The sequence below is a fragment of the Pseudomonas sp. G3-39 genome, from assembly GCF_054790485.1.
In genome coordinates this window covers 4,285,836-4,341,921 of the sequence record NZ_CP186497.1, presented here as the reverse complement: position 1 = coordinate 4,341,921, position 56,086 = coordinate 4,285,836, and the positions used below count along the sequence as shown (strand labels likewise).

The 56,086-nt window shown below is 60.8% G+C and carries 54 protein-coding genes, 6 tRNA genes and 1 pseudogene (2 of these 61 only partly in view); 47 read left to right on the top strand and 14 right to left on the bottom strand.

What is annotated here, in order from left to right; translation table 11 throughout:
- The 3 genes from xopAW to ACOYXG_RS19440 all read right to left on the bottom strand — a co-directional run.
- Positions 1-655, bottom strand: the 5' portion of a protein-coding gene (gene xopAW, locus ACOYXG_RS19450) for a XopAW family type III secretion system calcium-binding effector (protein ID WP_460353460.1). Its footprint begins 197 nt before the window's first position; the window shows 655 of its 852 coding nt (coding positions 1-655); its start codon is at positions 653-655; its stop codon lies beyond the left edge, outside the window.
- A 234-nt stretch (positions 656-889) separates the two neighbouring features.
- The gene (locus tag ACOYXG_RS19445) at positions 890-1,939 is read right to left on the bottom strand and encodes an ATP-binding protein (protein WP_115989137.1); all 1,050 of its coding nucleotides are present in this window, start codon (positions 1,937-1,939) and stop codon (positions 890-892) included.
- The gene (locus ACOYXG_RS19440; protein ID WP_041073744.1) at positions 1,939-2,688 is read right to left on the bottom strand and encodes a response regulator; all 750 of its coding nucleotides are present in this window, start codon (positions 2,686-2,688) and stop codon (positions 1,939-1,941) included. Before ACOYXG_RS19440 ends, ACOYXG_RS19445 begins: the two co-directional genes overlap by 1 nt.
- A 295-nt stretch (positions 2,689-2,983) precedes the next feature.
- Here ACOYXG_RS19440 and pyrF point away from each other — a divergent pair, with 295 nt between their 5' ends.
- Positions 2,984-3,682 carry an orotidine-5'-phosphate decarboxylase gene (pyrF, locus tag ACOYXG_RS19435; RefSeq protein ID WP_007968913.1) on the top strand — a complete coding sequence of 233 codons (699 nt, stop codon included), beginning with the start codon at positions 2,984-2,986 and terminating at the stop codon, positions 3,680-3,682.
- A gap of 126 nt (positions 3,683-3,808) precedes the next feature.
- Here pyrF and ACOYXG_RS19430 read toward each other — a convergent pair whose 3' ends face one another.
- Positions 3,809-4,813 (bottom strand): NADP-dependent oxidoreductase, encoded by a 1,005-nt coding sequence (locus tag ACOYXG_RS19430; RefSeq protein WP_027612322.1) that lies wholly within the window; start codon positions 4,811-4,813, stop codon positions 3,809-3,811.
- 239 nt (positions 4,814-5,052) lie between these two features.
- Between ACOYXG_RS19430 and ACOYXG_RS19425 the strand changes: the two genes are divergently transcribed.
- From ACOYXG_RS19425 to ACOYXG_RS19410, 4 genes and pseudogenes are all read left to right on the top strand, one after another.
- Positions 5,053-5,814, top strand: coding sequence for an SDR family oxidoreductase (locus ACOYXG_RS19425; protein ID WP_027612323.1), 762 nt, complete (start codon positions 5,053-5,055; stop codon positions 5,812-5,814).
- 191 nt (positions 5,815-6,005) lie between these two features.
- Positions 6,006-7,358: an aminotransferase-like domain-containing protein gene (locus ACOYXG_RS19420; RefSeq protein WP_285373759.1), complete on the top strand. Its 1,353-nt coding sequence runs from the start codon at positions 6,006-6,008 to the stop codon at positions 7,356-7,358.
- A 108-nt stretch (positions 7,359-7,466) separates the two neighbouring features.
- Positions 7,467-8,525, top strand: a pseudogene (locus ACOYXG_RS19415) (methyl-accepting chemotaxis protein); the annotation flags it as partial.
- Between the two features lie 27 nt (positions 8,526-8,552).
- On the top strand, positions 8,553-9,434 hold the full coding sequence (locus tag ACOYXG_RS19410; protein WP_371917821.1) for a methyl-accepting chemotaxis protein: 882 nt from the start codon (positions 8,553-8,555) through the stop codon (positions 9,432-9,434).
- Between the two features lie 666 nt (positions 9,435-10,100).
- On the opposite strand, the gene ACOYXG_RS19405 is transcribed toward ACOYXG_RS19410, so the two are convergent.
- Positions 10,101-10,859 carry a hypothetical protein gene (locus ACOYXG_RS19405; protein WP_171061878.1) on the bottom strand — a complete coding sequence of 253 codons (759 nt, stop codon included), beginning with the start codon at positions 10,857-10,859 and terminating at the stop codon, positions 10,101-10,103.
- Between the two features lie 384 nt (positions 10,860-11,243).
- On the opposite strand from ACOYXG_RS19405, the gene ACOYXG_RS19400 reads away from it, so the two are divergent.
- The 6 genes from ACOYXG_RS19400 to ACOYXG_RS19375 all read left to right on the top strand — a co-directional run bounded on the left by ACOYXG_RS19400 (position 11,244) and on the right by ACOYXG_RS19375 (position 11,865).
- Positions 11,244-11,319: transfer RNA gene (locus tag ACOYXG_RS19400), tRNA-Glu, on the top strand.
- 2 nt (positions 11,320-11,321) lie between these two features.
- Positions 11,322-11,397: transfer RNA gene (locus tag ACOYXG_RS19395), tRNA-Gly, on the top strand.
- A gap of 104 nt (positions 11,398-11,501) precedes the next feature.
- Positions 11,502-11,577: transfer RNA gene (locus tag ACOYXG_RS19390), tRNA-Glu, on the top strand.
- A gap of 3 nt (positions 11,578-11,580) precedes the next feature.
- Positions 11,581-11,656, top strand: a tRNA-Gly gene (locus ACOYXG_RS19385).
- Positions 11,657-11,711: 55 nt separating this feature from the next.
- Positions 11,712-11,787 (top strand) — tRNA-Glu (locus ACOYXG_RS19380).
- 2 nt (positions 11,788-11,789) lie between these two features.
- Positions 11,790-11,865, top strand: a tRNA-Gly gene (locus ACOYXG_RS19375).
- A 131-nt stretch (positions 11,866-11,996) separates the two neighbouring features.
- Here ACOYXG_RS19375 and ACOYXG_RS19370 read toward each other — a convergent pair.
- The 4 genes from ACOYXG_RS19370 to ACOYXG_RS19355 all read right to left on the bottom strand — a co-directional run bounded on the left by ACOYXG_RS19370 (position 11,997) and on the right by ACOYXG_RS19355 (position 16,063).
- Entirely contained in the window at positions 11,997-13,736 is a 1,740-nt protein-coding gene (locus tag ACOYXG_RS19370) for a dipeptidase (RefSeq protein WP_096797797.1), read from the bottom strand.
- Between the two features lie 199 nt (positions 13,737-13,935).
- On the bottom strand, positions 13,936-14,574 hold the full coding sequence (locus ACOYXG_RS19365) for a LysE family translocator (RefSeq protein WP_096797798.1): 639 nt from the start codon (positions 14,572-14,574) through the stop codon (positions 13,936-13,938).
- 1 nt (position 14,575) lies between these two features.
- The gene (locus ACOYXG_RS19360) at positions 14,576-15,346 is read right to left on the bottom strand and encodes a 2OG-Fe(II) oxygenase (protein WP_414889439.1); all 771 of its coding nucleotides are present in this window, start codon (positions 15,344-15,346) and stop codon (positions 14,576-14,578) included.
- Between the two features lie 90 nt (positions 15,347-15,436).
- Positions 15,437-16,063, bottom strand: coding sequence for an alanyl-tRNA editing protein (locus tag ACOYXG_RS19355; protein ID WP_096797799.1), 627 nt, complete (start codon positions 16,061-16,063; stop codon positions 15,437-15,439).
- A 90-nt stretch (positions 16,064-16,153) separates the two neighbouring features.
- Between ACOYXG_RS19355 and ACOYXG_RS19350 the strand changes: the two genes are divergently transcribed.
- A complete protein-coding gene (locus tag ACOYXG_RS19350) occupies positions 16,154-17,152 on the top strand; it encodes a LysR family transcriptional regulator (RefSeq protein ID WP_027612331.1) in 999 nt (332 codons plus the stop codon).
- Between the two features lie 100 nt (positions 17,153-17,252).
- Here ACOYXG_RS19350 and ACOYXG_RS19345 read toward each other — a convergent pair whose 3' ends face one another.
- Entirely contained in the window at positions 17,253-17,660 is a 408-nt protein-coding gene (locus ACOYXG_RS19345) for a PA2817 family protein (RefSeq protein ID WP_007967565.1), read from the bottom strand.
- 89 nt (positions 17,661-17,749) lie between these two features.
- Positions 17,750-20,197 (bottom strand): acyl-CoA dehydrogenase, encoded by a 2,448-nt coding sequence (locus ACOYXG_RS19340; RefSeq protein WP_460353450.1) that lies wholly within the window; start codon positions 20,195-20,197, stop codon positions 17,750-17,752.
- Between the two features lie 248 nt (positions 20,198-20,445).
- Between ACOYXG_RS19340 and ACOYXG_RS19335 the strand changes: the two genes are divergently transcribed.
- The 4 genes from ACOYXG_RS19335 (at position 20,446) to ACOYXG_RS19320 (ending at position 23,614) form a co-directional block, all read left to right on the top strand.
- Entirely contained in the window at positions 20,446-21,105 is a 660-nt protein-coding gene (locus ACOYXG_RS19335) for a transglutaminase-like domain-containing protein (protein ID WP_027612333.1), read from the top strand.
- Positions 21,106-21,148: 43 nt separating this feature from the next.
- Positions 21,149-21,772, top strand: a complete 624-nt coding sequence (locus tag ACOYXG_RS19330; protein ID WP_027612334.1) for a glutathione S-transferase family protein — start codon at positions 21,149-21,151, stop codon at positions 21,770-21,772.
- Between the two features lie 133 nt (positions 21,773-21,905).
- Positions 21,906-22,838 (top strand): ABC transporter ATP-binding protein, encoded by a 933-nt coding sequence (locus tag ACOYXG_RS19325; RefSeq protein ID WP_027612335.1) that lies wholly within the window; start codon positions 21,906-21,908, stop codon positions 22,836-22,838.
- On the top strand, positions 22,835-23,614 hold the full coding sequence (locus tag ACOYXG_RS19320; protein ID WP_027612336.1) for an ABC transporter permease: 780 nt from the start codon (positions 22,835-22,837) through the stop codon (positions 23,612-23,614). Before ACOYXG_RS19325 ends, ACOYXG_RS19320 begins: the two co-directional genes overlap by 4 nt.
- 80 nt (positions 23,615-23,694) lie before the next feature.
- Here ACOYXG_RS19320 and ACOYXG_RS19315 read toward each other — a convergent pair whose 3' ends face one another.
- Positions 23,695-24,213: a DUF2062 domain-containing protein gene (locus tag ACOYXG_RS19315; protein ID WP_414889442.1), complete on the bottom strand. Its 519-nt coding sequence runs from the start codon at positions 24,211-24,213 to the stop codon at positions 23,695-23,697.
- 136 nt (positions 24,214-24,349) lie between these two features.
- Here ACOYXG_RS19315 and ACOYXG_RS19310 point away from each other — a divergent pair, with 136 nt between their 5' ends.
- The 12 genes from ACOYXG_RS19310 to ACOYXG_RS19255 all read left to right on the top strand — a co-directional run bounded on the left by ACOYXG_RS19310 (position 24,350) and on the right by ACOYXG_RS19255 (position 35,950).
- Positions 24,350-26,563: a DNA internalization-related competence protein ComEC/Rec2 gene (locus ACOYXG_RS19310; RefSeq protein WP_460353444.1), complete on the top strand. Its 2,214-nt coding sequence runs from the start codon at positions 24,350-24,352 to the stop codon at positions 26,561-26,563.
- Positions 26,564-26,674: 111 nt separating this feature from the next.
- The gene (locus ACOYXG_RS19305) at positions 26,675-27,310 is read left to right on the top strand and encodes a MotA/TolQ/ExbB proton channel family protein (protein WP_003227083.1); all 636 of its coding nucleotides are present in this window, start codon (positions 26,675-26,677) and stop codon (positions 27,308-27,310) included.
- A complete protein-coding gene (locus ACOYXG_RS19300; RefSeq protein ID WP_027612340.1) occupies positions 27,307-27,735 on the top strand; it encodes an ExbD/TolR family protein in 429 nt (142 codons plus the stop codon). Before ACOYXG_RS19305 ends, ACOYXG_RS19300 begins: the two co-directional genes overlap by 4 nt.
- A complete protein-coding gene (gene lpxK / locus ACOYXG_RS19295) occupies positions 27,735-28,745 on the top strand; it encodes a tetraacyldisaccharide 4'-kinase (RefSeq protein WP_330206557.1) in 1,011 nt (336 codons plus the stop codon). Before ACOYXG_RS19300 ends, lpxK begins: the two co-directional genes overlap by 1 nt.
- Positions 28,746-28,766: 21 nt before the next feature.
- Positions 28,767-28,952 (top strand): Trm112 family protein, encoded by a 186-nt coding sequence (locus ACOYXG_RS19290; RefSeq protein ID WP_003174668.1) that lies wholly within the window; start codon positions 28,767-28,769, stop codon positions 28,950-28,952.
- Complete coding sequence (gene kdsB / locus ACOYXG_RS19285) at positions 28,949-29,713, top strand: 3-deoxy-manno-octulosonate cytidylyltransferase (RefSeq protein ID WP_247268138.1); 765 nt, start codon at positions 28,949-28,951, stop codon at positions 29,711-29,713. Before ACOYXG_RS19290 ends, kdsB begins: the two co-directional genes overlap by 4 nt.
- Complete coding sequence (locus ACOYXG_RS19280) at positions 29,713-30,177, top strand: low molecular weight protein-tyrosine-phosphatase (protein ID WP_007967581.1); 465 nt, start codon at positions 29,713-29,715, stop codon at positions 30,175-30,177. Before kdsB ends, ACOYXG_RS19280 begins: the two co-directional genes overlap by 1 nt.
- Entirely contained in the window at positions 30,174-31,193 is a 1,020-nt protein-coding gene (gene murB / locus ACOYXG_RS19275; protein WP_460353438.1) for a UDP-N-acetylmuramate dehydrogenase, read from the top strand. Before ACOYXG_RS19280 ends, murB begins: the two co-directional genes overlap by 4 nt.
- A 395-nt stretch (positions 31,194-31,588) precedes the next feature.
- On the top strand, positions 31,589-32,059 hold the full coding sequence (locus ACOYXG_RS19270; RefSeq protein ID WP_027612345.1) for a (2Fe-2S)-binding protein: 471 nt from the start codon (positions 31,589-31,591) through the stop codon (positions 32,057-32,059).
- The gene (locus ACOYXG_RS19265; RefSeq protein ID WP_460353434.1) at positions 32,056-34,377 is read left to right on the top strand and encodes a xanthine dehydrogenase family protein molybdopterin-binding subunit; all 2,322 of its coding nucleotides are present in this window, start codon (positions 32,056-32,058) and stop codon (positions 34,375-34,377) included. The genes ACOYXG_RS19270 and ACOYXG_RS19265 overlap by 4 nt, the downstream gene beginning before the upstream one ends.
- Positions 34,377-35,357 (top strand): XdhC family protein, encoded by a 981-nt coding sequence (locus ACOYXG_RS19260; protein ID WP_460353431.1) that lies wholly within the window; start codon positions 34,377-34,379, stop codon positions 35,355-35,357. Before ACOYXG_RS19265 ends, ACOYXG_RS19260 begins: the two co-directional genes overlap by 1 nt.
- Positions 35,354-35,950, top strand: a complete 597-nt coding sequence (locus tag ACOYXG_RS19255; RefSeq protein WP_460353428.1) for a nucleotidyltransferase family protein — start codon at positions 35,354-35,356, stop codon at positions 35,948-35,950. The genes ACOYXG_RS19260 and ACOYXG_RS19255 overlap by 4 nt, the downstream gene beginning before the upstream one ends.
- A 190-nt stretch (positions 35,951-36,140) precedes the next feature.
- Here the strand turns inward: ACOYXG_RS19255 and rne are convergent, their stop codons facing one another.
- Complete coding sequence (gene rne / locus ACOYXG_RS19250; protein ID WP_460353425.1) at positions 36,141-39,377, bottom strand: ribonuclease E; 3,237 nt, start codon at positions 39,375-39,377, stop codon at positions 36,141-36,143.
- A gap of 699 nt (positions 39,378-40,076) precedes the next feature.
- Here rne and rluC point away from each other — a divergent pair.
- The 3 genes from rluC to sppA are packed head-to-tail and all read left to right on the top strand — an operon-like array spanning position 40,077 to position 42,702.
- Positions 40,077-41,039 (top strand): 23S rRNA pseudouridine(955/2504/2580) synthase RluC, encoded by a 963-nt coding sequence (rluC, locus tag ACOYXG_RS19245; protein WP_007950779.1) that lies wholly within the window; start codon positions 40,077-40,079, stop codon positions 41,037-41,039.
- Entirely contained in the window at positions 41,026-41,688 is a 663-nt protein-coding gene (locus tag ACOYXG_RS19240; RefSeq protein ID WP_027612351.1) for an HAD-IA family hydrolase, read from the top strand. Before rluC ends, ACOYXG_RS19240 begins: the two co-directional genes overlap by 14 nt.
- Positions 41,689-41,712: 24 nt before the next feature.
- Positions 41,713-42,702: a signal peptide peptidase SppA gene (sppA, locus tag ACOYXG_RS19235; RefSeq protein ID WP_027612352.1), complete on the top strand. Its 990-nt coding sequence runs from the start codon at positions 41,713-41,715 to the stop codon at positions 42,700-42,702.
- Between the two features lie 52 nt (positions 42,703-42,754).
- On the opposite strand, the gene ACOYXG_RS19230 is transcribed toward sppA, so the two are convergent.
- Entirely contained in the window at positions 42,755-43,333 is a 579-nt protein-coding gene (locus ACOYXG_RS19230; RefSeq protein ID WP_115989155.1) for a Maf family protein, read from the bottom strand.
- A gap of 105 nt (positions 43,334-43,438) precedes the next feature.
- Here ACOYXG_RS19230 and ACOYXG_RS19225 point away from each other — a divergent pair, with 105 nt between their 5' ends.
- The 16 genes from ACOYXG_RS19225 to ACOYXG_RS19150 all read left to right on the top strand — a co-directional run.
- Positions 43,439-43,966, top strand: a complete 528-nt coding sequence (locus tag ACOYXG_RS19225; RefSeq protein WP_003204262.1) for a YceD family protein — start codon at positions 43,439-43,441, stop codon at positions 43,964-43,966.
- Between the two features lie 13 nt (positions 43,967-43,979).
- A complete protein-coding gene (rpmF, locus tag ACOYXG_RS19220; protein WP_003179396.1) occupies positions 43,980-44,162 on the top strand; it encodes a 50S ribosomal protein L32 in 183 nt (60 codons plus the stop codon).
- Between the two features lie 4 nt (positions 44,163-44,166).
- The gene (gene plsX, locus ACOYXG_RS19215; RefSeq protein ID WP_080963300.1) at positions 44,167-45,177 is read left to right on the top strand and encodes a phosphate acyltransferase PlsX; all 1,011 of its coding nucleotides are present in this window, start codon (positions 44,167-44,169) and stop codon (positions 45,175-45,177) included.
- A gap of 122 nt (positions 45,178-45,299) precedes the next feature.
- Positions 45,300-46,238 carry an ACP S-malonyltransferase gene (gene fabD, locus ACOYXG_RS19210; RefSeq protein ID WP_096794881.1) on the top strand — a complete coding sequence of 313 codons (939 nt, stop codon included), beginning with the start codon at positions 45,300-45,302 and terminating at the stop codon, positions 46,236-46,238.
- Between the two features lie 16 nt (positions 46,239-46,254).
- The gene (gene fabG, locus ACOYXG_RS19205) at positions 46,255-46,995 is read left to right on the top strand and encodes a 3-oxoacyl-ACP reductase FabG (RefSeq protein WP_027612356.1); all 741 of its coding nucleotides are present in this window, start codon (positions 46,255-46,257) and stop codon (positions 46,993-46,995) included.
- A 196-nt stretch (positions 46,996-47,191) separates the two neighbouring features.
- Complete coding sequence (gene acpP / locus ACOYXG_RS19200; protein ID WP_003175607.1) at positions 47,192-47,428, top strand: acyl carrier protein; 237 nt, start codon at positions 47,192-47,194, stop codon at positions 47,426-47,428.
- Between the two features lie 108 nt (positions 47,429-47,536).
- Positions 47,537-48,781 carry a beta-ketoacyl-ACP synthase II gene (gene fabF, locus ACOYXG_RS19195; protein ID WP_027612357.1) on the top strand — a complete coding sequence of 415 codons (1,245 nt, stop codon included), beginning with the start codon at positions 47,537-47,539 and terminating at the stop codon, positions 48,779-48,781.
- Positions 48,781-49,596: an aminodeoxychorismate lyase gene (gene pabC, locus ACOYXG_RS19190; protein ID WP_150368296.1), complete on the top strand. Its 816-nt coding sequence runs from the start codon at positions 48,781-48,783 to the stop codon at positions 49,594-49,596. The genes fabF and pabC overlap by 1 nt, the downstream gene beginning before the upstream one ends.
- A 3-nt stretch (positions 49,597-49,599) precedes the next feature.
- A complete protein-coding gene (gene mltG, locus ACOYXG_RS19185; protein ID WP_135296333.1) occupies positions 49,600-50,796 on the top strand; it encodes an endolytic transglycosylase MltG in 1,197 nt (398 codons plus the stop codon).
- Between the two features lie 19 nt (positions 50,797-50,815).
- Positions 50,816-51,448, top strand: coding sequence for a dTMP kinase (tmk, locus tag ACOYXG_RS19180; protein WP_460353416.1), 633 nt, complete (start codon positions 50,816-50,818; stop codon positions 51,446-51,448).
- Positions 51,441-52,424 carry a DNA polymerase III subunit delta' gene (locus ACOYXG_RS19175; RefSeq protein WP_460353413.1) on the top strand — a complete coding sequence of 328 codons (984 nt, stop codon included), beginning with the start codon at positions 51,441-51,443 and terminating at the stop codon, positions 52,422-52,424. Before tmk ends, ACOYXG_RS19175 begins: the two co-directional genes overlap by 8 nt.
- Positions 52,425-52,466: 42 nt before the next feature.
- Positions 52,467-52,823, top strand: coding sequence for a PilZ domain-containing protein (locus ACOYXG_RS19170; RefSeq protein WP_027612362.1), 357 nt, complete (start codon positions 52,467-52,469; stop codon positions 52,821-52,823).
- 15 nt (positions 52,824-52,838) lie between these two features.
- Positions 52,839-53,630, top strand: a complete 792-nt coding sequence (locus tag ACOYXG_RS19165) for a TatD family hydrolase (protein WP_103369216.1) — start codon at positions 52,839-52,841, stop codon at positions 53,628-53,630.
- Between the two features lie 352 nt (positions 53,631-53,982).
- Complete coding sequence (locus ACOYXG_RS19160) at positions 53,983-54,621, top strand: TetR/AcrR family transcriptional regulator (protein ID WP_007950805.1); 639 nt, start codon at positions 53,983-53,985, stop codon at positions 54,619-54,621.
- Between the two features lie 137 nt (positions 54,622-54,758).
- Positions 54,759-55,727, top strand: a complete 969-nt coding sequence (locus ACOYXG_RS19155; protein WP_098965014.1) for a GTP 3',8-cyclase MoaA — start codon at positions 54,759-54,761, stop codon at positions 55,725-55,727.
- 169 nt (positions 55,728-55,896) lie between these two features.
- Positions 55,897-56,086: the 5' portion of a DUF4823 domain-containing protein gene (locus ACOYXG_RS19150; protein WP_460353408.1), read on the top strand. 416 nt of this gene lie beyond the right edge of the window; the window shows 190 of its 606 coding nt (coding positions 1-190); its start codon is at positions 55,897-55,899; the stop codon falls past the right edge of the window.

The window sequence follows — 56,086 nt, the reverse complement described above, 5'->3', positions numbered from 1 at the left end:
TGTCCAGTACCTTGAGCAATGCAGCGCTGGTATCAGTGCTACTCGTCGAGGCGCTGTCGCTGCTTTGCAACGCGCTGCTCAGTTCGGTCTCGCTGATGCTGCCGTCGCCATCGGCATCCAGTTGGCTGAACAGTTCGTCGCTCGAGGCTTGTTGCGGCGGTGGTGGCGGTGGTGGGGTGAGGCTGGCGGTGAGTTCGTCCTGGCTGACGGTGCCGTCCTTGTTCTTGTCCAGGGCCGAGAAGATTTGGTTGCTGTCGGCGCTGCTGCCGGCGCTGGTGAGGCCGTTGCGCAGTTCGTCGCTGCTGATGGCGCCGTCGCCATCGGCGTCGAGGGCGCTGATCAGGGCGTCGGCGAGGTCGGTGTTCGGTGCTTGATCCTGCGGAGGCGGCGGAGGCGCCATCGCGGTCATTTCTTCGGCACTGAGGCTGCCGCTGTCGTCGCTGTCCAGATCGCCGAATTGCTTGCTCAGGTTGACCAGCAGGCCATCGTCGGATTTCTGCGACAGAGCACTTTTCAGTTCGTCCTGATCCACCGCGCCGTCGCCGTTGCTGTCGAGTTTGGCGAACAGTTCCTTTTGCAATTGCTGGCTGCGGGCGTTCTGGGTGGTGCTGCTGGTGCTGGTATAGCTCGTGTAGTTGCTGACGCTACCGATCATGGGCTCACTCCTTGGACTGTAAAACCGGTGGGTGTACCGGCTTGTGCAGACTCAAGGGGCAAGATGTCCTGGGTGTTTTGGCTTTGTACCGGTGGGTATACACGATGGAGTGAACACCATTGAAACCTGTGGGAGCGGGCTTGCTCGCGAAGGCGGCCGATCATTCAACACAGAAGTCGACTGACACACCGCTTTCGCGAGCAAGCCCGCTCCCACGGTGGATAGGTGTGTTTCTTAAGTGCGCGGTAGGCGGATGATTGCGGTCAGGCCGCCACCCGGGGTTTCTTCCAGATTCAACTGGCCACTCAAACGCTGCGCTGCCTCGCGGGCGATGGTCATGCCTAGGCCGACACCGCCGGAGTTGCGGTTGCGTGAGCCTTCCAGGCGATAGAACGGTTCGAACACCGCCTCGCGTTTGTCTTCGGCAATCCCCGGGCCGTGGTCGATCACGCGGATCAGCAGTTGCTCGCGTTGATCCTGCAGTTCGATGCGCGCCTGCCCTGCATAGCGCAGGGCGTTGTCCATCAGGTTGTTGATGCACGAGCGCAGCGCCATCGGCTGCACCTGCAGCGGTGCGCAATGGCCGCTGACTTCAACGTCTGCACCTTGATCCTGAGCGTTCTCGCACAACGATTCGACCAGCGCCTGCACGTCCATCAACTGCAACGCTTCGCTGGTGCGCTGTTCGTGCAGGTAGGTGAGGGTGGCGTCGAGCATGCCGATCATGTCGTTGAGGTCTTGGCGCATCTGGCCTTGCAGTTTGTCGTCGTCGATTTTTTCCAGACGCAGCTTCAACCGCGACAGCGGCGTGCGCAGGTCGTGGGAGACGGCGCCGAGCATGCGTGCTCGCTGCTGCACCTGTTCGCGGATGCGTTGTTGCATCAGGTTGAAGGTGTGCGCCGCTTGTCGGGCTTCACGCGGGCCGGATTCGTCCAGCGGCGGGCTGTCGAGGTTTTCGCTGAGGCGTTCGGCGGCGTCGCTCAGGCGCTGGATCGGCCGGGTGAGCAGTTTGGCACCGTACCACGCAGCGATCATCAGCGAGATGAACTGGAAAGTCAGCGGCACCAGCGGCCCGCCGAACCACGGACGCGGCGGGCGATGGGCGAAACGTGGATCCGGCGGCGGCCGCTGACCGTCGACGCCCGCGGCAAATTCCGGCGGGGGTGGCGGTGGGGGTGGCCCATAGTGATGAAACCAGGCAAAGGCCAGCAGGTGCGCCAGGACGATCGCCACGAACAGCATGCCAAACAGGCGGCCGAACAGCGTGTCGAAGCGCGCTCGCATCAGCCGATGTCTCGCGCGTCGAACAGGTAACCTTCACCGCGCACGGTTTTGATCAACTGCGGGGCTTTCGGGTCGTCGCCGAGTTTTTGCCGCAGGCGCGACACCAGCAAATCGATGCTGCGGTCGAACGCTTCGATCGACCGGCCACGGGCGGCATCCAGCAGTTGTTCGCGGCTGAGTACGCGGCGCGGGCGTTCGATGAAGACCCAGAGCAGGCGGAATTCGGCGTTGGACAGCGGCACTACCAGGCCATCGTCGGCGATCAACTGCCGCAGCACGCTGTTCAAGCGCCAGTTGTCGAAGCGGATGTTGGCGCGCTGTTCGGTACGGTCATCGCGTACCCGACGCAGGATGGTCTGGATCCGCGCCACCAGCTCCCGTGGCTCGAACGGTTTGGCCATGTAGTCGTCGGCGCCCAGTTCCAGGCCGATGATGCGGTCGGTGGGTTCGCAGCGGGCGGTGAGCATCAGGATCGGGATGTCCGATTCGGCGCGCAGCCAGCGGCACAGCGACAGGCCGTCTTCGCCGGGCAGCATCAGGTCGAGCACCACCACGTCGAAATGCTCGGCCTGCATCGCCTGACGCATGGCCGCGCCGTCGGTGACGCCGCTGGCGTGGATGTTGAAACGCGCGAGGTAGTCGATCATCAGCTCGCGGATCGGCACATCGTCATCGACGATCAGCGCACGGATGCTCCAGCGCTTGTCGTCTTTCTGCTCATCAGTCACGGTGGTCTGGGTGTTGTGCATGGGGCTGTTCATCTGCCAGTAGGCCGCCAACCACAAAGATGGGCTGCGAGGTGGTGGTTTCAGCATAGGCGTCCTGCCGTGAGGCGGGAAGTGCTGATGTAAGGACGTGTTGCGGCTGGCGAGGCTAGCGCGGGCGCTTGTTGGCGGCGTGTCGGTTGTGTATCGGATTCGACACAATAGCCGCGAGCGCTATGCTGATCACGTTTGCGGCGACGATTTACCGATCATCGGGTGCCGCGCTGGCGCCGCTTCCGCTACAATGCGCGCCGATTTCGACTTGCCTGAGAGCCCATCCATGTCCGCCTGCCAGACTCCTATCATCGTCGCCCTGGATTTCCCCACCCGTGACGCCGCACTGAAGCTGGCCGACCAGTTGGACCCGAAACTGTGCCGGGTCAAAGTGGGCAAGGAACTGTTCACCAGTTGCGCCGCGGAAATCGTCGGCACCTTGCGTGACAAAGGCTTCGAGGTGTTCCTCGACCTGAAATTCCACGACATTCCCAACACCACCGCGATGGCCGTGAAAGCCGCGGCCGAGATGGGCGTGTGGATGGTCAACGTGCATTGCTCCGGTGGCCTGCGCATGATGGCGGCCTGCCGTGAAGAGCTTTCCAAGCGCAGCGGCCCGCAACCGCTGCTGATCGGTGTGACCGTGCTGACCAGCATGGAGCGCGAGGATCTGGCCGGTATCGGTCTGGATATCGAACCGCAGGAGCAAGTGCTGCGTCTGGCTGCGCTGGCCGAGAAGGCCGGGATGGACGGTCTGGTGTGCTCGGCGCTGGAAGCCACCGCACTGAAGTCGGCGCACCCGTCGCTGCAACTGGTGACCCCGGGGATTCGCCCGGCGGGCAGTGCGCAAGATGACCAGCGCCGTATCCTGACCCCGCGTCAGGCGCTGGATGCCGGTTCCGATTACCTGGTGATCGGCCGTCCGATCAGTCAGGCGGCGGATCCGGCCAAGGCACTGGCGTCGGTCGTGGCCGAAATCGCCTAAGCAACACCGAAGATCCAAATGTGGGAGCGAGCCTGCTTGCGAATAGGGCGTGTCAGTCGAATTCCTTGCCGACTGATCCACCGCTTTCGCGAGCAGGCTCGCTCCCACATTGGTTTCTGAGTGGTCTTAGATTTTCAGCACCAACTTGCCGAAATTCTCCCCGCTGAACAGTTTCATCAGCGTCTCCGGAAAGGTCTCCAGACCTTCAACGATGTCTTCCTTGCTCTTGAGCTGCCCTTTGGCCATCCAGCCGGCCATTTCCTGCGCGGCACCGGCGTACTGCGCGGCATAGTCCATCACCACAAAGCCTTCCATGCGCGCACGATTGACCAGCAGTGACAGGTAGTTGGCCGGGCCTTTGACCGCTTCCTTGTTGTTGTACTGGCTGATGGCGCCGCAGATCACCACCCGGGCTTTCGGCGCCAGACGGCTGAGCACAGCGTCGAGGATCTCGCCGCCGACGTTATCGAAATACACATCAACGCCTTTCGGGCACTCACGCTTGAGTCCGGCCAGCACGTCTTCGTGCTTGTAATCGATAGCGCCGTCGAAGCCCAGTTCATCGATCAGGTATTTGCACTTGTCGGCACCACCGGCGATGCCGACGACCCGGCAGCCTTTGATCTTGGCGATCTGTCCGGCAATGCTGCCCACTGCCCCGGCAGCTCCCGACAATACCACGGTGTCGCCGGCCTTCGGTGCGCCGACGTCGAGCAGGGCGAAGTAAGCGGTCATGCCGGTCATACCCAGCGCGGACAGATACACCGGCAGCGGCGCCAGTTTCGGATCGACTTTGTAGAAACCTCTGGGCTCGCCAAGGAAATAATCCTGCACGCCGAGGGCGCCGTTGACGTAGTCGCCGACTGCAAAGCCCGGGTTGTTCGAAGCGATGACCTGGCCCACGCCCAAGGCGCGCATGACTTCACCGATTTCTACCGGCGGGATATAGGACTTGCCCTCGTTCATCCAGCCGCGCATGGCCGGGTCGAGGGACAGGTATTGGTTTTTCACCAGTATCTGACCAGCGCCCGGTTCGCCGACTGGGACTTCCTGGTAGGTGAAGGTCTCACGGGTCGCAGCCCCCACCGGGCGTTTGGCGAGGAGGAACTGGCGATTGGTCTGACTGGTCATGGCAGGCACTCGAACTGAATGAAGCCTTGTTGATAGACCCTCGAGGCCAATGCTGCAAGGTCGGCTGATGTGGCGAATGCGCAATGATCCAGTGCAGTGATAGTGGCCCACAGGCTTTTATCACTGCGACGGATGAAGGCATAAACAGCCTTCTGATAGTGCTGACTCGGGACGGGCCCCGGTGACTATGCTGCGAGTCTGCAAATCCCTCCTGAATCTCTCCCTTCGAGGACATAACAATGAGCATGACGTTTTCCGGCCAAGTGGTCGTAGTCACCGGAGCGGCCAACGGTATCGGCCGGGCGACCGCCCAGGCGTTCGCCGCCGAAGGTTTGAAAGTGGTGGTGGCCGACCTGGACACGGCAGGGGGCGAAGGCACCGTGGCGCTGATTCGTACAGCCGGCGGCGAAGCGACCTTCGTACGCTGCAACGTTACCGTCGAAAGCGAAGTGAAGAATCTGATGGACGAGGTGATCAATACCTACGGTCGCCTGGACTACGCCTTCAACAATGCCGGGATCGAAATCGAGCAAGGCAAACTGGCCGACGGCTCGATGGACGAGTTCGACGCGATCATGGGCGTCAACGTCAAAGGCGTGTGGTTGTGCATGAAATATCAGTTGCCGCTTTTGCTCGCTCAGGGCGGCGGAGCGATCGTCAACACCGCGTCGGTGGCGGGCCTTGGCGCGGCGCCGAAGATGAGCATTTATGCGGCGTCGAAACACGCGGTGATCGGTCTGACCAAGTCGGCGGCGATCGAATACGCGAAGAAGAAAATCCGCGTCAACGCCGTGTGCCCGGCGGTGATCGACACCGACATGTTCCGTCGCGCTTACGAGGCTGACCCGAAGAAAGGCGAGTTCGCCAACGCGATGCACCCGGTGGGGCGCATCGGCAAGGTCGAGGAAATCGCCAGCGCCGTGCTGTATCTGTGCAGCGATGGCGCGGCGTTTACCACCGGTCATTCCTTGGCCGTGGATGGCGGCGTCACGGCTTTCTGAGGCCGAGTGGCAAGACTCTGTAACCCGCCTCAGTGCGGGTTTTCCTGTTGCTGGGCGCCCGTTCCGTTAAACCGCTAAACAATGTGTATCAAACGGTTAGAACGGCTGCTTTTGACGGCGTTGTCGCACAGCCTGAGCGACGCGGCTGTGATTTACTGCCGCCAGCAAAATGGACAGGAGTTTGCGTGCTCATGGAATTGAGAATTGACCGACAGGCAATGGTGCCGGTCGTACAGCAGATTGTTGATGGCATGACTGAGTGGATCTCGCGAAGCGGTGTGGCGCCGAGCACGCGTTTGCCCTCCGTCAGGCAGATTGCGCGCTCCAATCTGCTGAGTCAGTCGTGTGTGGCCGAGGCCTGCGAACGGCTGGTGGCGCAAGGCGTTCTGGCCCCGCGTCAGGGCGCCGGGTTCATGGTGGCCGCGCAGGGCCGTGGGGTGATCGGGATTGACTGCGGGCAGGCACACGGCGGGTTGAAACTCGGCGAGGGAGGCTTGCCGCAGAGCTGGCGTGAATCCGACGACCTGAGTTATGCGATCCGTCAGGTAGCCCGTACCGACATGGCGAGTCTGTTCAATTACAGCAGCCCGCTGGGGCTGCCGGCGTTACGCGAGCAGATCGTCAAACGCCTCAGGCTGATCGGCGTCGAGGCTCTGGATGAACAGGTGCTGACGACCTCCGGTGCGAGCCAGGCGCTTGATCTGCTCGCGCGCACATTGTTGAAGGCCGGTGACTGCGTTGTCGTCGAAACCCCGGGCTATGCGCCGCTGTTCGAGCTGTTGCGCCTGTACGGCGTGCAGTTGCTGGAAGTGCGCCGCACGCCGAGCGGGCCGGATCCCCAGGCGCTGGAAGCACTGTTGCGGCAGTTCCGGCCGGTCGCGATGTTCATCAACAGTCACCACCACAATCCCACCGGCTCTTGCCTGACACTTGGCGTTGCCCAACAGATCCTGCGGTTGTGCAACGCTCACGATGTGCGAGTGATCGAGGACGATGTCTACGCCGACCTGCACAATGGCAATGGCACACGCCTGGCGGCACTCGATGAGCGAGTGATCTATGTCGGCAGCTTTTCCAAGACACTGAGCAGCTCGCTGCGCGTCGGGTTTGTCTACGCCGAGCCAGCGCTGATAGCACGGCTGGGGCGAATCAAGATGATCAGTAGCATGGGCGCTTCGAGTTTCAATGAGGCGGTGCTGACCAGTCTTCTGGCCAATGGCGCCTATCGCAAAATGGTCCAGCGCCAGCGTCAACGGTTGAATACCGATCGGGTCGCCGCGTTGCAGGCGCTGGAAGACGCCGACTGGGAGGTCTTCGGTAAGCCGTGTGGCGGCCTGTTCATCTGGGCCCGTGCCCCGCTGGGCGATACTGGCCGCTTGCACAGTCAGGCGCAGTGCAATGGTGTCAGCCTTTGCGACCCGGGGGCCTTCAGTCCGAGTGGCGAACCCAGTGAGTGGCAGCGGATCAACGTGGCCTATGCCTGTGATCCGAGGGCCCGGCAGTTTTTTCGCAGTACCGGTGTGAATCGACCTCAAGCGTTCTGAAAACGACGCGTGCGTAGCTTTTTGCCATTATTCCGACGCCAGAGACTTGTGCTGCTCCATGGCCGTTGCGAATCTTCGGCAACAGACTTTGGCAGGGGACTACGCGCAATGATTTCCGCCGTGCAAGGACGTTTTGCCAACCTCGGTATGGCGAAGAAACTGGGTATCGGGTTCGTGCTGGTGCTGCTGTTGACTGCGCTGGTGGCTGCCATTGGTGTCTGGTCCCTGCAGACCATCAGTCAGCGCTTCGATGGACTGAAGCAGATGTCGTCGCTCAACAGTGCACTGCTCAAGGTGCGGCTGCTGGAGCAGGACTATGCGCTGCACAGCAATCCGAAAACCGTCGATGCCTTGCACGAAGGCGTAGACGGTTTGCTGGCTCAGGCCGCGCAACTCAAGGCGCAGTCCCCGGCCAACGTGGCGGTGATGAGCGATGTCGAACAGGCACTGGGCGCTTATCGCAAGGCTTTCGATGAGTTTGTCTCGCTGACCCAGGCCAAGGATCTGGCGCTGGAAATGGCCAGTTGGTCGGTGTCCAGCGTGGCCAATAACCTGGACGTACTGCAGGCCGGTCTGGCCGATGATGGCGCGTATACCTTGAAGGACACCGAAGGCAAGGACGGCGCACAGTTCATCGAACAGGCCAGCCAGGTCAGCCAGGTGTCGCGGCTGATGTTGCAGGCGATGAACGAGGCGCGGGTTCGTCTGGATCAGAGCCGCAAGGGCGATGCCGACAGTGCCGGCAAGGGCAATATCGAGCAGGCCGCCCAGGCGCAGGCTCAGGCCGAGCAGTTGAAGACCACGGTCAAGGATGAGGGCTATCTGACGGTACTCAATGAAGTGTCCGGGCACATCGCCGGTTTCAACGACAAGCTCGCCGAGTACACCGGCCTGCTGGCCCAGGAAAAAACCGTCTACGAACAGTTGCACCAGCGTGCGGCGCAGGTGATGGAGCGCGTGGATCAGGCGTATGGCGCCGAGGACGGCGCGATGCAGGCGGAATTGAAGAAGAACTCGGCGTTGATCATCGGTTCTTCGGCGCTGGCGTTGCTGGTGGGGCTGATTGCCGCGTGGCTCATCACCCGGTTGATCGTCGCGCCGCTGCGCAGTGTGATGCGGGTGGCGCAACAGATTGCGGCGGGGGATTTGAGTGCGAGGGTGGAGGTCACCCGGCGTGATGAGATCGGGCAACTGATGCTGGCGATGCAGCAGATGGGCACTGGGCTGAGCACGATCGTCAGCGGTTTGCAGGCGGGCATCGAGCAGTTGGCCAGTTCCGCGCAATCGCTGTCGGCGGTAACCGAGCAGACCAACCTTGAGGTCAACAGCCAGAAGGAAGAGACCGAGCAAGTGGCCACGGCCATGAACCAGATGACCGCCACCGTGCATGACGTGGCGCGCAATGCCGAGGAAGCCGCGCTGGCCGCACAAACGGCGGATGCCAAGGTCGAGAGCGGGCAGCAGGTGGTGCGCCAGAGCATGGTGCGGATCGAGCAACTGGCGGATTCGGCGACATCAGCCAGTTCGAGCATCGAAAGCCTCAGTGCGCAGATCCAGAACATCGGTACGGTGCTGGATGTGATCAAGAGCGTTGCCGAGCAGACCAATCTGCTGGCGCTCAACGCCGCGATCGAGGCGGCGCGGGCCGGGGAACAGGGCAGGGGCTTTGCGGTGGTGGCTGATGAGGTTCGCGCGTTGGCGCGGCGTACGCAGCAATCGACCGAGGAGATCGAGCGGCTGGTCAGTGCTTTGCGTTCGGCAGCGCATTCGTCGGTGCAGCAGATTCAGAGCAGTGGTGACTTGGTGAAGCTGGCGGTCAGTGATGCGCTGCAGACCGAGAGTGCGCTGGGCAGTATTGCGGCGGCGGTTTCGTTGATTCAGCAGATGAATCAGCAGATTGCGGCGGCGGCGGAGGAGCAGAGTTCGGTGGCTGAGGAGATCAATCGCAGTGTGACGAGTATTCGTGCGAGTGCGGATCAGTCTTCGATGGCGATGCGGGGGAATGCGGTTTCGAGTGTTGAGCTGGCGCGGTTGGGAGGGGAGCTCAAGGGGATGGTTGGGCATTTTCGGCTTTGACTTGGCGGCCTCTGGGCCGACCAGGTTCTTGGGGTTTTGGGTGAATATCCGTTGCTGCGGTAACGGCTTCTTATGGTTCCGCTCTTACAGCGGCTCACTTTTCCAGACGCCGAAAAGTAAGCAAAAGGCTTGGCCCCGGCGTTCGGCCCTCGCTTAGGCTCGGGTTCCTTCGCTCCGGGATTCATCCGGGGGCATCGCCTCCGGTTTGCTTCGCTGCACCTCCTCTCGATGTGTTTGGCTGCGCCAAACGGTCGCTGCGCTCCCCCCCCCCCGGATGAACCCCTCCACTCAGCCTGCCGAAGGGGCCGGCACGGCAAGATCAAGAGCTTTCGGCGAGCTGACACTCGGCCATTTGAGTGGTGAAGAGCGAGGCGGTGCACTATCTCGCTCTTCTGTAGGAGTGAGCCTGCTCGCGAAGGCGGCCTGACAGCCGACCAGTTTTCTAACTCACTCACCCTATCCCACTGTGGGAGCTGGCTTGCCAGCGATGGCGGCCTGACAGCCGACCAATCTCCAACTGAATAAACTCATGCCCACTGTGGGAGCGGGCTTGCTCGCGAAGGCGGCCTTACTGCCAACCAATCTCTAACTGAATGTTCGCAATGGCAGTCAGCCCACCCCCCACAAAAAAGCCACCTCTCGGTGGCTTCTCTTAACTCTCGACCATCAGTCGTAAATCACTTTCTTCTTCCAGTCCGCATCGGCTTCGACTTCTTTGAGGCCTTCGGTCAACTGGTTCACTTCGCCTTCAACCGGGGCAATCTTGTCCATGACCTGGGCATTGGCGCGGGCCAGGAGTTTTTCCAGGTATTGCAGTTGTTCCGAGTACATCTGCGGGTCTTGCTGTTTGCGCAGGTATTGCACGCCGCGTTCGAAGGCGAGGCGGGCCTGGCCGGGTTGGTTTTGTTGCAGGGATTGTTGGCCGAGGTTGTTGAAGAATTCGATGTGCAGCAGGACCAGGATGTGGCGGACTTCCTTGATCCAGTGTTTGGCTTCGTTCGGTGGCAGGAAGCCGTCATGGGCGGCGCGGGTGATCTGGCCGTGCAAGGCTTCGAGCAGGAAGCGGACGTCCTTGGCTTTGGCTTCGGTCAGGATCGGTGCCGGCGGGTTGTTGACCGGGATCGATTCGCCTTGGGCCACCAGTGCGCTGAGTTCGGTGATCCTTGCCTTGGTCGTGGCGCTGGTTTTTTCCAGGTTCAGCAGGCGCTGGCAGACGTTCAGCTCCAGACGGGTCAGCAGCAGCTTGAGTGCCGGGGTCATGAACTGGCCGGGGAAGGTTTCGGTCAGCTCACCGCAGCGGCGCAGGCGGTCGTTGAGTTCGACTTTGGTGCGGGCCTTCTCCAGTTTGTTGTTTTCCACCACATGGTTCATGTAGCCAATGGCGATCAGAATTGCGATCCCGGCTATGACTAGCAGGGTGATCATGAGTGGTGTCACCGGTAAGACCTCTTTATAGGGTTCGCATGCGAGTGTAGTGGCTGGACATTCAGGCGCCCAGCGCCGCTCGACGAGTTGATTCAGCAGCTTCTGTCTATATCGGCTGCCCACTGCTTATATGAATGCTGGCGCAAGGTGCGCAGATTGCCATCATTGTGTTGCGGACTATAACGCCTTGGCGGGTGGCGGAATATAGGCGTCAATCGTCGGGCGACGGAAAAGCCCGAATGCTCCCGTAAAGCAGGTCGAAGTCATTGATTTAAATAAATTTATATTCGGGGGTTGACGACCTCTCAAACCATCCATAGAATGCGCGCCACTTGCAGCGTAAAGCACACAGCGAAACGCGGCAGGGAGTGAATGTTGTAGCGTGTCCCCTTCGTCTAGTGGCCTAGGACACCGCCCTTTCACGGCGGTAACAGGGGTTCGAGTCCCCTAGGGGACGCCAATGCGGGAATAGCTCAGTTGGTAGAGCACGACCTTGCCAAGGTCGGGGTCGCGAGTTCGAGTCTCGTTTCCCGCTCCAATTTTAAACAGCACTGCTTTCGGGCGGGGCTGAGTGAAACCAGAACCAAGTCTTCGGATGCGGGTCTGGACACCGAAACACACACCATGTGTTCCGGGTAGCGTGTCCCCTTCGTCTAGTGGCCTAGGACACCGCCCTTTCACGGCGGTAACAGGGGTTCGAGTCCCCTAGGGGACGCCATTTGCGGGAATAGCTCAGTTGGTAGAGCACGACCTTGCCAAGGTCGGGGTCGCGAGTTCGAGTCTCGTTTCCCGCTCCAAATTCTAAAAGCGCCGCTCAGTGAGCGGCGTTTTTATTAGTGAAAGTTGTAGCCTGTCCCCTTCGTCTAGTGGCCTAGGACACCGCCCTTTCACGGCGGTAACAGGGGTTCGAGTCCCCTAGGGGACGCCATTGCGGGAATAGCTCAGTTGGTAGAGCACGACCTTGCCAAGGTCGGGGTCGCGAGTTCGAGTCTCGTTTCCCGCTCCAATTTCACAAAAACGCCGATCAGTGATGATCGGCGTTTTTGTTTGTGCAGCGTTTTGTACGCAACAAAAAAGGACCTTCGGGTCCTTTTTTGTTTTCACGTCAGGCCCGCTGAAGCACGGGCCCATGCCTTATCAGAGCTTCGGTAGCTGGCCGACACGGCCCATCATCTCAGTGACGATCTGCAGGTCGAGCAGGAACTGGTCAACCGTCTTGAACTCGCCATCGGTATGCCCGGTGTATTTCACTTCAGGCCGGGCCAGGCCGAATTGCACGCCGTTCGGCAGTTCATGCACCGAGGTCGCGCCGGCAGACGTGCCGAACTCGTGCTTCATGCCGAGGTTTTCAGTGGCCACCGCCAGCAGTGCCTTGACCCATTCGCCTTCCGGATTGCGGTACATCGGTTCGGCGATCGAGTAAGTGAAGTCCACGGCAACGTGGGATTTCTTGCTCCAGGCCGCCAGTTTGTCAGCGATTTGCTTCTTCAGCACTTCTGGCGATTTACCCTTCGGCACGCGCAGGTTGACTGCCAGTTTGAAGGCTTTGTCGTCCACGCCGACGTAGGTCAGCGAGGTGGTCAGCGGACCCATGAACGAATCGGAGAAGTCCACGCCGAGTTTTTTACCCAGATAATCCAGGCCCCAGTTGGTGGACGCATAGCGTGCAGCGTCGGTGATCTGGTTGTGCTTGAGCGCCACCTTGCCGTCGAGGCTGTTGATGAAGTCGAGCATCCGCGCGACCGGGTTGACGCCGGACTCGGGTTCGGAGGAGTGCGCTGACACACCGGTGACGCTCAGCTTGACGTCTTTGCCGTCAACCTTGGCCGCGACTTCGAAGTCACCACCGTGTTTTTTCGCGTATTCGCTGCCGGCTTTCTGCAGACTCGCAGCCAGTTGCTCAGGCTTGTCGGTGACGAGTGTCGCCACCGAAACCGATGGAATCTGGTTGGTTGCCAGGCCGCCGGTCATCGATATGATTTCTGCGCCGCTGCCTTCAGCCTTGCGCAGCGGGAAACTGGCCATGACCGTGCCGTAGCCTTTCTCGGCAATGACCACCGGGTAGCCACCGTCCAGCGCCATGTTGTAGTTCGGCGTCGGGTTGTGTTCGAAGTAATACGGGATCGCGTCGCCGGTGGTTTCTTCGGTGGTGTCCACCAGCAGTTTGAAGTTGCGTGCCAGCGGCAGCTTTTCTTCCTTGATCACTTTCATCGCGTACATCGCGACGACGATGCCGTTCTTGTCGTCCTCGGTGCCGCGACCGTACATGCGGTCGCCGATCAGCGTGACTTTGAACGGGTCGAGTTTGGTGCCGTCCTTCAGCACCCAGTTTTCCGGGGTGACCGGCACCACGTCGGCATGCGCGTGAATGCCCACGACTTCGTCGCCGCTGCCGTCGAGGGAGATTTCATAGACGCGGTTGTCGACGTTGCGGAACTTCAGGTTGAACGATTCGGCCAGGTTCTTGATCTTTTCGGCGATCTTGATGAACTCAGGATTGTCGTGCTGGGCCACGCCTTCTTTCTGGAAGGTCGGGATTTCCACCAGTTCGCGCAGGGTCTCTAGGGCGGCTTTGCCGTACTTGGCGCGGGTGTAGATGCCCAGCAGGCGATTGATCTCGTTCTGTTGCTCGGCGGTCAGGGTCTTGTTGTCGAGAAAACCATTGATCGCCGGGGCGAGGTTGTCGGTCTTGCTCAGATCGCTTTTCGCTACGGCACCGAGAAACTGACGAAAATCGCTGGCCGTCGTATCGCTGAAGGTCTTAAGGATCGCAGCACTTTGCTCAGGGGTGATGTTGGCCTGGGCAGGCAGGGTGAACGACGAAAGACTGGCCAGAGCCAGGCTGGCAGCGGCCAGTCGCTTGAGAGAAAAATTCATTGCGGTGGGCATTCCTTTGCAGGCAGTTGAGTGGAAGTGTTTGAAAGTTGAAACAAATCTTTTCCAAACTAACACCGCGAAGGTGTTGAAGGGGAGCCCCTGAAGTGGGATCCGTCGCACAGAAATGCAAAAGCGGCGCACAAACGAAAAAGGCCCGAGCAGTGTGCAACTGACCGGGCCTTGTCTTTGGGTGTCGTTTTTACATCGACAGCACCAGCCTGCCGGCGAACAGAATCAGGATCACGCCCATGCTGCGCTCGAACCAATGGCCCATGCGCATGAACAGGGTGCGTACCCGGCTGCTGGAGAAAAACAGCGCGACGATCACGAACCACAGCGCATTGACGAAGCACATCCACACCCCGTACAGCGCCTGAATATTCAGCGGGGTGCTGGCGCTGATGATCGTGGTGAAGATCGCCAGGAAGAACAGCGTGGCCTTGGGGTTGGTGGCATTGGTCAGAAAACCGGTGCTGAACGCCTTGAACAGCGACTGCTCGACCAGCGGTTCGTCAGCGCTTTTTTCGCCTTCGAGCGTGGTCTTCGGTTTACTGCGGATCAGGCTGATGCCGAGGTAAAAGATGTATGCGCCACCGATCACCTTGGCCACCGTCAGCAACCACGGCGTGGTGTGCATCAGGGCGCCAACGCCGAGCAAGGTGTAGAGAACGTGAACGGAAATGCCGGCGCCGATGCCCAGTGCGGTGCAGATGCCCACCAGTCGGCCGAAGCGCACGCTTTGGCGAATGGTCACGGCAAAGTCCGGGCCGGGAGCGACCACGGCCAGAAAGTGAATGGTGGCCAGCGCCAGAAATTCGCCCAGGTAGTTCGATAACATCTCAGCTCCAGAAGGTCAGGGGTGAAGCATTGCCGCGATAGCCGACAAAGAACGAAAGGCTCAGACGCGGATCCGCCACGCCCGGGGTCACCGAGTGCATGCAGCGCGAATTGAACATGATGAAATCGCCGGGCTCCGGCCGCACTTCCAGGGTCGGTGGGCCGAGCAGCGCCGGGTCGATGCCGTAACTGTCGCCACGCATCTGGTCGAACTGATCCGGGGTGATGTCGTCGTCCCACATCTGCAGTGCGCCGCCCTCGGTCGGCATGTTCAGGTACACGTTGCAGGCGAACTGCGCCTCCAGGCTGCGGGCCTGAAAGCTGTCCGGGGCGTCCTTGGCGAAAATGTCGTGGTGGGCGAGGAAGCACACGCCGGGTTTGACCACCCGCGACAGGCCGACATACATCTTGCGGCCATAGAGGTTTTCCAGATGCGCGCCGGCCGGCCACGACTCGTCGAGCATGCAGCGCAGGGTGTCGACCGGCGAGGAATAGGGCGCACAGCGCTCGCGCAGTTCGGCGATGTTGCGGGTGGCGCGCTCGAAGTAGTCCTCGATCAGCAGCGGCTGGTTTTCCGCCTCGTAAAACGCCATGCCGATCCGGCCGATGCTCGGCGCGTTGATGTAGCCCTCAAAGCCCGGTGCAAGAATCTTGTCGCCAATCTCGATCGCCAGCGGCTCGGGCAAGAAGCCTCTGACGCGGATGGCGAGGACTTCTTCGTTGGCCAGTTTTTTTATGCACGTCTCATCGAGACGCTCGACGTCTAGCATCATTGTTTTTAGGTCCATCTATCGATAGTCAACGGAACCGGCGAGTGCGGTTCCCCCGGCGTCGGACGCTGTGCGGAGCAGCGCCCGAGAAGCTTAATCCACGCTGTAGTGGACGGATAACGTGCCTTTCTTCTGCGAAAGCGAGGCGATCGTGACTGCGCCCAAATCCTTCAGGCTGCGTACATGGGTGCCACCGCAGCCATAGGCCGGCAGCTCGCCAAAACCGATTTCCCGCGCGCCTTCGCGCAGTGAGGTCAGGCGCGGCAGATCGTGTTCGATCCACTGACTGATACCGTGTTGAACGGTTGTCGCGTCGACTTCCTGGGCGGCATCGCCCGGCTTGAATTGCACCCGGCCTTCGTCTGGCCAGTGGTGTGCCTTGATCGGCGTCCAGCCCATGGCCTGCACGAAATGCCCGATCAGGTGCCCGGCCGAATGCATGCGGGTGTTGTAGCGGCGACGTTGTTCATCCACGTGAATACAGGTCATGCCGGGTTTTACCGGGCGATCGACGTAATGCACGATCCGGTCAGGCTCCTGCACCACGCGCAGCACTTGGCTTTCGCCGATCATGCCGGTGTCACAAGGCTGACCACCGCCTTGCGGATGAAACAACGTGGCGCGCAGCACCACGGCAAATTCGTTCTCGTGGGGCGTGCAGTCGAGGACTTCCACATTAGCCTTGAGGTCATCACTATGGAAAAAGAGGCGAAGCGTCATATTCCATGCCCTTATTAAAGTGTCTGTTTTTATTATATGAATCGTGCAATAACGTGATAATCCGTTCAAACATCAAAGGACTTGTGCGCTGTGAGCATCAATCTTCCGCTGCCACTGCTCGGTGAAATGGCGATCTTCGTCAAGGTCGTAGAGACCGGCAGTTTTTCCGAGGCGGCCCGCCAGTTGGGCTCGTCGCCGTCGGCGATCAGTCGCAGCATTTCCCGGCTGGAAAAGGCCCTGGCCACGCGTTTGCTGCAGCGCACCACGCGCAAACTGCGCTTGAGTGACGGTGGCGAGGAAGTGTTCAAGCGCTGTCAGGAGATGGTCAGCGCCGCCAAATCGGTGATGGAGATCAGTGGGCAGTTCACCCACGAGGCGGAAGGGCTGGTGCGGGTCAGTGTGCCGAAAGCGGTCGGGCGTTTCGTGATTCATCCGCACATGCCCGAGTTTTTGCGGCGTTATCCGAAAGTCGATGTCGAGTTGCTGCTGGAAGACCGTCAGGTTGATCTGATCGACGATCATGTCGACCTGGCGATTCGTATCACTGACCGTCCACCGGCCGGTCTGGTCGGACGGCAGTTGCTGACCATCGACCATTTGCTCTGCGCCACCCCGCAATACCTGGCCGAACACGGCACGCCGACCCACCCGCATGACTTGCTCAATCACAGCTGCATCTATCTGGGGGAAACCCCGAGCGATGCACGCTGGAAATTCAAGAAGGGCAGCAAAGCGGTGACCGTCGGCGTACGTGGCCGTTATGCCGCCAACCATACGGGCGTGCGGCTCGGGGCAGTGTTGCAGCACATTGGTATTGGCAGCCTGCCGTACTTCACCGCGCGTTATGCGCTTGAGCAGAAGTTGATCGTGCAGGTGCTGCCGGAGTGGACGTTCCTCGCGTCCTACCACGGTGGTCTGTGGTTGCTGCATTCGCCCACGCGCTACCTGCCGCCGAAGCTGCGGGTATTCATCGATTATCTGGTGGAGTGCCTGGAGAAGGAGCCGACGTTGAGCAAGCCGGGCAAGGCGGGGGCGCCGAATAATCTGGCGCTTGCGTATGAATTGCCGGAGAGCGAGGGGCTGCTTTAAAAGCAAAAGATCGCAGCCTGCGGCAGCTCCTACAGGAATCACATGTATTCCCTGTAGGAGCTGCCGAAGGCTGCGATCTTTTGATCTTCAAACCATTAAATCAGTGCTTGCTGTCCTGAGCAGACATCGCCAGCAACTGTTTTTCCTGATTCCAGTCGAACGGTTCGTCGTTCTGTTCGGCCTCGTAGCGACGTTCTTCCAGTGCCTGATACAGGTCGATTTCTTCATCGGACAGGTAGTGCAGGCAGTCGCCGGCGAAGAACCACAGCAGATCCCGTGGAATCAGGTGGGCAATTTGCGGATAACGGGTAATCACTTGGGTCAGGATGTCCTGGCCCAGGTACTGGCTTTCGATCGGATCGATCGGCAGGGACGCCAGCAGTTCGTCAAAGCGCTCCAGGAACAAGGCATGGCTTTCTTCGGGAACCTGTTCGGCCTCACCTACGGCGACCAGGATACTGCGCAGGTGGTCGAGCAAAACCAGATGATCGGCAACGACGTTGGACACGAGATAAGTCCTCAAGAGCAAAACGGGCGCGGGAGTATAAAGCTCTCGCGCCCGTTTTTCACAAATAAACAGCTACACGGTCGTCGGCATCAGCGGACTTTGCCCTCAGCCTGCTTCAGCTCTTCCTTGTCGAAATCATCGACGTCGATCACCTTGCGCCGTGCTGCTTCGGCATCGCGCAGGGTCTGTGCTTCCTGCGGTTGCAGCACCCCGGCCTCCAGTGCGGCGTCGATGGCGTGTTCGCCAGCCACCGGTTTGACCTGACCACTCTTGAGCGAGGTGTGCAGTTTTTTGTGCAGCGGTTGGGCGGCATTCAGCAAATCGCTGGCGTGTTGCAGGGCACCGACGGCATCGTCGGCGGACTGCGGGCGATAGCAGCCGGCGATCAGTTCTTCGAGGGTCGGATCGCCTTTGGCACGACCGATCACCGCTGCCACTTCGGCGCCGAGCTTGTCCGACGGGCCTTTATGGCGACGTCCGAACGGGAACACGATCACCCGCAGCAGGCAGCCAAACACTTTGTTCGGGAAGTTGCTCAGCAGCTCATCCAGCGCCCGTTCCGACTGGCCGAGGCTTTCTTCCATGGCCCAGCGGAACAGCGGCTCCATATGCGCCGGCGAATCCAGGTCGTGATAACGCTTGAGCGCAGCGGAGGCCAGATACAGGTTGCTCAACACATCGCCAAGACGTGCGGACAGGCGTTCCCGGCGCTTCAGTTCGCCACCCAGCAACATCATGCTGAAGTCCGCCAGCATGGCGAAAGCCGCTGCCTGACGGTTGAGTGCACGGAAGTAGCCCTGACTGATCCTGTCCCCGGGTGCATGTTCGAAGTGGCCGAAGCCCAGGTTCAGCACCAGGGTGCTGGCGGCGTTGCCGACGGCAAAACCGATGTGCTTGAGCAGCAGGCCATCGAATTCTTTCAGTGCCTGTTCTTTGTCTTCGCGGCCAGCGAGGGCCATTTCCTTGAGCACGAACGGATGGCAACGAATGGCGCCCTGACCGAAAATCATCAGGTTGCGCGAGAGGATGTTCGCGCCTTCCACGGTGATGAAGATCGGTGCGCCGTTCCAGCTGCGTCCGAGGTAGTTGTTCGGACCCATGATGATCGCCTTGCCGCCGTGCACGTCCATGGCGTGGGTGATGCACTCGCGGCCGCGTTCGGTCAGGTGATACTTGAGGATCGCCGACAGTACCGATGGTTTCTCGCCCAGATCCACCGCGTTGGCGGTGAGCATGCGCGCGGCGTCCATCATCCAGGCGTTGCCGCCGATGCGCGCCATGGCTTCCTGAATGCCTTCGAAGGCCGACAACGGGACGTTGAACTGCTCACGAATCTGCGCGTATTGACCGGTCACCAGACTGGTGAATTTGGCCGCGCCAGTGCCGACTGCCGGCAGCGAGATCGAACGCCCGACCGACAGGCAGTTCATCAGCATCATCCAGCCCTTGCCGAGCATTTCCTGGCCACCGATGAGGTAGTCCAGCGGGATGAACACGTCTTTGCCCGAGTTCGGGCCGTTCATGAACGCGGCACCCAGTGGCAGGTGACGACGGCCGATTTCCACTCCCGGTGTATCGGTGGGGATCAGCGCCAGACTGATGCCGAGATCTTCCTTATCGCCCAGCAGATGCTCCGGGTCATAAGCCTTGAAGGCCAGACCGAGCAGGGTCGCGACCGGGCCGAGGGTGATGTAGCGCTTTTCCCAGTTCAGGCGCAGACCGATGACTTCCTGGCCTTCCCATTCACCTTTGCAGATGATCCCGGTGTCCGGCATGGCGCCAGCATCAGAGCCAGCCAGCGGGCCGGTAAGGGCGAAGCACGGAATGTCGTCGCCACGGGCCAGCCGCGGCAGGTAATGATTGCGTTGCTCATCGGTGCCGTAGTGCAGCAGCAGTTCGGCCGGGCCGAGGGAGTTGGGCACCATCACGGTGGAGGCGAGGTCGCCACTGCGGGTCGCGAGTTTCATTGCTACTTGCGAGTGGGCGTAGGCGGAAAAGCCCTTGCCGCCGAATTCCTTGGGAATGATCAGGGCGAAGAAGCCGTGTTCCTTGATGTGGCTCCAGGCTTCTGGCGGCAGGTCCATCGACTGGCCGATCTGCCAGTCAGTGACCATCGCGCAGAGTTCTTCGGTGGGGCCGTCGATAAAGGCCTGTTCCTCTTCGCTCAGTTGCGCTTTCGGGTAGGACAGCAACTTGTCCCAGTCCGGACGCCCGCTGAACAGCTCACCGTCCCACCACACGGTACCGGCATCGATCGCGTCGCGTTCGGTCTGCGACATCGGCGGCAGGGTTTTCTGGAACCAGTTGAACAGCGGCGCGGTGAAGTGTTTGCGGCGCAGGTCAGGCAGCAACAACGGCGCGGCCACCACAGCAAGCACGACCCACAACACCAGCAGCAACCAGCCCGGGGCATGGCTGAAAATGCCCATCGCCAGCAGGTATACGGCGACGATACCCAACGCGGGCAGGGGGGCGATGCGGCGGTGGGCGAGATACGCCACACCGACGATCAGAACCAGTATCCACAACAACAGCATATGTAATCCTCCGTGAACCAAGGCAAACCGACCCTCCAGAGCTTAGACGGCATCTGTAAAACGGGGTGGTCAGAACATGGTGATTGAACTCGTGGGAAACCCCGGATGGTTTTCGTAGGTTCGGTGGGCAACACCCGTGGGAAATCGTTCGCCGCTCCCGCGTCTTCGCGTGCATGTTTGGCCGAAACGTCGTTATCTCTGTGCTTGAGCTGTCGCTAGACTCGGGGCTCACCCAGGAGAACATCGTCATGCGCGAGTATCTGAGCCCCGGCCGCTTCATCGATAGTGACCACCCGGCGGTGGTGGAGTTCGCCGAACAACAGCGTGGTGCCAGCCGCGACCCGCTCGCGCAGGCGATCAGTCTCTATTACGCCGTGCGTGAAGCGGTGCGCTACAACCCGTATACCTTCAGCCTCGACCCGCAAACCCTGTGCGGCAGCTATGCGCTGGCCACCGGGGAAAGCTATTGCGTGCCCAAGGCCACATTGCTGGCCGGGTGCGCACGGCATTGCGGCATTCCCGCACGCATCGGTCTGGCTGACGTCAAGAATCACCTGTCGACCCCGCGTCTGCTGGAGTTGTTGCGCAGCGATGTGTTCGCCATGCACGGTTACACCGAATTGTTCCTCAACGAGCGCTGGGTCAAGGCCACGCCGGCCTTCAATCAGCAACTTTGTGAGCTGTTCAACGTCGCACCGTTGGACTTTGACGGGATCAATGACAGCGTTTTCCACCCATACAACCGTGACGGCGCGCTGTTGATGGAGTATCTGGTCGATCATGGTCAGTTCGTCGATGTGCCGGAGCGGTTCTTCTTCGAGCACTTGAAAAAGTGCTACCCGCATCTGTTCGGCGAACATCAGGCGAAGGTCTTGGGCGATATGCAGAGTGATTTGAGTCGGGTCTGATCCGGCGTATGCTGCCTGCCCACGCATTGGAAAAGAGGTGGTCATGCTGAAGATCTGGGGACGGAAAAACTCATCGAATGTCAGGAAGCCACTGTGGGCCGCCGAGGAACTGGGCCTGGCCTACGAGGCGATTGACGCCGGTGGCGCCTTCGGTGTGGTCGACACGCCTGAATACCGGGCGATGAACCCGAACGGCCGGGTGCCGGTGATCGAAGATGACGGCTTCGTGCTGTGGGAATCGAATGCGATCGTGCGATACCTGCTGGCCAGGCATGCACCGAACAGCGCCTGGTACCCGGCAGACCTGCAAGCCCGGGCCATCGCGGACAAGTGGATGGATTGGACCACCTCGAGTTTTGCCGGGCCGTTCCGCACCGTGTTCTGGGGCGTATTGCGTACCCCAGCGGACCAGCAGGACTGGCCGGCGATCAACGCCGCAATCAAGGAGTGCACGGCGCTGCTGGCCATGGCCGATCAGGCCCTCGCCAGCCAGCCGTACCTGTCCGGCAGCGAAATCGGCATGGGCGATATTCCGCTGGGCAGTTTCATTTATGCCTGGTTCGAGATGCCCATCGAACGTGCCGCGCAGCCGCATCTGCAGGCTTGGTACGCACGGCTGAAGCAGCGTCCGGCCTATCAGAAAGCAGTCATGACCGCGTTGACTTGATAATAACTATCGACACTCTTGACTGTACTTGTGTGGCGGCGGCAAGCACCATTGCGCTCATGCGCCGTGGTTGTTTTGTTCGCCGCCCGGCCCAATCTTTCCTTTTCTTCCCTTCTTGGTGCGTAAATCCGATATGAGTTCCGCTCTGTCCATCCGGCAGCTAACCAAAACCTACGGCAACGGGTTCCAGGCCTTGAGTGGTATCGATCTGGACGTCGCCGAAGGTGACTTTTTCGCCTTGCTCGGCCCCAACGGCGCCGGCAAATCCACGACCATCGGCATTCTCTCGACCCTGGTCAACAAGACCAGCGGCACGGTGAATATCTTCGGTCATGACCTGGACAAGAACCCCGCCGCGCTCAAGCGCTCGATCGGTGTGGTGCCCCAGGAATTCAACTTCAACCAGTTCGAAAAGACTTTCGACATCGTCGTGACCCAGGCCGGTTACTACGGCATCCCGGCGAAGATCGCCAAGGAACGCGCCGAGCAGTACCTGACCCAGCTCGGCCTGTGGGACAAGCGCGATGTGCCGTCGCGTTCGCTGTCCGGCGGCATGAAACGGCGTCTGATGATTGCCCGTGCCCTGGTGCATGAGCCGCGCCTGCTGATCCTCGATGAGCCGACCGCTGGCGTCGACATCGAACTGCGTCGCTCGATGTGGACGTTCCTCACCGAGCTGAACCAGAAAGGCATCACCATCATCCTCACCACGCACTATCTGGAAGAGGCTGAGCAGCTGTGCCGCAACATCGGCATCATCGACCACGGCACCATTGTCGAGAACACCAGCATGAAACAGCTGCTGGGCCAGTTGCACGTCGAGACCTTCCTGCTGGATCTGAAAAACGACTTGCACGCCGCGCCGCAATTGATCGGCTATCCCGCCCGGTTGCTCGACGGCCATACCCTGGAAGTCCAGGTCGACAAATCCATGGGCATCACCGCGCTGTTCACTCAATTGGCGCAGCAGAATATTGAAGTGCTGAGCCTGCGTAACAAAACCAATCGCCTCGAGGAGCTGTTCGTGTCTCTGGTAGAGAAGAATCTGTCGAAGGTGGCGGTATGAGTTCCGAGTTCCGCCCCAACCTCGTCGCCCTCCAGACCATCGTTTATCGCGAGGTCAAACGCTTCACGCGGATCTGGCCGCAGACCCTGCTGCCGCCGGCGATCACCATGGTTCTGTACTTCGTGATCTTCGGTAACCTGATCGGCAAGCAGATTGGCGGCATGGGTGGCTTCAGTTACATGGAGTACATCGTGCCGGGGCTGATTATGATGTCGGTGATCACCAACTCCTACGGCAACGTGGTCTCGAGCTTCTTCGGCAGCAAGTTCCAGCGTTCCATCGAGGAACTGATGGTCTCGCCGGTGTCGCCGCACACGATTCTGATCGGCTTCACCATTGGCGGCGTGCTGCGTGGCTTGATGGTCGGGGTGATCGTGACCATCCTGTCGTTGTTCTTCACTCATCTGCAGGTGCATCACCTGGGCGTGACCATCCTTGTGGTGGTGCTGACCGCGACGATCTTCTCGCTGCTCGGCTTCATCAACGCTGTGTTTGCGCGCAACTTCGATGACATCTCGATCATCCCGACGTTTGTGCTAACCCCGCTGACTTACCTCGGTGGCGTGTTCTACTCGATCACCTTGCTGCCGCCGTTCTGGCAGACCGTGTCGCTGGCCAACCCGGTGCTGCACATGGTCAACGCCTTCCGTTACGGCATTCTCGGGGTGTCGGATATCCGCATCGGCATCGCGATCACCTTCATGCTGGTGGCGACAGTGGTGTTGTACCTCGGTTGCGCGCGGCTGCTGGTGAGTGGGCGCGGGATGCGGACCTGATCCAATGTGGGAGCGAGCCTGCTCGCGAATGCAGACAACACAAAACTGAACGGCCTCCCACTGCGGAGGCCGTTTTGCATTCAGCGCATGCGGCTTTTCTTGCGCCGCGCCCATTGCCGCGCCACCCACCAGCGCCAGTACAGCATCACCGTGAAGTAAGCGAGGATGCCAAGTATCAATCCGCACACTACCGACCCGAGCAAAAACGGCTGCCACATTGTTGAGAGCTCTCCGCTGATCCATTCCCAGGTCAACGAATCGGGCAGGGTGCGGGCGGGCACATTCATCAACCAGGCTCCGGCCTGATAAGTACAGAAAAACACCGCCGGCATGGTGATCGGGTTGGTCAGCCACACGAGGCTGACGGCAATCGGCATGTTGCCGCGCACGGTGATCGCCAGTGCCGCCGCCACCAGCATCTGCGCCGGAATCGGCAGGAACGCGGCGAACAGGCCGACGGCCATCGCCCGGGCCACCGAATGCCGATTGAGGTGCCAGAGGTTCGGGTCATGCAGCAACTTGCCGAGAAAGCGTAAGGATTTGTGTTCCCTGATGCTCGTCGGATCGGGCATGTAACGTTTGAATAAGCGCCGGGGCATAAGGCTTCTCGGTCGGTTAAGGCGGCAAGTATGTCTGGATTCTACGAAGCGCCCATTCAGACTTTGTGACAATTGTTGACGACGACCCGCCCTCATACCAGCTACGCCTAATGCAGGAACTCTCAAGGACGGGCTTATGCGCACAGGGATGATGGCGCTGGCAGTCGGTCTGCTGGTTCCGGTTTTTTTGCCGGTTTTACCGCCGGTCGGGTTGATGATGTTGTTGCCGTTGGTGGGACTGATGTTGCTGCCGTTTCGCAGCTATCCCCTGGCGTTTCTGCTATTCGGTTTCACCTGGGCGTGCGTCAGTGCGCAATGGGCGTTGAATGATCGCCTGCCGGAAGCGCTTGACGGCGAAACCCGTTGGGTCGAAGGGCGGGTGGTCGGTTTGCCGCAAACCAGCGAGGGCGTGGTGCGGTTCGAGTTGGCCGATGCCCGCTCGCGACACGAAAAATTGCCGTCGTTGATGCGTCTGGCGTGGTACGCCGGGCCGCCGCTCAACAGCGGTGAGCGCTGGCGCCTGGCGGTGAAGCTCAGGCGCCCCGGTGGTTTGCTCAATCCCGACGCCTTCGATTACGAAGCCTGGCTGTTGGCGCAACGCATCGGCGCGACCGGCACGATCAAGGATGGTCAGCGCCTGGCCGAGGCAAACTGGGCATGGCGCGACAGCATTCGTCAGCGCTTGATGGCAGTCGATGCCCAAGGCCGGGGCGGTGCATTGGCGGCGCTAGTGCTCGGCGACGGCTCCGGGCTCAGTCGCGAGGATTGGCAGATCCTGCAGGACACCGGCACCGTGCATCTGCTGGTGATTTCCGGTCAACACATCGGGATGTTGGCGGCGGTCATCTATCTGTTGGTCGCCGGGCTGGCGCGCTACGGCTGGTGGCCGCTCCGCTGGCCATGGCTGCCATGGGCCTGCGGGCTGGCGTTTGCCGCGGCGCTCGGCTACGGCTTGCTCGCCGGGTTTGATGTACCGGTGCAACGGGCCTGCGTGATGGTCGGGCTGGTGTTGTTGTGGCGTTTGCGCTTTCGCCATCTCGGCGCGTGGTGGCCGCTGTTGCTGGCATTCGATGCATTGCTGTTGCTCGACCCGTTAGCCAGTTTGCGTCCGGGTTTGTGGCTGTCGTTCGCCGCGGTGGGGATTTTGATTTTCACCTTCGGCGGGCGACTCGGTGCGTGGAAATGGTGGCAGACCTGGACCCGCGCGCAATGGCTGATTGCGCTGGGTCTGTGCCCGGTGTTGCTGGCGCTGAACCTGCCGATCAGCCTCAGCGGGCCATTGGCAAATCTGCTCGCGGTGCCGTGGGTCAGTCTGCTGGTGCTGCCACCGGCGCTGCTCGGCACGCTGTTGTTGCCGGTGCCTTACGTCGGTGCAGGCTTGTTGTGGCTGGCCGGTGGTTTGATCGACTGGCTGTTTCGTGGCTTGTCGCTGATCGCCGGGGCCTGGCCGGCGTGGATCTCGCCGTCGCTGCCGTGGTGGGTTTTGCTGCTCGGCAGTCTCGGCGCCTTGCTGTTGCTGTTGCCGCGTGGGGTGCCGTTGCGACCGTTGGGCTGGCCGTTGCTTTTGATTCTGCTGGCGCCGCCGCGCGAGCGAGTAGCCGAGGGCCAGGCCGATGTCTGGCAGCTCGATGTCGGTCAGGGCCTGGCGATCCTGATCCGCACGCGTCATCACGCGTTGCTCTACGACGCCGGTCCACGCTTCGGCGATTTCGATCTGGGGGAGCGGGTGGTGCTGCCGGCGCTGCACAAACTGGGGGTCGAGCGCATTGATTTGATGCTGCTCAGTCATGCCGACGCCGACCATGCCGGTGGTGCGTTGGCAGTATCGCGGGGCTTGAAAGTGACGCGGGTGATCAGCGGCGATCCGCCGGGGCTGCCCGCCATCCTGCAGGCCGAGGCCTGTGAAAGTGGACGTCAATGGCAGTGGGACGGGGTCAGTTTTCAGCTGTGGCAATGGTCCGCGGCCCATGACAGCAATCAGCGCTCCTGTGTGTTGCAGATCGAGGCCAGTGGCGAGCGGCTGCTGCTGACCGGCGATGTCGACACGGCTGCCGAACGGGTTTTGCTGGAAAGTCCGTTGGCGCTGCCGACGCACTGGCTGCAAGCGCCGCACCATGGCAGCCGCAGTTCCTCTTCGATGGCTTTGCTGCGGGCATTACGTCCGCATTCGGTGCTGATCTCCCGGGGGCAGGGCAATTCGTTCGGTCATCCGCACCCGCTGGTGCTCGCGCGTTATCGCCAGCAAGGGCTGCGCATCTACGACAGCGCGCAGCACGGCGCCATTCAACTGCGCCTGGGCAGCTTTCAGGCACCGAGGCTGATGCGTCAACAACGGCGTTTCTGGCGTTGAAACACCATTGATCGCGGGATCGCCGAATGTGGCATCAGGTCGTCGGGGCAGCGGGTCTTAATCGCGAACCGGTATGGTAAAGTGGCGCACTTTTTCGAGGGGACTGTCACTGTGTGGGAATTGGTCAAATCCGGCGGCTGGATGATGTTGCCGATCATTCTGAGTTCCATCGCGGCCATGGCGATTGTCGCCGAGCGCCTGTGGACCCTGCGCGCCAGCCGCGTCACCCCCGAGCATCTGCTGGGTCAGGTCTGGGTCTGGATCAAGGACAAGCAGCTCAATAAAGAAAAGCTCAAGGAATTGCGCGCCAACTCGCCGCTGGGTGAAATCCTCGCCGCGGGCCTGGCCAACTCCAAGCATGGTCGCGAGATCATGAAGGAATGCATCGAAGAAGCCGCCGCGCGGGTGATTCACGAGCTCGAACGCTACGTCAATGCGCTGGGCACCATCGCTGCCATGTCGCCGTTGCTGGGCCTGTTGGGCACGGTGCTGGGCATGATCGACATTTTCAGCGCCTTCACCGGTTCCGGCATGACCACCAACGCCTCGGTCCTGGCCGGCGGTATTTCCAAGGCACTGATCACCACTGCGGCGGGCCTGATGGTCGGTATTCCGTCGGTGTTCTTCCACCGTTTCCTGCAACGCCGCATCGATGAGCTGGTGGTGGGCATGGAGCAGGAAGCGATCAAACTGGTCGAAGTGGTGCAGGGCGACCGTGACGTCGATCTGGCCGGGGACAAAGCGTGAAATTCCGTCGCAAGCCCCGGGAAACGATCGACATCAACCTCGCGTCGCTGATCGACGTGGTGTTCATCCTGTTGCTGTTTTTCGTCGTGACCACCACCTTCACCCGCGAAACCCAGTTGCGCGTCGATCTGCCGGAATCGGTCAGCGGTTCACCTGCCGAAGACCAGCAGCTCAAGCAACTGGATGTCGCGATCAGCGCCGAAGGCGTGTTCTCGGTGAACAACAAGATTCTGCCGAAAAACGACCTGGCGACGCTGATGGAAGCCATGCAGAAAGAAGCCAACGGTGACACCAACATGCCGTTGTCGATCAGCGCTGACGGCAAGACCCAGCACCAATCGGTGATCACCGCCATGGACGCGGCCGGCAAGCTCGGTTTCAGCCATCTGCGCATGACCACGGTCGAGGCGGCGCCCAAATCCTGATGAGCCTGTCCGATCGTTTGCTCGCCGCGTGGTATCAGGGGCATCCGGCCCTGACGCTGCTGCGGCCGCTGGAAATGCTCTACCGCCGCGTGGTGGTCAACAAGCGTCAGCGCTTTCTCGACGGTGAAGGCCAGATCTATCAGCCACCGGTGCCGTTAATCGTGGTCGGCAACATCACCGTCGGCGGCACCGGCAAGACACCGATGATCCTGTGGCTGATCGAGCATTGCCGACGCGCCGGTCTGCGGGTTGGCGTGGTCAGTCGCGGTTACGGCGCCAAACCGCCGCAACTGCCGTGGCGGGTCACCGCCGAGCAGAGCGCCGACATCGCCGGCGATGAACCGCTGTTGATCGTACAGCGCACCGGCGTGCCGCTGATGATCGACCCTGATCGCAGCGCAGCGGTCAAAGCCTTGCTCGCCAGTGAGCCGCTGGACCTGATCCTCTCCGACGACGGCATGCAGCACTACCGCCTGGCGCGGGATCTGGAGCTGGTGCTAATTGACGCTGCCCGTGGTTTGGGCAACAAGCGCTGCCTGCCGGCCGGTCCGTTGCGCGAGCCGATCGAGCGCCTGCAAAGCGTCGATGGCGTGCTGTTCAACGGTGCCACTGCGGATCGTGAAGACGGTTTTGCCTTTCACCTGCAACCGACCGCACTGGTCAATCTACGCAGCGGCGCGCGCAAGCCGCTGGCGCATTTTGCGCCCGGTCAATCGGTGCACGCGGTGGCCGGGATCGGCAATCCGCAACGTTTCTTCAATACCCTCGAAGCGCTAGACTGGCGAGCAGTCCCCCATGCGTTTGCCGATCACGCCGAATACAGCGTGCAGGCCTTGAATTTCACACCGTCATTGCCGTTGGTGATGACCGAAAAGGACGCGGTGAAGTGCCGTGCCTTCGCAGCAGACGACTGGTGGTATCTGGCGGTCGATGCCGTGCCGTCACCGGCCTTCGTGGCCTGGTTCGACACCCAATTGATGCGCCTGTTGCCCGATCGTCTTTTGCCTTAACTCTTTATCCAGGGAATGTTCATGGACACCAAATTGCTCGACATCCTCGCGTGCCCGATCTGCAAAGGCCCGCTCAAGCTCAGCGCCGACAAGACCGAACTGATCAGCAAGGGCGCCGGTCTGGCCTATCCGATCCGCGACGGCATCCCGGTGATGCTCGAAAGCGAAGCGCGCACCCTGACCACTGACGAGCGTCTGGATAAATGACCACTGCTTTCACCGTTGTCATCCCGTCGCGTTACGCCTCGACCCGCCTGCCAGGCAAACCGCTGCTGGATATCGCCGGCAAGCCGATGATCCAGCATGTCTGGGAGCAGGCGAGCAAAAGCAGCGCCAGCCGTGTGGTGGTCGCGACCGACGATGCGCGCATCGTCGAGGCCTGCAAGGCGTTCGGCGCTGAAGTGGTGCTGACCCGTGAAGATCATAATTCCGGCACCGATCGGCTGGCGGAAGTCGCGGCGAAGCTGGGTCTTGCGCCGGACGCGATCGTGGTCAACGTGCAGGGTGATGAGCCGTTGATCCCGCCAAGCGTGATCGATCAGGTTGCCGCCAACCTCGCCGCCCACACCGAAGCGCGCATGGCCACCCTGGCCGAGCCGATCGAAGACGTCGAAACCCTGTTCAACCCGAACGTGGTCAAGGTCGTCAGCGACCTCAACGGTCTGGCGCTGACCTTCAGCCGCGCCACCTTGCCGTGGGCCCGCGATGCCTTCGCCAAGAGCCGCGACGTGTTGCCGGAAGGCGTGCCGTACCGTCGCCACATTGGCATTTACGCCTACCGCGCCGGGTTCCTTCAGGACTTCGTGAGCTGGGGCCCGTGCTGGCTGGAAAACACTGAATCCCTCGAACAACTGCGTGCCCTGTGGCATGGCGTGCGGATTCATGTCGCCGACGCGTTGATCGCGCCGCCAACCGGCGTCGACACCGTTGAAGACCTCGAGCGCGTTCGTCGCCTGCTGGAGGCCTGATGCGCGTTCTGTTCGTGTGCCTGGGCAACATCTGCCGTTCGCCCACCGCTGAAGGCGTGTTGCGTCACAAACTGCGCGCAGCGGGGCTGGCGGATCAGGTCGAAGTGGCCTCCGCCGGCACCGGTGACTGGCACGTCGGCAATCCGCCGGACAAGCGCAGCCAGGCTGCAGCCAAAGTGCGTGGTTATGACCTGTCAGCGCAACGCGCGCAGCAGGTCAGCCGCGCCGATTTCGCCAGTTACGACCTGATTCTGGCCATGGACAACAGCAACCTGCGCAACCTCAAGGCGCTTCAACCGTCCACCGGCAAGGCCGAGCTGGATCTGTTCCTGCGGCGTTATGCCGGTGTGGTCGATGAAGTGCCGGATCCGTACTACGACGGCGATCAGGGCTTCGAGCAGGTGCTGGACCTGATCGAGGCAGCGTGTGACCAACTGTTGATCGAAGTGAAGGGCCGGTTATGAGTTTGCAGCTTCAATCACAGGTTTCGCTGAAACCATTCAACAGTTTTGGCGTGGATGTGCGCGCGCAGTTGTTCGCCGAGGCCCACAGCGATGCCGACGTGCGCGAAGCCCTTGCCTATGCCACTGCCCATGAGCTGCCGTTGCTGGTGATCGGTGGCGGCAGCAACTTGCTGCTGACCGCAGACATTCCGGCGCTGGTGCTGCGCATGGCAAGCCGTGGCATTCGGCTGATCAGCGATGACGGCAGCCGCGTGGTGATCGAGGCTGAAGCCGGCGAACCGTGGCATCCGTTCGTGCAACACACCTTGGCGCTGGGTTTTTCCGGTCTGGAAAACCTCAGCCTGATCCCCGGCACCGTGGGCGCAGCACCGATGCAGAACATCGGCGCCTACGGCGTCGAGATCAAGGATGTGTTCGCCGGGCTGACCGCGCTGGATCGCCAGACCGGCGAGCTGCGCGACTTCAGCCTGGAAGAATGCAACTTCGCCTACCGCGACAGCCTGTTCAAGCAGCAGCCGGGGCGTTGGCTGATCCTGCGGGTGCGCTTCAAGCTCGATCGTATTGCGCATCTGCATCTGGAATACGGCCCGGTGCGTCAGCGCCTGACCGAGCAAGGCATCGAGCAACCGACACCCAGCGACGTCAGCCGCGCGATCTGCAGTATCCGCAGCGAAAAACTGCCGGATCCGGCGGTGCTCGGCAATGCCGGCAGTTTCTTCAAGAATCCGCTGGTATCAGCGGCGCTGGTCGAGCAGATCAAGGCGCAGCACCCGGATCTGGTGGCCTATGCGCAAGCGGACGGGCAGATGAAACTGGCCGCCGGCTGGTTGATCGAGCGCGCTGGCTGGAAAGGTTTCCGCGAGGCCGATGCTGGCGTGCATAAATTGCAGGCGCTGGTGCTGGTCAACTACGGCACCGCCACCGGCCTGCAATTGCTGGAGCTGGCGCAACGCATCCAGAAAGATATTGCCGAACGTTTCAATGTCGAACTGGAAATGGAGCCGAACCGCTATTGAGGCTACGCTTCAGGTCGGTATCCAAAGCCCTGCACTGAACAAAAAGTGCAGGGCTTTTTTGTTAACGGTGGGTTAACTTAGCCAGCTAACGATAACCGTCATTTGCTCCACCAAAGGCCCGGTGCAGACGTTCGCGTCGGCACAAGAGAGCCTGTGCCAACCACATATCAGTCAGCGATGACCCTGTGGCGAGGGAGCTTGCTCCCGCTGGGGCGCGTAGCGGCCCCGCTTTCAAGAAGGGCCTGCTCCGCAGTCCAGCGGGAGCAAGCACCCTCGCCACAGGCTCAGTGTTCGGCTTCACTGATGTGTATTGGCCCATTAGCCTGAGTCGATCTGCGTGAACCACCGCCAGTTCTGCTCGACCCCATAACCACCAAGAATATGCGGGCGTGCCCATGATTACCCTGAAACTCAATGGCCAGGATCACCCACTGGATGTCACCGAAGACATGCCGCTGCTGTGGGCAATCCGTGATGTCGCCGGTTACAACGGCACCAAATTCGGCTGCGGCATGGGCCTGTGCGGTGCCTGCACCATTCATATCGACGGCTTGCCGGCGCGCAGTTGCATCACGCCGATCGGCTCGGTGGTCGGGCAAAACGTCACCACCATCGACAATCTGCACGCCGATCCGGTCGGGCAGGTGGTGCAGCAAGCCTGGCTCGATAGCGCCGTGGCGCAGTGTGGTTTTTGTCAGGGCGGGCAGATCATGTCCGCCACCGCGTTGCTCAAGACCAACCCCGATCCGAGCGACGAGCAGATCGAAGAGGCAATGGTCGGCAACATTTGCCGGTGCGGCACCTACAACCGGATCAAGACCGCGATCCGCCAGGCCTCCACTCACTTGAAGGAGGCCAAGGCATGAGCCGCTTGCCGAATGATTTCGCCCTGAGCAATCTCAGCCGCCGTGGCTTTCTCAAGGGCGTCGGCGCCACGGGCGCATTGGTGCTGGCCGCGAGTTGGGGCTGGCAGGATGCACTGGCTGAAGACGCGCCGAAGAAGTTCGGTGCCGACGGCATGCCCAACGGCTGGATCGACGATCCCAAGGTCTACGTCAGCATCGCCGCGGATGGCACGGTCACCGTGGTCTGCAACCGCTCGGAAATGGGCCAGGGTGTGCGCACCAGCCTGACCATGGTAGTTGCCGACGAACTGGACGCCGATTGGGCCAAGGTCAAAGTCCAGCAAGCGCCGGGTGACGAAGTACGTTTCGGCAACCAGGACACTGACGGTTCGCGCAGCATGCGTCACTGGTATGAGCCGATGCGTCGTTGCGGCGCGGCGGCCCGGACCATGCTGGAACAAGCCGCCGCCGCGCAATGGCAGGTGCCGGTGGGCGAGTGCCAGGCGCAGCTGCACAAAGTCCTGCATAAACCGTCCGGTCGCGAGCTGGGTTACGGCGAACTTGCCGCTGCCGCCAGTGCACTGGCGGTGCCGGCCCGTGACAGCCTGCGCTTCAAGCAGCCGTCGGAGTTTCGCTACATCGGCAAGGAAGGCACCAAAGCCATCGACGGTGCCGATATCGTCAACGGGCGCGCGGTGTACGGCGCGGACGTGCATTTCGACGGCATGCTCTACGCCACCATCGCCCGTCCGGCGGTGTACGGCGGCAAGGTCAAGTCGCTGGATGACAGCGCTGCGCTGAAGGTTCCGGGTGTGCTGAAGGTCATGCAGATCGAGAGCCGTCCGCTGCCTTCGGAATTCCAGCCGCTGGGCGGCGTAGCGGTGATTGCCAGCAATACCTGGGCGGCGATCAAGGGCCGCGAGGCGCTGAAGATCGAGTGGGACGACGGCCCCAACGCCAGTTATGACTCGATCGCTTATCGCAAGGAACTGGAAGCAGCGGCGCGCAAACCCGGCAAAATGGTACGCAACACTGGCGATATCGACAAAGCCCTGAGCGGCGCAGCGAGCAGTCTCGAAGCCTCTTATTATTTGCCGCATCTGGCCCAGGCACCGATGGAGCCGATGGTTGCCATCGCTCGCTACGACAAAGGTGTGTGTGAAGCGTGGGCGCCGAGTCAGGCGCCGCAGGTAACTCGCGAGCGCATCGCCGAGCGCCTGGGGCTGCCGTTCGACAATGTCACCTTCAACGTCACGCTGCTCGGTGGCGGTTTCGGCCGTAAATCGAAGCCGGATTTCGTCGTCGAGGCGGCGATCCTTGCCAAGGAGTTCCCCGGTAAAGCCGTGCGGGTGCAATGGACCCGCGAGGATGACATCCATAACTCGTATTTCCACACAGTGTCCGCCGAGTATTTGAAGGCGGCTGTCGGCAAGGACGGCATGCCGTCCGGCTGGCTGCACCGTACCGTGGCACCAAGCATTACGGCGCTGTTTGCCCCGGGCATGAACCATGAAGCGGCGTTCGAACTGGGCATGGGCTTTACCAACATGGCCTACGCGATTCCCAACGTGCGTCTGGAAAACCCCGAAGCCACGGTGCATACCCGCGTCGGCTGGTATCGCTCGGTGTCGAACATTCCTCACGGGTTTGCGATTCAGAGTTTTGTCGATGAACTGGCGCACAAGGCCGGCGTCGATCCATTCAAATATCAGATCAAGTTGCTCGGCCCGGATCGGCAGATCGACCCGCGTACCCTGAGTGAGGAGTGGAACTACGGCGAATCCCCCGAGCGTTACCCGATCGACACCGGACGCATGCGCACGGTACTGGAAACCGCGGCCAAGGCTGCCGACTGGGGGCGTCAGTTGCCCAAGGGCCGAGGCCTCGGTCTGGCGGTGCATTACAGCTTCGTCACCTATGTGGCGGCGGTGATCGAAGTCGAGGTCAAGGACGACGGTACGCTGATCGTGCACAAGGCTGACATCGCCGTCGATTGCGGGCCGCAGATCAACCCTGAGCGCATCCGCTCGCAGTTCGAAGGCGCCTGTGTCATGGGCCTGGGCAACGCGGTGCTGGGTGAAATCAGCTTCAAGGACGGCAAGGTCCAGCAGGACAACTTCCATATGTACGAAGTGGCGCGCATGTCGCTGGCGCCGAAGGAAGTTGCGGTGCATCTGGTGACGCCGCCGGGTGACGTGCCGTTGGGCGGAGTCGGTGAGCCGGGCGTGCCGCCGATTGCGCCGGCACTGTGCAATGCGATCTTCGCCGCCACCGGCCAGCGCATCCGTAACTTGCCGGTGCGTTATCAGTTGCAAGGTTGGCAGAAGGCGCAGGCGTAATGGACAGCGCCGATCTCAACGTCCTGCGCAGCGTGCTCGAATGGCGCCGCGCCGGGCAGCGGGTGGTGCTGTTCAGTGTGGTGCAGACCTGGGGCACTGCGCCCCGGGCACCCGGCGCGATGCTCGCGTTACGTGAGGACGGCGTGGTGATCGGCTCGGTGTCCGGCGGTTGTGTCGAGGATGACTTGATCGCCCGTCTGCACGACGGGCGCATCGCCAGCGACGGTCCGCCGGTGCAACTGATTACCTATGGCGTCACCCGCGAGGAGGCGGCGCGTTTCGGCTTGCCCTGTGGCGGCACGCTGCGCCTGACCGAGGAGCGGGTCGCTGATCCGGCGTGGGTCGCCGAATTGCTCGCCCGTTGTGAAGCGCATGAAATTGTCGCCCGCGAGCTGAACATCGAAACCGGTGAAGTTGCCCTTTCGGCGGCGAGCAAATCCGATGTGCTGGAATTCGACGGCAAGACCCTGCGCGCCATTTATGGTCCGCGCTGGCGTCTGTTGTTGATCGGCGCCGGGCAGCTGTCGCGTTACGTGGCGGACATGGCGCGGCTGCTGGATTTCGAAGTGCTGATCTGCGATCCGCGTACCGAGTTCGTTTATGGCTGGGAAGAGCACCACGGACGGTTCGTCCCGGGTATGCCGGATGACGCGGTGTTGAGCATTCAGACGGACGAACGCACAGCCATCGTCGCGCTGACTCACGATCCCCGTCTGGATGATATGGCGTTGCTCACCGCGCTCGATTCGCCGGCCTTCTATGTCGGTGCACTCGGTTCGCGGATCAACAGTCAGAAGCGCCGGGACAATCTGGCTCAGCTGGGCTTGTCAGAAGCTGCCATTGCGCGATTGCACGGGCCGATCGGTCTGCACATCGGCAGTCATTCGCCAGCGGAGATTGCTCTGTCGTTATTGGCGGAGATTGTGGCGATCAAGAACGGCGTCGAGTTGAAACAGAAGAAAGTCGTGGAGGGCGCATGAGTCGATCTATCGCAGTGATTGTGCTGGCGGCGGGCGAGGGCAGTCGCTTTCGCCAGGTTGCCGGTGCCGACAAGGACAAGTTGCTGGCCGATTGCACCGGGCGTGATGGCGCGGTGCGCTCGGTGATCGAGCAAGTGTTGCTGAATCTGCCGGCCAACCTCGACAAGCGGGTGCTGGTGACCACTGAAGCGCGGCCGCAGGCGATGCGCATGGCTCAGGCTTATGGCTGTGACGTGGTCTCGATTGAATCGACCGGGATGGGTGACAGTATTGCGGCTGGCGTTGCGGTTTGTCCGGATGCAGATGGCTGGCTGGTCGTGTTGGGGGACATGCCGTTTATCCTGCCGTCGAGTATTGAGCGGGTGGTGGCGACAATGACCGATGACGCGGTTAGTGTGCCGGTGCAGGAGGGCGAATTTGGGCATCCGGTGGGGTTCGGGCGTTCGTTCGGGCCGGGCTTGCAGGCATTGAGTGGTGATCGCGGCGCCAGGCCTTTGTTCAAGCAGGGCAGGGTGATTGAGGTAGCGGTGGATGATCCCGGGGTGTTGTGGGATATCGATGTGCCCGATTCTCTGGTATTTCCTCAATCCTGAGCCCTGCATAAATCCTCTGTAGGAGTGAGCCTGCTCGCGATAGCGTTGGGTCAGTGTCATTTGTGGTGGCTGATACACCGCTATCGCGAGCAGGCTCACTCCTACAAGGGATCGGGGTGATGCTTGAATTGGATGAGATAAAAAAGCCCCGCCTGATTGCTCAGGCGGGGCTTTTTATTGGCTTTCGGAATCAGACGAGCGGTTTAGGCTCGTGTTCTTTTTCCTCGGCCGCCTGGTGATGCTCGACCGCGTCCTGAACGGAGCGTGGCGCTTCGGCGATCACCGATTCAACCACCGCTTCTTCAGTCACGGCAGCAACCTCGACCACTTCAGCAGCCGGAGCAGCAGCGGCAGCCAGTTCGGCTTCCTTCTGCAGACGCTCGGCTTCACGCTTGCGGCGACGCACTTCACGTGGGTCGTTTGGCGCACGGCCGTTTGGCGTCAGGGCGCTGACCGGAGCGGCTTCAACCACTGGAGCAGGGGCTTCGGCAACCACTGGCGCTTCGACCACCGGTGTTTCAACCACTGGCGCTGGAGCAGGTTCGGCGGCTTCGACCACTGGCGCGGCAGCCTTGGCTTCTTCAACCACTGGGGCTTCAACGACTGGCGCTGAAGTTTCAGCGACGGCAGGCTCGGCAACCCAGTTGAACGCGGTCTGTTCTTCACGAACTTCACGCACGGTTTCGGTCACGGTTTCAGCGACGGTTTCAGCAACCGGCTCAGCAGCCACAACTGGCGCTTCAATAGCAGGTTCTGCAGCAGCTTCAACCTGAGGCAGTGTTTCTTGAACCGGTGCCACTTCGACTTCCGGAGCAGCAACCACTTCCACTGGGGTGATGGCCTCAACGACCGGCGCTTCCACTGGAGCGGTTTCCTGAACAGCGGCGGTAGCGCGTTCGGCTTGCTCGTGAGCCTGTGCTTCGGCCGGAGCGCTGATCACGCTGCTGGCAACAGCGGCAGTGACGGCCAGGCCGGCAGCCAGATCGGCAGCGCTTGGTGTTGTTTCAGCGTGTTCGCCGGACTCGGACTCTTCCGAACCTTCGATCACGTTGCCGTTGGCATCACGCTGACGCTCGCGACGGTTGCTGCGACGACGCTGACCACGGGAGCGACGACGTGGACGATCGCCTTCGGCGTTGTCCTGACCGTCTTCCGGCAGTTGCTCTTCGTTGCTGTTCACTTCTTCTTCAGCAACGGCAGCAGCCTGCTCGGCACGCGGTTGACGCTCTTCACGCGGTGGGCGCGGTGCGCGCTCTTCGCGTGGCTGACGGGCCGGACGCTCTTCTGCGACCACAGCGGCAGCGGCAGCTGCTACGGGTGCAGCCGGAGCGGCGTCCAGTGGTTCGCGCAGTTCACGTACACGCTCTTCACGCTCGCCACGTGGCTTGCGGTCTTCGCGCGGCGCACGTGGTGCACGTTCTTCACGCGGAGCGCGGGGTGCGCGTTCTTCGCGAGCGGCCGGTGCTTCGCTGCGGGCTTCACGCGGCTCGCGGACTTCACGGGCTTCACGTGGCTGACGCTCTTCACGCGGCTCGCGTGGGGCGCGTTCTTCACGCGGTGCACGTTCTTCGCGCGGCTTGCGCTCTTCATCACGGCGACCGTTACGGTTGCGGCTCTGCTGACGACCGTTGCGACGCTCTTCGTTGCGGGCCGGACGCTCGGTGGCCGGTTTTTCAACGACGACCGGAGCGGCTGGCTCTTCTTTGGTCGCGAACAGGCTGACCAGCGATTTCACCAGGCCCTTGAACAGGCTTGGCTCTGGCGCGGCAACCGGAGCCGGTGCAGCAGCGGCAGGCGCGGCGACTTCGGTCGGCACCGGCGCATTGGCACGGGCCGGCGCAGTCTTGACCGCGGCTTCCTGGCGAACCAGGGTGCGGGTCGCCGCGGCTGGCTGGACTTCTTCGACTTCGGCAGCGGCAGCAGCGATTTCGTAGCTGGACTGGTTGGTCGCGGCTTCCGGGCTGTCGTCACGCAGACGCTGAACTTCGAAGTGCGGGGTTTCCAGGTGATCGTTCGGCAGAATGACGATACGGGCACGGGTGCGCAGTTCGATCTTGGTGATCGAGTTGCGTTTTTCGTTGAGCAGGAACGCGGCGACCGGGATCGGCACCTGAGCGCGCACTTCGGCCGTGCGGTCTTTCAGGGCTTCTTCTTCGATCAGGCGCAGGATCGCCAGCGACAGCGATTCGACGTCACGGATGATGCCGGTGCCGTTGCAGCGCGGGCAGACGATGCCGCTGCTTTCGCCCAGCGATGGACGCAGGCGCTGACGGGACATTTCCAGCAGGCCGAAGCGCGAGATGCGGCCGATCTGCACGCGAGCGCGGTCGGCTTCCAGGCATTCGCGGACTTTCTCTTCCACGGCGCGCTGGTTCTTGGCCGGGGTCATGTCGATGAAGTCGATGACGATCAGGCCGCCGATGTCGCGCAGGCGCAACTGACGGGCGATTTCTTCGGCGGCTTCAAGGTTGGTCTGCAGCGCGGTTTCTTCGATGTCGCTGCCTTTGGTGGCACGCGCCGAGTTGATGTCGATGGACACCAGGGCTTCGGTCGGATCGATGACGATGGAGCCGCCGGAAGGCAGTTCGACGACGCGCTGGAAAGCGGTCTCGATCTGGCTTTCGATCTGGAAACGGTTGAACAGCGGCACGCTGTCTTCGTACAGCTTGATCTTGCTGGCGTACTGCGGCATCACCTGGCGGATGAAGGTCAGGGCTTCGTCCTGGGCTTCAACGCTGTCGATCAGCACTTCGCCGATGTCCTGGCGCAGGTAATCGCGGATGGCGCGGATGATCACGTTGCTTTCCTGATAGATCAGGAATGGCGCGGAGCGATCCAGCGAGGCTTCTTTGATGGCAGTCCACAGTTGCAGCAGGTAGTCGAGGTCCCACTGCATTTCTTCGCTGCTGCGGCCCAGGCCGGCAGTGCGCACGATCAGACCCATGTCGGCTGGAGCAACCAGACCGTTCAGCGCTTCACGCAGTTCGTTGCGCTCTTCGCCTTCGATGCGACGGGAGATACCGCCGGCACGAGGGTTGTTCGGCATCAGCACGAGGTAACGACCGGCCAGGCTGATGAAGGTGGTCAGGGCGGCGCCCTTGTTGCCACGTTCTTCTTTTTCGACCTGAACGATGACTTCCTGGCCTTCGCTCAGGACGTCCTTGATGTTGACGCGGCCTTCAGGGGCTTTCTTGAAGTATTCGCGGGAGATTTCTTTGAGGGGCAGGAAGCCGTGGCGCTCGGAGCCGAAATCGACAAAGGCAGCCTCAAGGCTTGGTTCGATGCGAGTGATACGGCCTTTGTAGATGTTGGCCTTCTTCTGCTCGCGTGCACCGGATTCGATGTCCAGGTCGTAGAGGCGTTGGCCATCTACCAGTGCAACACGCAACTCTTCGGGTTGAGTTGCGTTAATCAGCATTCTTTTCATGTAGTACCGTCGGTTTCCGGGCTGCCGGAAACGGCGTTCGGCACACACGACTTCTCACGGTCGGTGTCAGGTGCGTCGGGAGTGGTTGGCCATTCCCGTGTCCAGCGATGTCAGGCCAATTGGGCCGATATCGCGACGTACGCGTCCTGCTTGCTGTGGCTACTTAAGCACTCAGTCAGGAGGAGGAATCAACCAGCGGCTGTGGACGAGATGAAGCGTCTTGATAAAGCCTATTGCTACACAGTCCGGCGGTTGTGCATCTCCACCCTACACGTATCCCTGATAATTCGGGTGCTGCCGCGCGCAGAATCCGCAGCGGGTTGGCATTTACCGTGAGCTCCGAAAGGGGAGGTCACGCATCATGGCTAATTCAGGCGATGTTTCCGAAGCCTTCGCTCGGGGTCATCTGCAGCTGACTGCACTTTGTGAACTGGCCTCGAATATTTGCCTGTCAGGCGAGTGAAAACTCTGCTCGACGGTGTAATTCAGGCCTCATGTCACCTGCGCTTGTTACAACTGCAAACTCCACCGTTACGTAGCGAAAGCCCCGTAGGACGGCCTCGCGTCCTGGTGAATTGCGTTGGTCAGGGCCGGTTTTTGACCGTGGTTCCGCTGTCCAGGCCGCTTTTGGCGGCGTTCGCGACTATAGCAGCAATGATTAAGTGCTTCAATTCCATAAAAATTGTTATCATCCGCGGCATGACAACTACTGCCCCTTCGACTCCAGGCGTTCAACTGCTTGAAGTCTCGCCGGAGTATGCCGGCCAACGAATCGACAATTTCCTCCTTGCCCGGCTCAAAGGCGTGCCCAAGACCTTGATTTACCGCATTTTGCGTAAAGGCGAAGTGCGCGTGAACAAGGGGCGGATCAAGCCCGAATACAAGCTGCAGGCCGGCGATATCGTGCGCGTGCCGCCGGTTCGTGTGCCTGAGCGCGACGAACCGGTGCCCTTGGCCCAGGGTCTACTACAGCGCCTGGAAGCCTCGATTGTCTACGAAGACAAAGCCCTGATCGTGATCAACAAGCCCGCCGGCATTGCGGTTCACGGTGGCAGCGGCTTGAATTACGGCGTGATCGAAGCCTTTCGTCAGTTGCGTCCTGACGCCAAGGAGCTGGAGCTGGTTCACCGTCTCGACCGTGACACCTCCGGCCTGCTGATGATCGCCAAGAAGCGCAGCATGCTGCGGCACTTGCATGCCGCCCTGCGCGGTGACGGTGTCGACAAGCGCTACATGGCGCTGGTGCGCGGCAACTGGGCGACCTCGATCAAGCAAGTCCGCGCGGCGCTGGGCAAGAGCAATCTGCGCTCCGGCGAGCGGATGGTCGAGGTCGACGAGGAGGAGGGCAAGGAATCGGTGACCGTGTTCAAGGTCCTGCGTCGTTTCGGCGACTTTGCCACTCTGATCGAAGCCAAGCCGATCACCGGTCGCACCCATCAGATCCGCGTCCATACGTTGCACGCCGGGCACTGCATTGCCGGCGACACCAAGTACGGCGATGACGGTTTCAGCAAGGAGATCCGTGATCTGGGCGGCAAGCGTCTGTTCCTGCACGCCTACATGCTGACCGTGCCGCTGCCCGATGGCGGCGAGCTCAAGTTGCAGGCGCCGGTGGATGAAATGTGGGCCAAGACCGTGGAGCGATTGAGTGCGCCCATCTGATTACAAACTGCTGATTTTCGATTGGGACGGCACCCTCGCTGATTCCATTGGTCGGATTGTCGAAGCGATGCATTCTGCGTCCGCGCGTTCCGGTTTCGAGTTGCGTGATGATTTTGCCGTCAAGGGCATCATCGGTCTGGGCTTGCCCGAGGCGATCCGCACCTTGTACCCGGACATCAGCGATGCCGAGATGACCCTGTTTCGCGAGTATTACGCCGACCACTACATCGCAGCAGAAGCCGTGCCTTCGCCGCTGTTCGAAGGCGTAGTGGAGTCGATGGCGTCGTTTCGCGAGCAGGGCTACCACCTGGCGGTCGCGACCGGCAAGAATCGTCGCGGGCTGGATCGGGTGCTCAAAGCCAATGGCTGGGAAGACTATTTCGATATCACCCGTGCCGCCGACGAGACCGCGAGCAAGCCGCATCCGCTGATGCTTGAGCAGATTCTCGCGCATTGTCGCGTGCGGCCCGAGCAGGCGCTGATGGTCGGGGATTCGTCCTTCGATCTGCTGATGGCGCGTAATGCGGGCATGGCGTCGGTGGCGGTCAGCTACGGCGCGCAGTCGATCGAGTCGCTGCAGCAGTTCGAACCGCGCCTGTCGATCGACCGTTTTAGTGAATTGCACGCCTGGCTGGGGCAGCAGGCTTAATACGTTTTTGCTGGGGTACAGCGCATGACCGACGAATGGAAAGCACCGGCCAAGGCAAGTGCCGACGACGGTGACGAGAAAAGCTGGAAGCTGCTGGAAAAGACGTTGCTGGCCAGTGTGCAGGAGCAGCGTCGCTCGCGGCGTTGGGGGATTTTCTTCAAGCTGCTGACGTTTGTTTATCTGTTTGTCGCGCTGATCCTGTTCACGCCGCTGATGGACATGGAAAAGAGCGCCACCCGTGGCCCGAACTACACCGCGCTGATCGACGTCACCGGCATGATTGCCGACAAGGAGCCTGCCAGTGCCGACAACATTGTCGGTAGCCTGCGAGCAGCCTTCGAGGACAAGAAGGTCAAGGGTGTGATCCTGCGGATCAACAGTCCTGGCGGCAGTCCGGTGCAGTCGGGTTATGTGTATGACGAGATCAAGCGTCTGCGCGGTCTGCACCCGGATACCAAGGTGTATGCGGTGATTTCCGATCTCGGTGCGTCCGGTGCCTATTACATCGCCAGTGCGGCGGATCAGATCTATGCCGACAAGGCCAGTCTGGTCGGCTCCATTGGTGTAACGGCGGCCGGTTACGGGTTTGTCGGCACCATGGACAAGCTCGGCGTCGAGCGTCGCACTTATACCTCGGGCGAGCACAAATCGTTTCTGGATCCGTTCCAGCCGCAGAAGCCTGACGAAACCGCATTCTGGCAGACCGTACTGGATACCACGCACAAGCAGTTCATCAATAGCGTCAAGCAGGGTCGTGGCGATCGCTTGAAGGACAAGGAGCATCCGGAGCTGTTCTCCGGGCTGGTCTGGTCCGGCGAGCAGGCGCTGCCGTTGGGCTTGATCGATGGCCTGGGCAATGCCAGTTCGGTGGCGCGCGACGTAATTGGCGAGAAAGAGCTAGTGGATTTCACTGTGCAGGAATCGCCGTTCGACCGCTTCTCGAAGAAACTTGGCGCCAGTGTGGCTGAGCAGTTGGCGATGTGGATGGGGTTCCACGGGCCATCGTTGCGTTAAGCGTGGTGCAGTGTTGAAAAGAAACCGGCCTCAATGGCCGGTTTTTTGTGCGTTAAGGGATTTGCACGCCCTCGGCCAGCAGCATGTCGATCAGGCGAATCAGCGGCAGGCCGATCAGGCTGGTGGCGTCAGGCCCTTCGGTGGATTGGAACAGGCTCACGCCCAAACCTTCGGCCTTGAAGCTGCCGGCGCAGTCGTAGGGCTGCTCCAGGCGCAGGTAGCGTTCAATTCGCGCCTCGTCGAGCTGACGCATGTGCACGGTAAACGGCACGCAGTCGACCTGGCAGTGGCCGGTCTGGCTGTTGAGCAGGGCCAGGCCGGTGAGGAAGGTCACGCTGGCGCCGCTGGCGGCGAGTAGTTGCTCGCGAGCCTTGTCGAAGGTGTGTGGCTTGCCGATGATCTGATCGCCGAGCACTGCGACCTGGTCCGAGCCGATAATCAGATGAGCGGGATGGCTCGCGGCGAGTGCGCGGGCTTTCTGTTCGGCGAGGCGCTTGACCAGTTCGATGGCGGATTCGCCCGGTCGGTGGCTTTCGTCAATATCCGGCGAGCTGCAGACGAACGGCAGGTGCAGGCGGGCGAGTAATTCCCGGCGATAAGTCGAGCTTGAGGCGAGTAATAAAGGCAGCATTGGCGTCTCCTGAGGCAGGTGCGAATTCTAGCGGAGGCACGCAAGTGACGGACAGGGCACAATTTCCTTTGACATGGGTGGGTGCATCCCTATAATGCTGCGCCTATGTTGAATGACCCGATTCCACCTCACGTTGACCCGCGCAAATTGGCTGACCGTGGCACCACCCTTCAAGGTGAACTGCTGCTGGCCGATTTGAAGAGACTCTGCGACCCGCTTTCCGACGATGTCGGTACGGTGCAGGCCAAATTCGTTTTTGAACGAGATGAACGTAAATCTGTGGTGATCCACAGCTTTATCGACACCGAAGTCAAAATGGTTTGCCAGCGTTGTCTTGAGCTGGTCACCCTGCCGATCCACAGCGAATGCAGTTACGCTGTAGTGAAGGAGGGTGCGAATACCCAGTCGTTACCGAAAGGTTATGACGTGCTGGAACTGGGCGAAGATCCATTGGATCTGCAGTCACTGATCGAGGAGGAGCTTCTGCTCGCCTTGCCCATTGTGCCTGCTCATCATCCGGAAGAATGCCAGCAGCCGGCGGGAGCAGATGAACCCGAACCGAGCGAGGACGAGGTAACGCGGTCCAACCCGTTCAGTGTATTGGCGCAGTTAAAGCGTGACCCAAACGTTTAGGAGTTAATCAATTATGGCTGTTCAGCAGAACAAAAAATCCCGCTCTGCCCGTGACATGCGCCGTTCGCACGACGCTCTCGAGGCTAGCACCCTGTCTGTAGAAAAAACCACTGGTGAAGTTCACCTGCGTCACCACGTATCGCCAGAAGGCGTATACCGTGGCCGTAAAGTGATCGACAAGGGCGCTGACGAGTAATCACTTGTCCGCTCAAGTCATCGCGATTGACGCAATGGGCGGGGACTTCGGTCCCCGCAGCATTGTTCAGGCCAGCCTTGCTTGCCTTTCTGCTACGCCCTCGCTGCACCTGACCCTCGTCGGTCAACCCTCCCTACTTGAAGAACTGATCAACGGTCAATCGGCTGCCGATCGCGCGCGCCTGACAATTGTCCCGGCGTCTGAAGTCATCACCATGGACGAAAAGCCGACCCAGGCCTTGCGTGGCAAGCCGGACTCGTCGATGCGTGTCGCCCTTGAACTGGTGCGTGACGGCAAGGCTCAGGCCTGTGTCAGTGCCGGCAATACCGGGGCGTTGATGGCGCTGTCGCGATTTGTGCTCAAGACCTTGCCGGGGATTGATCGGCCGGCGATGGTGGCGGCGATTCCGACGCAGAAGGGTTATTGCCAGTTGCTCGACCTGGGCGCCAACGTCGATTGCAGCGCCGAGCATCTATTGCAGTTCGCGGTGATGGGCTCGGTGGCGGCGCAGACGCTGGGCATCGCCCGGCCGCGTGTCGCGTTGCTGAATATCGGCACCGAGGACATCAAGGGCAATCAGCAGGTCAAGCTGGCGGCGACCTTGTTGCAGGCGGCGCGCGGCATTAACTATATCGGTTTTGTCGAGGGCGATGGCCTGTATCGCGGCGAGGCGGATGTGGTGGTCTGTGACGGTTTTGTCGGCAATATCCTGCTCAAGTCCAGCGAGGGCCTGGCGACGATGATCGCCGCGCGCATTGAGGCCTTGTTCAGGAAAAACTTTGCTTCCCGCGTGGTAGGTGCTTTGGCCCTGCCATTGATGAAGCGCCTGCAGGCGGATCTCGCACCGGCGCGACATAACGGCGCAAGCTTCCTCGGCTTGCAGGGTATCGTGGTGAAAAGTCACGGTTCGGCCGGGGTTCAGGGTTTTCAGAGTGCGATTCAACGCGCGCTGATCGAGATTCAGGAGAACCTGCCCGAACGCCTCCACGGTCGTCTGGAGGATCTGTTGTCTTAGGCGTTTTCGTCGGACAATGCTTAAATGTGACCGCCCGGTTCAAAGGGCCATCCAACTGTCAGTTTCTTGCGTCCCCCAGTGGGGCGTCATTTTCGACGACAAGATCATTAGGGGCTTGTTACATGTCTGCTTCCCTCGCATTCGTCTTTCCAGGACAGGGTTCGCAGTCCCTCGGCATGCTGGCCGAGCTGGGCGCGGAATATCCGTTGATCCTCGAAACCTTCAAAGAAGCCTCCGCTGCTCTGGGCTATGACCTGTGGGCACTGACCCAGCAGGGCCCGGAAGAGCTGCTCAATCAAACCGACAAAACCCAACCGGCCATTCTGACCGCTTCGATCGCTCTGTGGCGTCTGTGGCTGGCTGAAGGTGGCGCGCGTCCGGCATTTGTTGCCGGTCACAGCCTGGGTGAATACAGCGCGCTGGTTGCTGCCGGCAGCCTGAGCCTGGCTGACGCGGTGAGGCTCGTTGAGCGCCGTGGACAGTTGATGCAGGAAGCCGTTCCGGCCGGGCAGGGCGGCATGGCTGCCATCCTCGGTCTGGAAGATGCCGACGTGCTGGCAGCCTGTGCCGAAGCGGCGCAGGGCGAAGTGGTCAGCGCGGTGAACTTCAACTCGCCGGGTCAGGTAGTGATTGCCGGCGCCAAGGCTGCGGTTGAACGTGCCATCGAGGGCTGCAAGGCCCGTGGCGCCAAGCGTGCCATGCCGTTGCCAGTGAGCGTGCCATCGCACTGCGAACTGATGCGTCCGGCTGCCGAGCGCTTTGCCGAATCCATCGCCGCCATCGACTGGCAGGCGCCGCAGATCCCGGTCGTACAGAACGTCAGCGCGCAAGTGCCGGCCGATCTGGAGACCCTCAAGCGTGATCTGCTCGAACAACTGTACAAGCCCGTTCGCTGGGTTGAATCGGTTCAGACGCTGGCTGCCAAAAGCGCTACCAGTCTGGTCGAGTGCGGCCCGGGCAAAGTGCTGGCCGGTCTGAACAAACGTTGCGCCGAAGGCGTTTCGACTTCCAATCTCAATACCCCAGACGCTTTCGCTGCCGCCCGTGCAGCGCTGGCCTGAATCAGGAGAAACTTGCATGAGTCTGCAAGGTAAAGTTGCACTGGTCACCGGTGCAAGCCGCGGTATCGGCCAGGCTATCGCACTGGAACTGGGTCGTCAGGGCGCCATCGTTGTTGGCACTGCGACCTCCGCCAAGGGTGCCGAGGCGATTGCTGCCACGCTCAAGGAGCACGGCATTCAAGGTACCGGCCTGGAGCTGAACGTCACCAGCGACGAATCCGTTGCCGCCGTGATCGCGAGCATTCAGGAGCAGTTCGGCGCGCCGGCGATTCTGGTCAATAATGCCGGCATCACCCGCGATAACCTGATGATGCGCATGAAAGACGATGAATGGTACGACGTGATCGATACCAACCTGAACAGTCTGTATCGCCTGTCCAAGGGCGTTTTGCGTGGCATGACCAAGGCGCGCTGGGGCCGAATTATCAGTATTGGCTCGGTGGTGGGTGCCATGGGCAACGCAGGCCAAGTAAACTATGCAGCCGCCAAGGCCGGTCTGGAAGGTTTCAGCCGTGCGATGGCGCGTGAAGTCGGTTCGCGTTCGATTACGGTCAACTCGGTAACCCCTGGGTTCATCGACACCGATATGACCCGCGAACTGCCGGAAGCACAGCGTGAAGCCTTGCAGACGCAGATTCCGCTGGGCCGTCTGGGACAAGCTCAAGAGATCGCCTCGGTGGTCGCTTTTCTTGCATCCGACGGTGCGGCATACGTCACTGGGGCTACAATCCCGGTGAACGGTGGGATGTACATGTAAGTAAAATGTGACGGATTGCTTCAAAAAAATGTCATACGAGCTGTCTAAAATCCGTTATAAAGCTGCAATCTATTTATAGGCAGAGGGCCGCAGGGTTTGAGGAGTGAAGCTTTCAGTTGAAAAGCTGAAAAGCCTTTCTATACACTTACCCACTGGCCAGCTGCCTGAATTTGTCCATTAGGAGTGAAAACAAGGTATGAGCACCATCGAAGAGCGCGTCAAGAAAATCGTTGCCGAGCAACTGGGCGTTAAAGAAGAAGAAGTGGTCAACACTGCTTCCTTCGTTGAAGACCTGGGTGCCGACTCCCTTGACACCGTTGAGCTGGTGATGGCTCTGGAAGAGGAATTCGAGACCGAAATCCCTGACGAAGAAGCTGAGAAGATCACTACTGTACAAGCTGCAATCGACTACGTTACTAGCCACCAGGCGTAATAGTTTGTAATCGTTGTCTGCTGTCATGGAAAAACCGCACTGCCATCATGGCGTGCGGTTTTTTCTTTAGGCCTGATGCAAAGTCGTCATTTGAAAAAGGAGAGTGCTGTGTCGCGTAGACGCGTCGTAGTCACCGGTATGGGTATGTTGTCGCCACTGGGCACGGATGTGCCGAGCAGTTGGCAGGGCATTCTGGCTGGCCGCAGTGGCATTGGTCTGATCGAACACACCGACCTTTCTGCCTATTCCACCCGTTTTGGCGGCTCGGTAAAGGGCTTCAATGTCGAGGAATACCTGTCGGTCAAGGAAGCACGCAAGCTCGACCTGTTCATTCAGTACGGTCTGGCCGCGGGTTTTCAGGCTGTTCGCAACGCCGGTCTGGAAGTCACCGACGCCAACCGTGAGCGCATTGGCGTGGCCATGGGCTCGGGCATCGGCGGTCTGACCAACATCGAAGAAACCAGCCGTACCCTGCATGAGACGGGCCCGCGTCGAATTTCGCCATTCTTCGTGCCAGGCTCGATCATCAATATGATTTCCGGTTTTCTGTCCATCCACCTGGGTGCACAGGGGCCGAACTACGCCATTTCCACTGCTTGTACCACCGGTACGCACTGCATTGGCATGGCCGCGCGCAACATCATGTACGACGAAGCCGACGTAATGATCGCCGGTGGTGCCGAGATGGCCGCGTGCGGTCTGGGCATGGGCGGCTTCGGCGCGTCCCGTGCGCTGTCGACCCGCAACGACGAGCCGACTCGCGCCAGTCGTCCATGGGACAAGGGTCGTGATGGCTTCGTGCTGTCTGACGGTGCCGGTGCGCTGGTACTCGAAGAACTCGAGCACGCCAAGGCCCGTGGCGCCACGATCTACGCCGAGCTGATCGGCTTCGGCACCAGTGGCGATGCGTTCCACATGACGTCGCCACCCGCTGATGGCGCCGGTGCAGCCCGCTGCATCACCAATGCGCTGCGCGATGCGAAGATCAACATCGACCAGGTGCAGTACATCAACGCCCACGGTACTTCGACCCCGGCCGGCGACCTTGCCGAAGCCAACGCGATCAAGACCGTGTTCGGTGAGCACGCCTACAACCTGGCGGTCAGCTCCACCAAGTCCATGACCGGTCACCTGTTGGGTGCGGCGGGCGCGGTCGAGGCGATCTTCAGCGTACTGGCGATCAACAGTCAGGTGGCACCGCCGACCATCAACCTCGATGAGCCGGATGAAGGCTGCGATCTCGATTTCGTGCCGCACACTGCGCGCAACATGGACATCGACGTCGTACTGTCCAACTCCTTCGGGTTTGGCGGCACCAACGGCACGTTGGCATTCCGCCGGTTCGCCGGTTGATGGACAGCTGGGTCGACGGTCAACCGGCTGACGCTCTGTCGCTGAAAGATCGCGGCCTGGCTTACGGTGATGGTCTGTTCGAGACCATTGCCGTGCACGGCGGCCAGCCGATATTGCTGGATCGTCACCTGACGCGTTTGGCCGAGGGCTGCTCGCGTCTGGCCATCGCCGCGGATATCGAGCGGGTTCGCAGCGAGCTACTGGCTTATGCCGCGGCAATGGGCGAGGGCGTGCTCAAGCTCATTCTCACTCGTGGTGACGGCTTGCGTGGCTACGCGCCCGATCCTGCGGCGCAGGGCCGACGCATTTTGCAAGGCAACCCGCCTGCGGCTTATCCTGCCGTGCATGGCGAGCAGGGCGTGCGTCTGTTTCCCTGCGTCACACGGTTGTCGAATCAGCCGTTGCTGGCCGGGCTCAAGCATCTGAATCGTCTGGAACAAGTGCTTGCCCGGGCCGAGTGGTGCGACAGCGAACACGCCGAAGGCTTGATGCTCGATCAGGCCGGGCGCGTCATCGAAGGCGTGTTCAGCAACCTGTTTCTGGTGCGCGACGGCGTACTGATCACCCCGGATCTGAAGCGCTGTGGCGTGGCCGGTGTGATGCGTGCTGAAATATTGTTTCAGGCCGAGTCATTGGCCATCCCCATCCAAATCACCGACATCAGCCTCGAACAGCTGCAATGGGCTGATGAAGTCTTCATGTGCAACAGCGTGTATGGCGTCTGGCCGGTACGTGCCTACGCTGCACTGAGCTGGCCGGTTGGCCCGCTCACCCGTAAACTGCAAACCATTGCCCGCGCGCTACTGGATGCTTGATTCGTGAGACGTAAACTCTTGCTGCTGCTGGAAACCGGACTGGTTCTGGCAGGGCTGCTGATGGGCGCCAGCGCCTGGAAAATTCATTCGGCGCTGGAACAGCCTCTGAACATCACGCAGGAAGAACTGCTGGATGTGCCGAAAGGCTCGACGCCGACCCGTACCTTTCTTGAACTTGAAACCGATGGGGTCATCAAGGACGCCTTCTGGTTGCGCATCTACTGGCGCTTCAATCTGGCCGGCACACCGATCCATACCGGCGAATACCGCATGCAGCCGGGCATGACTGTCAACGGTCTGATCGACCTGTGGAAGCGCGGCGAAGTGGTGCAGTACAGCCTGACACTGGTCGAGGGCTGGAATTTCCACCAGGTCCGTGCCGCGCTGGCAAAAGACGAAAAGATCGAGCAGACCCTCAAGGGCTTGAGCGACAGCGAAGTGATGGAGAAAATCGGCCATCGCGGGCTGTTCCCGGAAGGGCGATTCTTCCCGGATACCTACCGCTTTGTGCGCGGTGTTTCCGACGTCGAATTGCTGAAGAAAGCCTTCGACCGCCTCGACGAGGTGTTGGCCAAGGAGTGGGAGAACCGCTCGGCTGATGCGCCGTACAGCGAGCCATATCAGGCGCTGATCATGGCCTCGCTGGTGGAAAAGGAAACCGGTGTGCCGCAGGAGCGTGGGCAGATTGCCGGCGTGTTCGTGCGTCGCATGGCGCTGGGCATGCAGTTGCAGACCGACCCGACCGTGATCTACGGCCTGGGCGATCGCTACACCGGCAAGTTGACCCGAGCTCATCTCAAGGAGCCGACGCCCTACAACACCTATGTGATCCCCGGATTGCCGCCGACGCCGATTGCCATGGTCGGTCGCGAGGCGATTCATGCCGCGCTCAATCCGGTGGAAGGTAACAGTCTGTATTTTGTCGCCCGTGGCGATGGTAGCCATGTGTTCTCCGATGATCTGGATGCGCACAACAGCGCGGTGCGCGAGTTCCAGCTCAAGCGCCGCGCCGATTACCGCTCCAGCCCGGCCCCGGCAAATACGCCGACCGCTCCGGCTACTGCGACCGAGGAGGCGACTCCTGCGGCATCTCCTGATACCGCGCCTGAAGCGCTGCCACAGGTTCCCGCTCAGGAACCCGCGCCGACGCCGGCTCCTGCTGCCGAACCCGCGACGACCGCACCGCAGAACGCGCAATGACTTTGATTAAGGACTGCCTGTGACTGGCTTGTTTATTACCCTGGAAGGCCCGGAAGGCGCCGGCAAGAGCACCAACCGCGAATACCTCGCCGAGCGCCTGCGCGCCGAAGGTGTCGAAGTAGTGCTGACCCGCGAACCCGGGGGTACGCCACTCGCCGAGCGCATTCGCGATGTGCTGCTGGCCCCGGCCGATGAAGTCATGAACCCCGATACGGAGCTGTTGCTGGTGTTCGCCGCGCGCGCCCAGCATCTGGCCGAAGTGATCCGTCCGGCGCTGGCTCGCGGCGCGGTGGTGCTGTGCGATCGTTTCACCGACTCGACTTACGCCTATCAGGGTGGCGGTCGCGGTTTGTCGCTGGAACGCATTGCCGCGCTGGAGACGTTCGTTCAGGGCGACCTGCGGCCGGATCTGACGCTGATTTTCGATCTGCCGGTAGAAATCGGCCTGGCCCGCGCTACTGCCCGTGGTCGGCTGGATCGCTTTGAACTGGAAGGCCGGGCGTTTTTCGAAGCGGTACGCAATGCGTTCCTCAAGCGCGCCGAAGCCGATCCTGCGCGCTATGTGCGCATCGATGCCGGGCAGCCACTGGTCAAGGTTCAGCAAGCGCTGGATACCTTGATTCCGAACTTGCTGGAGCTGATTCGTGGCTGAGGCCTATCCATGGCAGGACAGCCTCTGGCAGCAACTGGCCGGACGTAGCCAGCACGCCCACGCGTACTTGCTGCACGGCCCGGCCGGGATCGGCAAGCGCGCGTTGGCCGAGCGCCTGATGGCCAGCCTGCTGTGTCAGCGGCCGACGCCCGAGGCGTGCGGCGAGTGCAAGTCCTGCCTGCTGCTCAAGGCCGGCAGCCATCCGGACAATTACATCCTTGAGCCGGAAGAAGCCGACAAGGCGATCAAGGTCGATCAGGTCCGTGATCTGGTCAGTTTCGTGGTGCAGACCGCGCAACTGGGCGGGCGCAAGGTGGTGCTGATCGAGCCGGTGGAATCGATGAACATCAACGCCGCCAACGCCTTGCTCAAGAGCCTCGAAGAGCCGTCCGGCGATACCGTGTTGTTGCTGGTCAGCCACCAGCCGAGCCGTTTGCTGCCGACAATCAAGAGCCGCTGCGTGCAGCAGGCGTGTCCGCTGCCGGGTGAGGCCGTGAGCCTGCAATGGCTGGCGCAGGCGCTGCCGGAGTGCTCCGAAGAGGAGCGCATCGAATTGCTGACGCTGGCGGCAGGCTCGCCGTTGGCGGCAGTCAGTCTGCAGTCCCAGGGCGTACGCGAACAGCGAGCGCAGGTGGTCGAAGGGGTGAAGAAGTTGCTCAAGCAGCAGCAATCGCCGACGCAACTGGCCGAAGAGTGGAAAAGCATTCCGATGCTGCGCCTGTTCGACTGGTTCTGCGACTGGTCGAGCCTGATACTGCGTTATCAACTGACCCAGGATGAAAACGGCCTCGGCCTGACCGATATGCGTAAAGTCGTGCAGTACCTGGCGCAAAAAAGCGCCCAAGGCAAAGTCCTCGATATTCAGGACTGGATTCTCGCCCAGCGGCAGAAAGTCCTGAGCAAAGCCAACCTCAACCCGGCACTGCTGCTGGAAGCGTTGTTGGTGCAATGGGCGGGATTGCCTGGTCAAAGATAAGAATGTGTACCTAGACTCTGAACATCAGCAGTGGAGGTCAACATGAATGAAGCCATCAGCCCCGGGCCGCGCAACGGCATCCTGTCCCTGACGATCAAGGACAAATCGGTGCTTTACGCCGCCTACATGCCGTTCATCAAGAACGGTGGCCTGTTCATCCCGACCAACAAGAGCTACAAGTTGGGCGACGAGGTGTTCATGCTGCTGAACCTGATGGACGAGGCGGAGAAGATTCCGGTGGCCGGCAAGGTCGCCTGGATCACCCCCAAAGGTGCTCAGGGCAACCGCGCAGCCGGCGTCGGCGTGCAATTCAATGAAGGCGACAACACCGCCCGCAGTCGCATCGAAACCCATCTGGCCGGAGCACTGAAATCCGACCGTCCCACTCATACGATGTAAGTTGCAGTCTCTTTTATGCTCGTAGATTCCCATTGTCACCTTGATCGCCTCGACCTCGCCGCCCATGACGGTTCGCTGGATGCTGCACTCGATGCGGCTCGCCAACGCGGGGTAGGGCACTTCCTGTGTATCGGCGTGAGTGCCGATAACGCCGCCGACGTCAAAGCCCTCGCCGAGCGCTATGACGACGTCGATTGCTCGGTCGGTGTGCACCCATTGGATGTGCAACCGGGCGCGGCGCCGGCGCTGGACTGGCTGCTACACGAGCTCAATCACCCGAAAGTGGTGGCGATCGGTGAAACCGGTCTGGATTATCACTACGAACCGGAAGCCGCCGAGCTGCAGCAGGCATCCTTCCGCCTGCACCTGCAAGCCGCACAGCAGACTGGTAAGCCGGTGATCATCCACACCCGCGGCGCCCGTGCCGATACCCTTGAGCTGCTGCGAGAAGCGGCGTTGCCCCAGGCCGGTGTGCTGCATTGCTTCACCGAAGACTGGGACATGGCCAAAGCCGCGCTGGACATGGGCTATTACATTTCCCTGTCGGGCATCGTCACCTTCCGCAATGCCGACGCTCTGCGCGACGTGGCGAGCAAGGTGCCGGCCGATCGCTTGCTGGTGGAGACCGACTCGCCGTATCTGGCGCCGATCCCTTATCGTGGCAAACCGAACCTGCCGCAGTACGTGCGTGAGGTGGCTGAGTTTCTGGCGATGCTGCGTGGGGAGAGCTACGAGCGGTTTGCCGAGCAGACCACCGAGAACTTCAAGCGCCTGTTTCCGCTGGCCTCTGTCAAATCTGCCATGTAGGTCACCGCCAAATCGCAGGCAAAAAAAACCCGGGTTCTGGGGGGTGAATCCGGGTTAAGACCATTAGGAGTAAAACAAAGGCACGCGGTCCCTTGGTACCTTTACCGGCACGGCACTTGGGGGAGATGCCGCCCGACAGTTCAAGTATTGATCAGTCTGGCGTTCAGTCCAGTTAGCCGGTCGAGGTTTTTAAACAAATTTGGAATACGTGCGCTTCAGTTGAGTTCTCATTGCACCCCTGGCGTTCGCAAAATGAACAAGAAACGCAGATATGGTCGGATGATCCGTGCATTTTTGTGCAAGTTAGGCATAATACGCGGCTTCGAATTTTGACCCCTACAGACCTTTTCTTATGCACAAAGAACCTCGTAAGGTCCGTGAGTTTCGTCGCCGCGAGCAAGAAATTCTCGATACCGCGCTCAAGCTGTTCCTCGAACAAGGTGAAGACAGTGTCACCGTCGAGATGATTGCTGATGCCGTGGGTATCGGCAAAGGCACGATCTACAAGCATTTCAAATCCAAGGCCGAGATCTATCTGCGCCTGATGCTCGATTACGAGCGTGATTTGAACGAGCTGCTGCATTCGGCCGATGTCGACAAGGACAAGGAAGCGCTGTCCCGTGCCTACTTCGAATTCCGCATGCGCGACCCGCAGCGCTACCGCCTGTTCGACCGTCTCGAAGAGAAGGTGGTAAAAGGCAATCAGGTGCCGGAAATGGTCGAGGAGCTGCACAAGATCCGTGCCTCGAACTTCGAACGCCTGACCCTGCTCATCAAAGGCCGGATCAGCGAAGGCAAGCTCGAAGACGTGCCGCCATACTTCCACTACTGCGCGTCCTGGGCGCTGGTGCACGGCGCGGTGGCGCTGTATCACTCGCCGTTCTGGAGCAATGTGCTGGAAGATCAGGAAGGTTTCTTCCAGTTCCTGATGGACATCGGCGTGCGCATGGGCAACAAGCGCAAGCGCGACCCGGAAACACCGAGCAGCTGAATCATTCAGCGGCCTTATTGCGCCATGATTTCGCTACATGACGCAGTACCGCAGGAATATACTCAGGCATAGGGCTTGCTAAAACTTGATTTGTGAGTCAAGTTTTAGCGGCTCGAAATTCTATCGCCGGAGTGATCATGATCGTTGACCGTCAAGGCAGGCGTTTTCGCAATTTGCGCATCAGCCTGACTTCAGCCTGCAATTACGCCTGTACCTACTGCGTGCCCAACGGCAAGCGGCTGGTGGCTGCGCAGGATGAACTGTCGGCCGAGGCCATGGCCCGCGGCGTGGCTTATCTGATCGAAGCCGCCGGCATCGAGCGCTTGCGCATCACCGGTGGCGAGCCGCTGGTCAGCCCCAAACTCGAATCTTTCATGAGTGCCGTCGGCAAGATGGGCCTGGAAGACATCAGCCTGACCACCAACGGTCAACTCCTGGCGAAGAAGCTGCCGCTGCTGGTGGACGCCGGTCTGCGCCGGATCAACGTATCCCTCGATACCCTGGATGCCGGCGCGTTCCGCAGTATCGCCCGTGGCGGCGATCTGGCGACCGTGCTCGATGGCATGGACCAGGCGAAAGCGGCGGGACTGAAGATCAAGGTCAACATGGTGCCGTTGCGTGGGCAGAACCTGGATCAGGTGATGCCGCTGCTCGATTACTGCCTGGAACGGGGCTATGAGTTGCGTTTCATCGAGTTGATGCGCATGGGCCACCTCGCCACCGACTCCAACGCCTTCCTGCAACAGTTCGTCAGCCTGCAGCAACTGCTGAGCCTGATCGGCGAGCGCTACGAGTACGCCCAGGCAGATGCGCCGGTGGATGCCACGGCCGTGCGCTATGCGATACCGGGCCGCGGCCATTTCGGCGTGATCGCCAACGAAAGCGTGCCGTTCTGCAGAACCTGTTCGCGCTTGCGTCTGTCGTCGACCGGTTGGCTGCATGGCTGCCTGTCGTCGAGCAACCGCCACTATGTCGGTGATCTGCTCGACAAGCCTCGCCATCAGGCGTTGCCGGCGTTGCAGCGTCTGTTGGTCAAGGCGTTGGGCGACAAGCAGGAAGTGGCGTTCTCCGGTGGTGCGACCGTCATGAAGATTATCGGCGGCTGATCCCTCTTTTTCGCGAGCAGGCTCGCTCCCACTGGGTTTTGCGCAATCCTGTGGGAGCGAGTCTGCTCGCGAAAGCGATTCATCATTCGACGAAGATCCTGAGCTGGCGCAAAAGCTGCATCCAACGGCCATTCGCCGGTTTTCCGTCACCGGCTTTTGGAGGATGAGGATGCGTAGCCTGGTTTTGCTGCTGACCGTTTTGGCGCTCGGCGGCTGTATGACTGTCAGCGATATGGCCGAAGGCACTCGCTATCAGATGAGCGACGCGGGGCTGCTGGATCACAGCGACAGCCGTCGGGTGAACAACTTCCGCATTCAGCCGGATTCGTTCATCTACATCGCTCAGGGCGCATTTGCAC

Bases quoted from the DNA above. Each gene is read 5' to 3' on its own strand.
- ACOYXG_RS19335 (WP_027612333.1), top strand. From the start codon at position 20,446: ATGCGCGAGTATCTGAGCCCCGGCCGCTTCATCGATAGTGACCACCCG.
- ACOYXG_RS19310 (WP_460353444.1), top strand. From the start codon at position 24,350: ATGCGCACAGGGATGATGGCGCTGGCAGTCGGTCTGCTGGTTCCGGTT.
- ACOYXG_RS19225 (WP_003204262.1), top strand. From the start codon at position 43,439: ATGTTGAATGACCCGATTCCACCTCACGTTGACCCGCGCAAATTGGCT.
- pabC (WP_150368296.1), top strand. From the start codon at position 48,781: ATGGACAGCTGGGTCGACGGTCAACCGGCTGACGCTCTGTCGCTGAAA.
- ACOYXG_RS19365 (WP_096797798.1), bottom strand. From the start codon at position 14,574: ATGTTATCGAACTACCTGGGCGAATTTCTGGCGCTGGCCACCATTCAC.
- acpP (WP_003175607.1), top strand. From the start codon at position 47,192: ATGAGCACCATCGAAGAGCGCGTCAAGAAAATCGTTGCCGAGCAACTG.
- ACOYXG_RS19290 (WP_003174668.1), top strand. From the start codon at position 28,767: ATGGACACCAAATTGCTCGACATCCTCGCGTGCCCGATCTGCAAAGGC.
- rluC (WP_007950779.1), top strand. From the start codon at position 40,077: ATGACAACTACTGCCCCTTCGACTCCAGGCGTTCAACTGCTTGAAGTC.
- rpmF (WP_003179396.1), top strand. From the start codon at position 43,980: ATGGCTGTTCAGCAGAACAAAAAATCCCGCTCTGCCCGTGACATGCGC.
- lpxK (WP_330206557.1), top strand. From the start codon at position 27,735: ATGAGCCTGTCCGATCGTTTGCTCGCCGCGTGGTATCAGGGGCATCCG.
- ACOYXG_RS19340 (WP_460353450.1), bottom strand. From the start codon at position 20,197: ATGCTGTTGTTGTGGATACTGGTTCTGATCGTCGGTGTGGCGTATCTC.
- ACOYXG_RS19370 (WP_096797797.1), bottom strand. From the start codon at position 13,736: ATGAATTTTTCTCTCAAGCGACTGGCCGCTGCCAGCCTGGCTCTGGCC.
- ACOYXG_RS19260 (WP_460353431.1), top strand. From the start codon at position 34,377: ATGGACAGCGCCGATCTCAACGTCCTGCGCAGCGTGCTCGAATGGCGC.
- ACOYXG_RS19425 (WP_027612323.1), top strand. From the start codon at position 5,053: ATGAGCATGACGTTTTCCGGCCAAGTGGTCGTAGTCACCGGAGCGGCC.
- ACOYXG_RS19440 (WP_041073744.1), bottom strand. From the start codon at position 2,688: ATGCACAACACCCAGACCACCGTGACTGATGAGCAGAAAGACGACAAG.
- ACOYXG_RS19320 (WP_027612336.1), top strand. From the start codon at position 22,835: ATGAGTTCCGAGTTCCGCCCCAACCTCGTCGCCCTCCAGACCATCGTT.
- ACOYXG_RS19330 (WP_027612334.1), top strand. From the start codon at position 21,149: ATGCTGAAGATCTGGGGACGGAAAAACTCATCGAATGTCAGGAAGCCA.
- ACOYXG_RS19410 (WP_371917821.1), top strand. From the start codon at position 8,553: ATGCTGGCGATGCAGCAGATGGGCACTGGGCTGAGCACGATCGTCAGC.
- ACOYXG_RS19160 (WP_007950805.1), top strand. From the start codon at position 53,983: ATGCACAAAGAACCTCGTAAGGTCCGTGAGTTTCGTCGCCGCGAGCAA.
- ACOYXG_RS19405 (WP_171061878.1), bottom strand. From the start codon at position 10,859: ATGATCACCCTGCTAGTCATAGCCGGGATCGCAATTCTGATCGCCATT.
- rne (WP_460353425.1), bottom strand. From the start codon at position 39,377: ATGAAAAGAATGCTGATTAACGCAACTCAACCCGAAGAGTTGCGTGTT.
- ACOYXG_RS19230 (WP_115989155.1), bottom strand. From the start codon at position 43,333: ATGCTGCCTTTATTACTCGCCTCAAGCTCGACTTATCGCCGGGAATTA.
- ACOYXG_RS19280 (WP_007967581.1), top strand. From the start codon at position 29,713: ATGCGCGTTCTGTTCGTGTGCCTGGGCAACATCTGCCGTTCGCCCACC.
- ACOYXG_RS19255 (WP_460353428.1), top strand. From the start codon at position 35,354: ATGAGTCGATCTATCGCAGTGATTGTGCTGGCGGCGGGCGAGGGCAGT.
- ACOYXG_RS19265 (WP_460353434.1), top strand. From the start codon at position 32,056: ATGAGCCGCTTGCCGAATGATTTCGCCCTGAGCAATCTCAGCCGCCGT.
- ACOYXG_RS19325 (WP_027612335.1), top strand. From the start codon at position 21,906: ATGAGTTCCGCTCTGTCCATCCGGCAGCTAACCAAAACCTACGGCAAC.
- pyrF (WP_007968913.1), top strand. From the start codon at position 2,984: ATGTCCGCCTGCCAGACTCCTATCATCGTCGCCCTGGATTTCCCCACC.
- fabD (WP_096794881.1), top strand. From the start codon at position 45,300: ATGTCTGCTTCCCTCGCATTCGTCTTTCCAGGACAGGGTTCGCAGTCC.
- ACOYXG_RS19360 (WP_414889439.1), bottom strand. From the start codon at position 15,346: ATGATGCTAGACGTCGAGCGTCTCGATGAGACGTGCATAAAAAAACTG.
- ACOYXG_RS19420 (WP_285373759.1), top strand. From the start codon at position 6,006: ATGGAATTGAGAATTGACCGACAGGCAATGGTGCCGGTCGTACAGCAG.
- kdsB (WP_247268138.1), top strand. From the start codon at position 28,949: ATGACCACTGCTTTCACCGTTGTCATCCCGTCGCGTTACGCCTCGACC.
- ACOYXG_RS19315 (WP_414889442.1), bottom strand. From the start codon at position 24,213: ATGCCCCGGCGCTTATTCAAACGTTACATGCCCGATCCGACGAGCATC.
- ACOYXG_RS19430 (WP_027612322.1), bottom strand. From the start codon at position 4,813: ATGACCAGTCAGACCAATCGCCAGTTCCTCCTCGCCAAACGCCCGGTG.
- ACOYXG_RS19445 (WP_115989137.1), bottom strand. From the start codon at position 1,939: ATGCGAGCGCGCTTCGACACGCTGTTCGGCCGCCTGTTTGGCATGCTG.
- murB (WP_460353438.1), top strand. From the start codon at position 30,174: ATGAGTTTGCAGCTTCAATCACAGGTTTCGCTGAAACCATTCAACAGT.
- ACOYXG_RS19170 (WP_027612362.1), top strand. From the start codon at position 52,467: ATGAATGAAGCCATCAGCCCCGGGCCGCGCAACGGCATCCTGTCCCTG.
- fabG (WP_027612356.1), top strand. From the start codon at position 46,255: ATGAGTCTGCAAGGTAAAGTTGCACTGGTCACCGGTGCAAGCCGCGGT.
- sppA (WP_027612352.1), top strand. From the start codon at position 41,713: ATGACCGACGAATGGAAAGCACCGGCCAAGGCAAGTGCCGACGACGGT.
- ACOYXG_RS19355 (WP_096797799.1), bottom strand. From the start codon at position 16,063: ATGACGCTTCGCCTCTTTTTCCATAGTGATGACCTCAAGGCTAATGTG.
- ACOYXG_RS19155 (WP_098965014.1), top strand. From the start codon at position 54,759: ATGATCGTTGACCGTCAAGGCAGGCGTTTTCGCAATTTGCGCATCAGC.
- ACOYXG_RS19270 (WP_027612345.1), top strand. From the start codon at position 31,589: ATGATTACCCTGAAACTCAATGGCCAGGATCACCCACTGGATGTCACC.
- ACOYXG_RS19165 (WP_103369216.1), top strand. From the start codon at position 52,839: ATGCTCGTAGATTCCCATTGTCACCTTGATCGCCTCGACCTCGCCGCC.